Annotated in this window: 54 protein-coding genes and 1 tRNA gene (2 of these 55 only partly in view); 29 read left to right on the forward strand and 26 right to left on the reverse strand. The window is 59.9% G+C overall.

Annotation, left to right across the window (positions count from 1 at the left end; all coding sequences use genetic code 11):
* The 4 genes from Q0478_RS02810 to Q0478_RS02825 all read right to left on the reverse strand — a co-directional run.
* Nucleotides 1–951: the 5' portion of a DEAD/DEAH box helicase gene (locus Q0478_RS02810; protein ID WP_298675996.1), read on the reverse strand. It extends 510 nt beyond the left edge of the window; the window shows 951 of its 1,461 coding nt (coding positions 1–951); it begins with the start codon at nt 949–951; the stop codon falls past the left edge of the window.
* Nucleotides 952–1,165: 214 nt separating this feature from the next.
* Complete coding sequence (locus Q0478_RS02815) at nt 1,166–2,110, reverse strand: glycosyltransferase family 2 protein (RefSeq protein WP_298675998.1); 945 nt, start codon at nt 2,108–2,110, stop codon at nt 1,166–1,168.
* Nucleotides 2,110–2,865 (reverse strand): hypothetical protein, encoded by a 756-nt coding sequence (locus tag Q0478_RS02820; RefSeq protein WP_298676000.1) that lies wholly within the window; start codon nt 2,863–2,865, stop codon nt 2,110–2,112. The genes Q0478_RS02815 and Q0478_RS02820 overlap by 1 nt, the downstream gene beginning before the upstream one ends.
* Nucleotides 2,866–2,893: 28 nt before the next feature.
* Nucleotides 2,894–4,501, reverse strand: a complete 1,608-nt coding sequence (locus Q0478_RS02825) for a peptide chain release factor 3 (protein WP_298676002.1) — start codon at nt 4,499–4,501, stop codon at nt 2,894–2,896.
* A gap of 186 nt (nt 4,502–4,687) precedes the next feature.
* Between Q0478_RS02825 and Q0478_RS02830 the strand changes: the two genes are divergently transcribed.
* Entirely contained in the window at nt 4,688–5,131 is a 444-nt protein-coding gene (locus Q0478_RS02830; RefSeq protein WP_298676004.1) for a BrnA antitoxin family protein, read from the forward strand.
* Nucleotides 5,132–5,147: 16 nt separating this feature from the next.
* On the opposite strand, the gene Q0478_RS02835 is transcribed toward Q0478_RS02830, so the two are convergent.
* Entirely contained in the window at nt 5,148–6,152 is a 1,005-nt protein-coding gene (locus Q0478_RS02835) for a Hint domain-containing protein (RefSeq protein WP_298676006.1), read from the reverse strand.
* A gap of 138 nt (nt 6,153–6,290) precedes the next feature.
* On the opposite strand from Q0478_RS02835, the gene Q0478_RS02840 reads away from it, so the two are divergent.
* Complete coding sequence (locus Q0478_RS02840) at nt 6,291–7,070, forward strand: SDR family oxidoreductase (RefSeq protein WP_298676007.1); 780 nt, start codon at nt 6,291–6,293, stop codon at nt 7,068–7,070.
* Between the two features lie 13 nt (nt 7,071–7,083).
* Here Q0478_RS02840 and Q0478_RS02845 read toward each other — a convergent pair whose 3' ends face one another.
* Nucleotides 7,084–7,764, reverse strand: a complete 681-nt coding sequence (locus tag Q0478_RS02845; protein WP_298676008.1) for a hypothetical protein — start codon at nt 7,762–7,764, stop codon at nt 7,084–7,086.
* The gene (locus tag Q0478_RS02850) at nt 7,761–8,834 is read right to left on the reverse strand and encodes a GSCFA domain-containing protein (protein ID WP_298676010.1); all 1,074 of its coding nucleotides are present in this window, start codon (nt 8,832–8,834) and stop codon (nt 7,761–7,763) included. The genes Q0478_RS02845 and Q0478_RS02850 overlap by 4 nt, the downstream gene beginning before the upstream one ends.
* A 215-nt stretch (nt 8,835–9,049) precedes the next feature.
* Between Q0478_RS02850 and soxC the strand changes: the two genes are divergently transcribed.
* The 5 genes from soxC to Q0478_RS02875 all read left to right on the forward strand — a co-directional run bounded on the left by soxC (nt 9,050) and on the right by Q0478_RS02875 (nt 14,029).
* Nucleotides 9,050–10,327, forward strand: coding sequence for a sulfite dehydrogenase (soxC, locus tag Q0478_RS02855; protein WP_298676012.1), 1,278 nt, complete (start codon nt 9,050–9,052; stop codon nt 10,325–10,327).
* Nucleotides 10,311–11,366 (forward strand): c-type cytochrome, encoded by a 1,056-nt coding sequence (locus tag Q0478_RS02860; protein WP_298676014.1) that lies wholly within the window; start codon nt 10,311–10,313, stop codon nt 11,364–11,366. The genes soxC and Q0478_RS02860 overlap by 17 nt, the downstream gene beginning before the upstream one ends.
* A gap of 93 nt (nt 11,367–11,459) precedes the next feature.
* Entirely contained in the window at nt 11,460–12,053 is a 594-nt protein-coding gene (locus Q0478_RS02865; RefSeq protein ID WP_298676016.1) for a thioredoxin family protein, read from the forward strand.
* Complete coding sequence (locus Q0478_RS02870; protein ID WP_298676150.1) at nt 12,037–12,735, forward strand: c-type cytochrome; 699 nt, start codon at nt 12,037–12,039, stop codon at nt 12,733–12,735. Before Q0478_RS02865 ends, Q0478_RS02870 begins: the two co-directional genes overlap by 17 nt.
* 25 nt (nt 12,736–12,760) lie before the next feature.
* Entirely contained in the window at nt 12,761–14,029 is a 1,269-nt protein-coding gene (locus Q0478_RS02875; protein WP_298676018.1) for an NAD(P)/FAD-dependent oxidoreductase, read from the forward strand.
* Between the two features lie 213 nt (nt 14,030–14,242).
* Here Q0478_RS02875 and Q0478_RS02880 read toward each other — a convergent pair whose 3' ends face one another.
* Entirely contained in the window at nt 14,243–15,304 is a 1,062-nt protein-coding gene (locus Q0478_RS02880) for a GlxA family transcriptional regulator (RefSeq protein ID WP_298676020.1), read from the reverse strand.
* Between the two features lie 175 nt (nt 15,305–15,479).
* Between Q0478_RS02880 and Q0478_RS02885 the strand changes: the two genes are divergently transcribed.
* A complete protein-coding gene (locus tag Q0478_RS02885; RefSeq protein WP_298676021.1) occupies nt 15,480–16,118 on the forward strand; it encodes an ATP-dependent Clp protease proteolytic subunit in 639 nt (212 codons plus the stop codon).
* 133 nt (nt 16,119–16,251) lie between these two features.
* On the forward strand, nt 16,252–17,517 hold the full coding sequence (gene clpX, locus Q0478_RS02890; RefSeq protein WP_298676023.1) for an ATP-dependent Clp protease ATP-binding subunit ClpX: 1,266 nt from the start codon (nt 16,252–16,254) through the stop codon (nt 17,515–17,517).
* Between the two features lie 62 nt (nt 17,518–17,579).
* Here clpX and Q0478_RS02895 read toward each other — a convergent pair whose 3' ends face one another.
* Nucleotides 17,580–19,337 (reverse strand): FkbM family methyltransferase, encoded by a 1,758-nt coding sequence (locus tag Q0478_RS02895; protein WP_298676024.1) that lies wholly within the window; start codon nt 19,335–19,337, stop codon nt 17,580–17,582.
* Nucleotides 19,338–19,510: 173 nt separating this feature from the next.
* On the opposite strand from Q0478_RS02895, the gene Q0478_RS02900 reads away from it, so the two are divergent.
* The 3 genes from Q0478_RS02900 to Q0478_RS02910 are packed head-to-tail and all read left to right on the forward strand — an operon-like array spanning nt 19,511 to nt 20,719.
* Nucleotides 19,511–19,894, forward strand: coding sequence for an NADH:ubiquinone oxidoreductase subunit NDUFA12 (locus tag Q0478_RS02900; protein WP_298676025.1), 384 nt, complete (start codon nt 19,511–19,513; stop codon nt 19,892–19,894).
* A 13-nt stretch (nt 19,895–19,907) separates the two neighbouring features.
* Complete coding sequence (mlaD, locus tag Q0478_RS02905) at nt 19,908–20,366, forward strand: outer membrane lipid asymmetry maintenance protein MlaD (protein ID WP_298676028.1); 459 nt, start codon at nt 19,908–19,910, stop codon at nt 20,364–20,366.
* Complete coding sequence (locus tag Q0478_RS02910) at nt 20,363–20,719, forward strand: DUF2155 domain-containing protein (RefSeq protein ID WP_298676029.1); 357 nt, start codon at nt 20,363–20,365, stop codon at nt 20,717–20,719. The genes mlaD and Q0478_RS02910 overlap by 4 nt, the downstream gene beginning before the upstream one ends.
* On the opposite strand, the gene aat is transcribed toward Q0478_RS02910, so the two are convergent.
* The 4 genes from aat to Q0478_RS02930 all read right to left on the reverse strand — a co-directional run bounded on the left by aat (nt 20,683) and on the right by Q0478_RS02930 (nt 23,874).
* Nucleotides 20,683–21,318 (reverse strand): leucyl/phenylalanyl-tRNA--protein transferase, encoded by a 636-nt coding sequence (aat, locus tag Q0478_RS02915; protein WP_298676031.1) that lies wholly within the window; start codon nt 21,316–21,318, stop codon nt 20,683–20,685. The two genes, Q0478_RS02910 and aat, sit on opposite strands and share 37 nt — an antisense overlap.
* Nucleotides 21,315–22,667, reverse strand: a complete 1,353-nt coding sequence (gene accC / locus Q0478_RS02920) for an acetyl-CoA carboxylase biotin carboxylase subunit (protein ID WP_298676033.1) — start codon at nt 22,665–22,667, stop codon at nt 21,315–21,317. The genes aat and accC overlap by 4 nt, the downstream gene beginning before the upstream one ends.
* 9 nt (nt 22,668–22,676) lie before the next feature.
* The gene (gene accB, locus Q0478_RS02925; RefSeq protein WP_298676035.1) at nt 22,677–23,177 is read right to left on the reverse strand and encodes an acetyl-CoA carboxylase biotin carboxyl carrier protein; all 501 of its coding nucleotides are present in this window, start codon (nt 23,175–23,177) and stop codon (nt 22,677–22,679) included.
* Between the two features lie 142 nt (nt 23,178–23,319).
* Nucleotides 23,320–23,874: a LuxR C-terminal-related transcriptional regulator gene (locus Q0478_RS02930; RefSeq protein WP_298676036.1), complete on the reverse strand. Its 555-nt coding sequence runs from the start codon at nt 23,872–23,874 to the stop codon at nt 23,320–23,322.
* A gap of 107 nt (nt 23,875–23,981) precedes the next feature.
* Between Q0478_RS02930 and Q0478_RS02935 the strand changes: the two genes are divergently transcribed.
* A complete protein-coding gene (locus tag Q0478_RS02935; RefSeq protein WP_298676038.1) occupies nt 23,982–25,505 on the forward strand; it encodes an AMP-binding protein in 1,524 nt (507 codons plus the stop codon).
* Nucleotides 25,502–26,305, forward strand: coding sequence for a 3-hydroxybutyrate dehydrogenase (locus tag Q0478_RS02940; protein WP_298676040.1), 804 nt, complete (start codon nt 25,502–25,504; stop codon nt 26,303–26,305). The genes Q0478_RS02935 and Q0478_RS02940 overlap by 4 nt, the downstream gene beginning before the upstream one ends.
* 14 nt (nt 26,306–26,319) lie before the next feature.
* On the opposite strand, the gene Q0478_RS02945 is transcribed toward Q0478_RS02940, so the two are convergent.
* From Q0478_RS02945 to Q0478_RS02975, 7 genes are all read right to left on the reverse strand, one after another.
* Nucleotides 26,320–26,640, reverse strand: coding sequence for a hypothetical protein (locus Q0478_RS02945; protein ID WP_298676042.1), 321 nt, complete (start codon nt 26,638–26,640; stop codon nt 26,320–26,322).
* A 213-nt stretch (nt 26,641–26,853) separates the two neighbouring features.
* Entirely contained in the window at nt 26,854–28,803 is a 1,950-nt protein-coding gene (acs, locus tag Q0478_RS02950) for an acetate--CoA ligase (protein ID WP_298676044.1), read from the reverse strand.
* Nucleotides 28,804–28,907: 104 nt separating this feature from the next.
* A complete protein-coding gene (locus Q0478_RS02955; protein WP_298676046.1) occupies nt 28,908–29,663 on the reverse strand; it encodes an ABC transporter ATP-binding protein in 756 nt (251 codons plus the stop codon).
* A gap of 14 nt (nt 29,664–29,677) precedes the next feature.
* Nucleotides 29,678–30,436 carry an ABC transporter ATP-binding protein gene (locus Q0478_RS02960; RefSeq protein ID WP_298676048.1) on the reverse strand — a complete coding sequence of 253 codons (759 nt, stop codon included), beginning with the start codon at nt 30,434–30,436 and terminating at the stop codon, nt 29,678–29,680.
* 11 nt (nt 30,437–30,447) lie between these two features.
* Entirely contained in the window at nt 30,448–31,641 is a 1,194-nt protein-coding gene (locus Q0478_RS02965) for a branched-chain amino acid ABC transporter permease (protein ID WP_298676050.1), read from the reverse strand.
* A 3-nt stretch (nt 31,642–31,644) separates the two neighbouring features.
* Nucleotides 31,645–32,676: a branched-chain amino acid ABC transporter permease gene (locus tag Q0478_RS02970; RefSeq protein WP_298676053.1), complete on the reverse strand. Its 1,032-nt coding sequence runs from the start codon at nt 32,674–32,676 to the stop codon at nt 31,645–31,647.
* Between the two features lie 86 nt (nt 32,677–32,762).
* A complete protein-coding gene (locus Q0478_RS02975; RefSeq protein ID WP_298676055.1) occupies nt 32,763–34,109 on the reverse strand; it encodes a substrate-binding protein in 1,347 nt (448 codons plus the stop codon).
* Between the two features lie 219 nt (nt 34,110–34,328).
* Between Q0478_RS02975 and Q0478_RS02980 the strand changes: the two genes are divergently transcribed.
* The 5 genes from Q0478_RS02980 to Q0478_RS03000 all read left to right on the forward strand — a co-directional run bounded on the left by Q0478_RS02980 (nt 34,329) and on the right by Q0478_RS03000 (nt 40,329).
* The gene (locus Q0478_RS02980; RefSeq protein ID WP_298676057.1) at nt 34,329–35,630 is read left to right on the forward strand and encodes a helix-turn-helix domain-containing protein; all 1,302 of its coding nucleotides are present in this window, start codon (nt 34,329–34,331) and stop codon (nt 35,628–35,630) included.
* A 108-nt stretch (nt 35,631–35,738) separates the two neighbouring features.
* Nucleotides 35,739–36,107, forward strand: a complete 369-nt coding sequence (locus tag Q0478_RS02985) for a response regulator (RefSeq protein ID WP_298676059.1) — start codon at nt 35,739–35,741, stop codon at nt 36,105–36,107.
* On the forward strand, nt 36,104–36,397 hold the full coding sequence (locus tag Q0478_RS02990) for a hypothetical protein (RefSeq protein ID WP_298676061.1): 294 nt from the start codon (nt 36,104–36,106) through the stop codon (nt 36,395–36,397). Before Q0478_RS02985 ends, Q0478_RS02990 begins: the two co-directional genes overlap by 4 nt.
* Complete coding sequence (locus Q0478_RS02995; RefSeq protein ID WP_298676063.1) at nt 36,394–39,069, forward strand: ATP-binding protein; 2,676 nt, start codon at nt 36,394–36,396, stop codon at nt 39,067–39,069. The genes Q0478_RS02990 and Q0478_RS02995 overlap by 4 nt, the downstream gene beginning before the upstream one ends.
* Before the next feature lie 87 nt (nt 39,070–39,156).
* On the forward strand, nt 39,157–40,329 hold the full coding sequence (locus Q0478_RS03000; RefSeq protein ID WP_298676065.1) for a FliM/FliN family flagellar motor switch protein: 1,173 nt from the start codon (nt 39,157–39,159) through the stop codon (nt 40,327–40,329).
* Between the two features lie 72 nt (nt 40,330–40,401).
* Here Q0478_RS03000 and Q0478_RS03005 read toward each other — a convergent pair whose 3' ends face one another.
* The gene (locus Q0478_RS03005; protein WP_298676067.1) at nt 40,402–42,396 is read right to left on the reverse strand and encodes an enoyl-CoA hydratase/isomerase family protein; all 1,995 of its coding nucleotides are present in this window, start codon (nt 42,394–42,396) and stop codon (nt 40,402–40,404) included.
* A 193-nt stretch (nt 42,397–42,589) separates the two neighbouring features.
* Here Q0478_RS03005 and Q0478_RS03010 point away from each other — a divergent pair, with 193 nt between their 5' ends.
* From Q0478_RS03010 to Q0478_RS03025, 4 genes are read left to right on the forward strand one after another with little or no spacing between them, the layout of a single operon-like run.
* On the forward strand, nt 42,590–43,453 hold the full coding sequence (locus Q0478_RS03010) for an MBL fold metallo-hydrolase (protein WP_298676069.1): 864 nt from the start codon (nt 42,590–42,592) through the stop codon (nt 43,451–43,453).
* A gap of 56 nt (nt 43,454–43,509) precedes the next feature.
* Nucleotides 43,510–43,935, forward strand: coding sequence for a YeeE/YedE thiosulfate transporter family protein (locus tag Q0478_RS03015; protein ID WP_298676071.1), 426 nt, complete (start codon nt 43,510–43,512; stop codon nt 43,933–43,935).
* Nucleotides 43,935–44,363 (forward strand): DUF6691 family protein, encoded by a 429-nt coding sequence (locus Q0478_RS03020; protein ID WP_298676073.1) that lies wholly within the window; start codon nt 43,935–43,937, stop codon nt 44,361–44,363. Before Q0478_RS03015 ends, Q0478_RS03020 begins: the two co-directional genes overlap by 1 nt.
* Nucleotides 44,364–44,377: 14 nt before the next feature.
* Nucleotides 44,378–44,788 carry a TIGR01244 family sulfur transferase gene (locus tag Q0478_RS03025; RefSeq protein WP_298676075.1) on the forward strand — a complete coding sequence of 137 codons (411 nt, stop codon included), beginning with the start codon at nt 44,378–44,380 and terminating at the stop codon, nt 44,786–44,788.
* A 4-nt stretch (nt 44,789–44,792) separates the two neighbouring features.
* On the opposite strand, the gene Q0478_RS03030 is transcribed toward Q0478_RS03025, so the two are convergent.
* Nucleotides 44,793–45,008, reverse strand: a complete 216-nt coding sequence (locus Q0478_RS03030; RefSeq protein ID WP_298676076.1) for a hypothetical protein — start codon at nt 45,006–45,008, stop codon at nt 44,793–44,795.
* A gap of 133 nt (nt 45,009–45,141) precedes the next feature.
* Between Q0478_RS03030 and Q0478_RS03035 the strand changes: the two genes are divergently transcribed.
* Nucleotides 45,142–45,399 (forward strand): DUF2312 domain-containing protein, encoded by a 258-nt coding sequence (locus Q0478_RS03035; protein WP_298676078.1) that lies wholly within the window; start codon nt 45,142–45,144, stop codon nt 45,397–45,399.
* A gap of 158 nt (nt 45,400–45,557) precedes the next feature.
* On the opposite strand, the gene Q0478_RS03040 is transcribed toward Q0478_RS03035, so the two are convergent.
* Nucleotides 45,558–46,433, reverse strand: a complete 876-nt coding sequence (locus Q0478_RS03040; protein WP_298676080.1) for a hypothetical protein — start codon at nt 46,431–46,433, stop codon at nt 45,558–45,560.
* Nucleotides 46,434–46,515: 82 nt separating this feature from the next.
* On the opposite strand from Q0478_RS03040, the gene Q0478_RS03045 reads away from it, so the two are divergent.
* From Q0478_RS03045 to Q0478_RS03065, 5 genes are all read left to right on the forward strand, one after another.
* The gene (locus Q0478_RS03045) at nt 46,516–48,189 is read left to right on the forward strand and encodes an iron ABC transporter permease (protein ID WP_298676082.1); all 1,674 of its coding nucleotides are present in this window, start codon (nt 46,516–46,518) and stop codon (nt 48,187–48,189) included.
* 40 nt (nt 48,190–48,229) lie between these two features.
* Nucleotides 48,230–48,305, forward strand: a tRNA-Thr gene (locus Q0478_RS03050).
* A gap of 82 nt (nt 48,306–48,387) precedes the next feature.
* Nucleotides 48,388–48,960, forward strand: coding sequence for a DUF6538 domain-containing protein (locus tag Q0478_RS03055; protein ID WP_298676084.1), 573 nt, complete (start codon nt 48,388–48,390; stop codon nt 48,958–48,960).
* A 34-nt stretch (nt 48,961–48,994) separates the two neighbouring features.
* Complete coding sequence (locus Q0478_RS03060; RefSeq protein WP_298676085.1) at nt 48,995–49,417, forward strand: hypothetical protein; 423 nt, start codon at nt 48,995–48,997, stop codon at nt 49,415–49,417.
* Between the two features lie 419 nt (nt 49,418–49,836).
* The gene (locus Q0478_RS03065) at nt 49,837–53,295 is read left to right on the forward strand and encodes a DNA methyltransferase (RefSeq protein ID WP_298676087.1); all 3,459 of its coding nucleotides are present in this window, start codon (nt 49,837–49,839) and stop codon (nt 53,293–53,295) included.
* 18 nt (nt 53,296–53,313) lie between these two features.
* On the opposite strand, the gene Q0478_RS03070 is transcribed toward Q0478_RS03065, so the two are convergent.
* From Q0478_RS03070 to Q0478_RS03080, 3 genes are all read right to left on the reverse strand, one after another.
* On the reverse strand, nt 53,314–54,183 hold the full coding sequence (locus tag Q0478_RS03070; RefSeq protein ID WP_298676088.1) for an NAD(P)-dependent oxidoreductase: 870 nt from the start codon (nt 54,181–54,183) through the stop codon (nt 53,314–53,316).
* 117 nt (nt 54,184–54,300) lie between these two features.
* Complete coding sequence (locus Q0478_RS03075; protein ID WP_298676090.1) at nt 54,301–54,723, reverse strand: heme-binding protein; 423 nt, start codon at nt 54,721–54,723, stop codon at nt 54,301–54,303.
* Between the two features lie 27 nt (nt 54,724–54,750).
* On the reverse strand, nt 54,751–56,209 hold the 3' portion of the coding sequence (locus tag Q0478_RS03080) for a malate synthase G (RefSeq protein ID WP_298676092.1). 677 nt of this gene lie beyond the right edge of the window; the window shows 1,459 of its 2,136 coding nt (coding positions 678–2,136); its start codon lies beyond the right edge, outside the window; it ends in the stop codon at nt 54,751–54,753.

Below are 56,209 nucleotides of genomic sequence, written 5' to 3' on the forward strand. Positions count from 1 at the left end.
ATCAAGGCCACGCGCCGCAACATCAGAAGCAACGAGGAAGCGCAGGGAGCCATCGCGGAAACCGGCCAGTGTTTTCATTCGCTGGGATTGTTCGAGATCCCCATGAATGGCGGCGGCGTCGAGGCCGTATTTCTTCATGGATTTGGCGACCGTATCCACATCCATTTTGCGGTTGCAGAAGATAATGGCGTTCTTGCAGGCCTCGCCTTCCCCTTCGATGAGCGTGCGCAGCAACTTGCGTTTTTCGCTGCCCTCACGGTCTTTGCGCGAGGCTTTGAACATCACCACCGATTGGGTGATGTTTTCAGAGGTTGTCGCCTGGCGTGCCACTTCGATCCGCTCGGGAGCGGAGAGGAAGGTGTTGGTGATCCGCTCGATCTCGGGTGCCATTGTGGCGGAGAAGAAAAGTGTCTGGCGGGTGAAAGGCGTGAGGCTGAAAATCCGTTCAATATCAGGGATAAAGCCCATGTCGAGCATCCGGTCGGCTTCGTCCACCACCATGATCTGAACACCGGTGAGCAACAGCTTGCCGCGCTCGAAATGATCGAGCAGGCGGCCGGGGGTGGCGATGAGGACATCGGCACCGCGGTTGATGACGGCTTCTTGTTCTTTGAAGCTGACACCGCCGATGAGCAGGGCTTTTGTGAGCTTCACATATTTGGCGTAGGCGTCAAAATTTTCGGCAACCTGTGCGGCCAACTCGCGTGTGGGGCAAAGGACGAGGCTGCGCGGCATCCGCGCGCGCGCGCGGCCACGGGCCAGAAGCGATATCATCGGCAGCGTAAAGGAGGCGGTCTTGCCTGTGCCTGTCTGCGCGATACCCAAAACGTCGCGGCCCTCAAGCGCGGGTGGAATTGCGCCGGCCTGAATGGGGGTGGGCGTTTCATAGCCAGAATCGGCCACAGCTTTGAGAACCTTTGGGTCAAGATTCAGATCAGAGAATTTTGTCATGTGTATCCGTTGTTTACGGACACATCTGGGCCCGTAGCATCTTTCAGGGGTCAGGCCCGTGTGGCCCAGCCTAGCGCTTTATCAACCCCGCCTGTGCTCTTTACTCAAAAGGGGCCGCCACGTCAATGAAGGGGCGGATCTGGCCTCATGTGCCGGCTGTGCTGCGGCCAAATAGAGACGGTGCGCGGCCTTGTGCGCCATTGCGCCAGCCGGCTCAGGCCGTTGGAAAGTGCTTCTGGCGGGCGCTCTCAAGCGCCAAATCATAGTGTCGCAACAGGCCGTGCGCTTCAAGGCGGTGCAAAAGAGCGGGTGTTGCGGCGCAAACCTCTTCGTAAAATGCTTTCAATCCGTCGATGCCGTCACTTTGCTCCAGAGTGTTTAACAATTCGTTTAAGGTTAGCCCGCCCTCTGCGTGGGGGCGGTTGGGTTTGAGCTCGGCGCGGTAAACACCGTGGGCGAGCCGATAGCGGTAATGGGCCATCCAGTGTTCAAAGCTGGTAGCATGAAGGTGGCACAGCTCGGTGCCGCTCAGCTCGTGTTGGCCGGGGTTTTCGGCACCGTCGATGAAGACATTGTGGATGCGATAATCAACTTTTTCAGCCCCCGCTTTGAGCGCGCCGGTGCGCACGAACAGCTTGCCGGCCACATGGCTGAGAAAGCCGCCATTGAGATGCGCGCCAAAGGTTGGATAGATTTCTTCTGTCTCCTGCTGGCGTTGTTTGCGCGCGTTTGTCATGGCTTTGAAATAGTGTTCGTGCGGGTGCCACAGCGCCTCGACGGGGCGCACCCGTGCCGCCCAGCACGCCTCTGGAAGCGCGGCGAGCTGGCGCGAGAGCGGGGTGTGCAGGGGCATGAGAAACTCATCCACATCAATGTGGGCCAGCCAGCTCAGCCCACCGGCATGGCGCCGGTAGGCGTGGCGGGCATTGGCGGCCTGGCGGGTTTGATGTTTGGACGGACGGGTCTGGCTGCGCCAATGCTCTGCGTGGGTTTGAAAAACCCTGAGCGCGGGGTGGTGCCTGAGGCTTTCATAGGCCTGGGGATTGTCGTCGTCCAGATAGAGCAGTATCCGTTTGGCACCCAATTCGAGGTGATAGGCGGCAAAGCGCTCTATGGCCTCAAGCGGCGCTTTGACTGTGCAGACAATGCCCCATGACATCAGGGTTTTTCCTTTTCGTGGCGGGCCTTTGCGCGGCGCGCTTTCATGATGGAGAGCCGGCGGAAGACGGTGCCATCTTCGGCGTTGAGCGCGCCCAGCAGGCTCAGGGCGAGCGGGCGCAGCACGGGGGCCTCCTCGGCCTGTTGGTAAAGCGGAGCAAGCAGGGCGCTGTCAAGGCCGCCGTTGTTGAGCGAATAAGGGTCCATTTGAAGGGGCATGGCCGCAGAGCTGCGCTGGCCGAAGCGGTGCGGCACGCTTGGCGCAAGGCCGCTGAAAAGGCGCTCGAATTCGTAAAGCTTGATGAGGCCGAAGAGCATTTTGAGGGACGCTCCAAGGGCCTGCTCGGGGCCGGGTGCGCCGTGATCGGCAAAGGTCATGGCCGACGAGACTTGCCAGCGCAGATCGAGCTGGGAGAGAAGGTGCTCGGGCGCTTCGGCCCAAAGCCTGCGGAAGAGCGCGGCGCCACCTTGAGGCGGGCTGTTGCGGCGCAGCTGGGCGATGAGCTGCGCGGCGAGAAAGGCAAGCGCGGAGCGGCCGACAAACTCGGGCGCGATCATGCTGCATTTCAGGGCCCAGGAGCCTTTTGCGCCGGTAGGATCCGTGGCGCTTTCGGGCACTGTCTGGCGCGCGAGGGCCACCAGATCGGGGGAGGGATCAAAACACGCGTCAGCCCCTTCAAAAGGGGTGCGCCGCTTGTTGTATCGGGCGATCAACTCTTCTGCGCCGCCGGCATAGGTGAGGGGTTGGGAACTCATAAAAAAAACACTGCCACGCGGTGAGACGCTAGACCATCATTTCCTTTGTCGCGGTGAGCTTGATCTCGGGGTGATCGCGCTCGACGCGGTCGATGTCCCATTTGAGACGGGTGAGATAGACGGTGTCGCCATCATGGTCGATTGCACTGTGTTGTTTGTTCAAATTTACAAACTTTTCAACATCTTGCCGTGCACCGTTGACCCAGCGTGCCGAGGTGAATTGCGAGCTTTCAAAGCGCACGGGCAGGCCGTATTCCAGTTCGATCCGGCTGGCGAGCACCTCAAACTGGAGCGCGCCGACCACGCCGACGATGTAGCCCGAGCCGATGTTCGGCTTGAAAACCTTGGCCGCGCCCTCCTCGGCGAATTGCATCAAAGCCTTCTCAAGGTGCTTTGACTTCATAGGATCCATGGCGCGCACGCCTTGCAGAAGCTCGGGCGCGAAGGATGGAATGTTGGTAACACGCAAAAGTTCACCTTCGGTTAACGTATCGCCGATGCGCAGCTGGCCATGGTTGGGGATGCCGATAATATCGCCGGCCCAAGCCTCTTCGGCCAGCTCACGGTCAGAGGCAAGAAAAAGCACCGGATTGGAAATCGCCATGGGCTTCTTGCTGCGCACATGGGTGAGTTTCATGCCGCGTTTGAAGTGGCCCGAGGCCATGCGCACGAAGGCCACGCGGTCGCGGTGCTTTGGGTCCATATTGGCTTGGACTTTGAAGACAAAGCCGGAAACCTTTGTTTCTTCAGGAGAAATCTTGCGCGGCTCGGCGTTCTGGATCTGCGGCTCAGGGCCATACTGGCCGATGCCATGCATGAGCTCCTGCACCCCGAAACTGTTGATGGCAGAGCCGAACCAGATTGGGGTCATATGGCCTTCAAGGACGGATTGCGGCACAAGCTCCGGCAAGAGCTCGCGGGCCATTTCGACCTCTTCGAGCAGCTTTTCAAGCAGGTGCGCGGGCAGGTGCTGGGCCAGAAGCGGGTCGTCCAAGCCTTTGATCTTGATGGATTCTGCGACTTTGTTGCGGTCGGCGCGGTCCATCAGTTCGAGGCGGTCGTTGATCAGATCATAACAGCCCATGAACTCGGAGCCGACGCCGATGGGCCAGCTTGCCGGGGTCACGTCAATGGCCAGCATTTCCTGAATTTCGTCAATGATCTCAAAGGTGTCGCGGCTCTCGCGGTCCATCTTGTTACAGAAGGTCAGGATCGGCAGATCGCGCAGGCGGCAGACTTCAAAGAGCTTCTGGGTCTGGCTTTCCACGCCTTTGGCCCCGTCAATCACCATCACGGCGGCGTCCACGGCTGTGAGCGTGCGGTAGGTGTCTTCGGAGAAGTCCGAGTGCCCCGGTGTGTCTACAAGATTGAAGCGCAAGTCATTGAAATCAAACGACATAGCCGAGGCCGAAACAGAGATGCCCCGATCCTTTTCCATCTGCATGAAGTCTGAGCGGGTGCGGCGGGCTTCGCCCTTGGCGCGCACCTGTCCGGCCATCTGGATGGCGCCGCCATAGAGAAGGAATTTCTCCGTCAGCGTGGTCTTGCCAGCGTCGGGGTGCGAGATGATCGCAAAGGTCCGGCGGCGGGCAATTTCAGGCGGGAGTGCGGGGCGATTTGAAAGGTCTGTAGCCATGAGCGCGCGTATAGGTAACGAATGCGCCTTTGGCAAGAAAAGCCGTGAGTCGGGGGGGGTGAAAAGCGTGCACAGGGCGTGCACAAAGCGTGCACCGCCCAAAACACCGCGCGCAGGGCTTTGGAAAGGTTAACATCCGGCTGTCAGGGTGGGGTCACAATTTGGAGAGCAAAGTGGAGACCCAAGATGACACAAAGCCAGAGAGACGCGGCCAACCGCGACCTGACAATCGAACTCAAGGCCCTTCAGGAGGCGCTCAAGGAGAGCTGGATCGACCATGCCTTGCCGGACGACTGGCAGGGGCTGGACTCGGGGGCGCCGATCTCTCGGGCGAAGACCCGTGTGACGGTGCGGCTGGATGCGGATATGGTGCGTTGGTTTCGAAAGCTTGGGCCAGGCTATGGCGCGCGCATTAACCAGATTTTGCGGATCTACTGGCTGGGGCTTGCGGCGGGCAAGATCAGGTCGCATTGGGACAGTGAAGACCATCTGCCCCGTTTTCAGGCCTATATGGACGAGCGGATCGCGGCGCAGCGGGCACGCTCGGCCGCGCGGCGCGCAGCCCTTGGGCTTGAGGAGCCGCTTGGCGGCGCAGCCCCGAGCGATGAGAGCAGCCCAAACAGCGGCTGAGGCGGGGCCTGAGCTGTCAGGCGCCGCGCGAGGCTCGCAACAGAAGCTCTGCCGCATCGGGGCGGTTGAGCAGGCTTTGGCTGACCTCATAGGCCCCTTGCACCCGGCTGGCGTGGCCTGTGTGGGTGTTGCCGATGGTGCGCGCAACCTTTGGGGGCAGCGCGCAGCGGGTGCGGGGGTCTATGCGCAGGGTTTCGGCGGCGATACCTTCGGCGAAGACAATCTGGTGGGCATCAAACAAGATCTGGTAATAGTCAACAAAGCCCCCCTTTTGCAAAACCACGCTTCTGCCGTTGACGAGGTGGCGCGCCTTGAGCAGCACTTCGGCACGCCCCGCGCCCAGCCTGTCTTCGCGTTGGTAGACAAAGAGGCGGTGCTCGGGGGAGACAAGCAGATCGCGCGCGTTGTGCAGGGTGGCCTGTTTGATGAGCACCGGTGCGAAGTCGCCGCTGGCACGCACGGTGAGATGGCCGATCCAGCGGACCGGTTGGGCCCCGTCATCGCGGGTGAGAAGTTTGTCGCCGATGGCGAGCTCTTCGACGGCGCGTTGCTCGCCTGTGGCGAGGGTGAGCCTTGTGCCGCGGGTGAAGGAGACGCAGGCCAGCTGGGCAAAGCGCAGCGGCGCGTTCTCGGTGTCGATTCCCACAAGGCGGTAGTCTTCTTTGGGTTCCAGCGGGGCCAGTGGCATGGCATAGATTTGGGCCACATGCCCCTGCGGGTCGACTTCCACCAGAACCAGCATTTCGATGGCCTCGCTTTTGGAGGTCATGAGGGTGAGGCAGCTGTCGAGCACGACGGTGGCCCCCTTGACCCCGGTGGCACTGTCCGCCGCGATCTGGAAATGGCCGTTTTCCAGCGCATGCAGGCTCAGGCGCATCGGGCGGGCCCGGGGGCTGAGCTGGTAGCTGTCATCCAGCACCAGGTCGCTGGCAAAGCTGAGGTCGTCGCCCAGGTTGGCCCCCTGTGAGACCGGCAGCATGGGGGCGGGGTAAACTTGTAAGGCGTGGGCGGTTTCACTCATGAGATGGGTCTTCTTGGGCCGTTTCTTTGCGTCAGAGCTATCGTAAGATTGGGGCGAAAGCGCGGCGAGACTGCGGTCTTGCTCTGGTCAAAGCGGCGGATTTGGGGTTTTGTGGCGCGCAACAAAAGGGAGACGGATATGGATCTGGGAATCGCAGGAAAGAAGGCGCTTGTCTGTGCCTCCTCAAAGGGCTTGGGGCGCGGATGTGCCGAGGCGCTGGCAGAGGCAGGGGTGACCCTTGTGATGAACGCACGCGGCGCAGAGACGCTTGAGGCCGTGGCGGCGGATATTGCCGGGAAATACGGTGTCGAGGTTGTCGCTGTGGCGGCGGATGTGACCACCGAGGAGGGCCGCGCCAAACTGCTCGCGGCGGCCGGAGATGTGGACATTCTTGTGACCAATGCGGGCGGGCCGCCCCCCGGCACATGGACGGATTGGTCGCGCGAGGACTTCATTGCAGCGCTGGACGCCAATATGCTTGCGCCGATTGCGCTGATGCAGGCTTTGGTGCCGCATATGCAAAAGCAGGGCTGGGGCCGGGTGGTGAACATCACCAGCCAGTCGGTAAAAGCACCGATCCCGGTTTTGGGCCTGAGCAACTCGGCGCGCGCCGGGTTGACCGGCTTTGTGGCGGGCACATCGCGGCAGGTGGCTCCGGACGGGGTGACGATCAACAACCTGCAACCGGGCATTCATGCGACAGACCGTGCTGTGGGGCTGGATGCCGGTGTGGCCAGCGCGCAGGGGATCACGCCTCAGGCGGCCAAGGCGCAGCGGGAAGCGACCATTCCGGCGCGCCGCTATGGCACGGCCGAAGAGTTTGGCGCGACATGTGCGTTCTTATGTTCGCAACATGCGGGCTTCATGGTTGGCCAGAATATCCTGCTGGATGGCGGCGCTGTGAACGCAACGATGTAGACCAAACAGCCGCTTAGGCGCGCGGCGCGGGCGGTTTGGGAATAAGGTTGCGGGATATGATGTCTTCAAGCACGGCGGCGCCAAAGGTGGCGTTGCCGTGTTTGCCGTCTGAATGGGCGAAGTGCGCGGGCAACTGGCCAGCGCTGTCGGCCAGGGCCGTGTTCGGATCATACAGCGGCAGGCCGCGCGCCTGAATGAGCTGGCTCAGGGCTGCGTTGAGCGCCTGCAAGAGCGGGTTGGGCGCGAACAGGGGCGGGGCGACAACGGCCAGCGGCGCTTGCGCGGCGATGGTGGCGAGCCCCTCCAGGGCGGAACTGCGCGCCTCGGCCAGCCAGTCAGCGAGGAAAGCGGTGGAGAGCGTGGTCTTGGCCGAGCGGCTTGGCACTGTGGTGAGGCCGAGCCGGGCCAGGCGCATCTCGGTGAGGAATTGCGCGCTGTGAAAGCCGATACTGGCCACAACGGGCAGCCCCGAGAGCAGCGGCGTGGCACAGCCCAGCTCGCGTGCGAACCCCTCGATCTTCTGGCGCGCCCGGAAGCGCTCAGAGGTGAGCGCGGCTTGGGGCGTGAGCTGCACGATGCCGTCGCGCCAGGCGGCGGCGGAGGTGGCGAAGCTGAGGGTCTCATAGCCCAGAGCTGCTGCCCCAAGCGCGAGGGCGCGGGCGTGGCTGTCGCCCACCACCAGAAGGCGGCTCATGGTTTGGCCTCCGGATCGAGCAGGATGTCTTCGCAGGCGAGGTCCTCGGCTGCGGCCTCGGCCCGGATGGCGGCGTCTTGGGCGCTCTCATCTTGGGCGGCGAGCGGCTTTTTGGTAAAGCGCATGCCGGCAAAGAAATGCCGCATCACCAGGGCCACACCCTCGGGGGCCACAGAGCGCAGGTTGGGCTCAAAAAACTGCCCCCGCGTGGGCGGCGCGGCGATGATCTCGTAGCTGGGGAAGTAATCAATAAAGGGTGCCGAGGCGGCCAGGTCGGTGGCCACGGCACGCAGCACCGATTTGGAATACTGGGTGGCCAGCAGAACGTGATCGGATGTGGCCGTTGCGGTAAGTGGCACGGGCGAGACCGTCAGAAGGATCTTGAGGGCCGGATTGAGGCTGCGCAGCCCGCGAATCGCCTTTTTCATGGATTTGAGCACCGCCGGGTAGCCGTCATTGACAAAGTGGTGCTCTGTCGGGTCATAGCGTCCGGCCACTGTGCCGGGGCAGAGCGCGTAGGGCTGGCCTGTCGTGGCGTGGGCAAAGCCCTCGGTGAGGCCCATTGTGAAGACAAAGACCTGCGCCTGTTTTGCCGAGCGGGCAAAGGCGCGCGCGGTGCTGCGCAGCATCTCAAGGCATTCGGCGCGGCTGGCAAACCCCTCTGGCTCAAGGGTCGGGCGCAGGCTGTCGCGAAAGCGGCCCGCGTCTTCCCAGATTTCGATGGTGTCGCAGAGGGCCCCGTCTTGAGCGAGCGCGACCCAGAGCGCCAGCATCCGCGCAGTGTAGATATTGGCGGTGCGGGCCGAATAGACCCCGTAGTTATAGCGTTTGGCGAGCGCGGGGGAGGCCGAGGCAGGGGCCGGCTCGGCATTGATCCAGGGTTTGCCGTTGGCCTGCACGGCGCGCGAGATATGTTGGGCAAAACAGCTGCCATAGGTGGCAAACCCCGCGTTGGCGGGCAATTTCCATTTGGAGCGAAACAGGCCCTCATAGCCCCAGCATCCCGGATCGGCGACGGCTGTGCGCCAGAAGGCTTGGGGCGGTTGCGCCGAATAGGGGGTGTCACTCATACCAAAACAAGCCTTGGGCTATGGCGCAGCAATGCGCCTGTGAAACAGGGGTCTTGGCGCTGACTGTTCAAGAAGCGGCCCGGCGCGTCAAGCGGTGGGGCGGGCTTTTTGCCGCGTCTCGGAAAGAAACCATTCACCAGATAGAATATGATGGTATACAAACGCGGTTAAATTCAATATCGTGAATAAGATCGAAAACAGGGAGGCGAGATTCGATGACGGAGAACTCGGCAATGAAAGGGCCCTCGCGCCGCGCTTTTTTGAAGGCTGCGGCGGCGTCTGTGCCGGTGGCGGCGGTGGCCGGTGCGGCGCGGGCGGATGACCCGCTGATTACGGAAGTGCAGGAATGGGCCTCTGGCCTTGGAGCCGGGGTGGATGAGACCCCTTATGGCCTGCCGATCAAATTTGAAGGCGATGTGGTGCGCCGCACCGTTGAGTGGCTGACGGCTGATCAGATCAGCTCCATCAACTTCACCCCCATTCACGCGCTGGACGGCACCATCACGCCGCAGGGCTGCGCCTTTGAGCGCCATCACAGTGGCGCGATTGAGCTCAAGAAAGAAGATTATCGCCTGATGATCAACGGCTTGGTCGATCAGCCGCTGGTCTTCTCTTATGAAGATTTGGAGCGCTTTCCGCGCGAAAACCACGTCTATTTCTGCGAATGTGCGGCCAACACCGGCATGGAGTGGGCCGGCGCACAGCTCAATGGTGCGCAATATACCCACGGTATGATCCACAATATGGAATACACCGGTGTGACCCTGCGCACGCTTCTCAACGAGGCGGGCCTCGGGGCGGCGGGCGATCTGAAGGACAAGTGGGTTTATGTTGAGGGGGCAGATGCCTCTTCAAACGGCCGTTCTATCCCGATGGAAAAAGCGCTGGATGACTGTCTTGTGGCTTTCAAGGCCAATGGCGAGGCGCTGCGCATGGAGCATGGCTACCCTGTGCGCCTTGTTGTGCCGGGCTGGGAAGGCAACATGTGGGTGAAGTGGCTGCGCCGCATCGAGGTGACGGATGCTGCCGTGGAAAGCCGCGAAGAGACCTCAAAATACACCGACACGCTGGCCGACGGCACGAGCCGCAAGTGGACCTGGGAGATGGATGCGAAATCCATCATCACCAGCCCGAGCCCGCAGATGCCCATCACCCATGGCAAGGGGCCTCTTGTGATCAGCGGTCTGGCCTGGTCGGGCCGTGGCGCGATCACGCGGGTGGATGTCTCTAAAGACGGTGGCAAGACCTGGGAAACCGCCCGTCTGGCCAAGCCTGGCGAGAAGATGGCGCTGACGCGGTTCTACTTTGACACCACATGGGATGGGGAGGAGATGTTCCTTCAGGCCCGGGCTATGGACGAGACCGGCTATGTGCAGCCCACCAAAGACGAGCTGCGCGAAGTGCGTGGCGAAAACTCGATCTATCACAACAACGGCATCCAGACATGGTGGGTGCAGCCGAACGGGGAGGCCAACAATGTCGAAATTTCTTAAGCTGACAGTTGCGGCCCTTGCGCTGACGGCGGCCAGCTCTGCGCCTAACTTTGCGGCGGCCGAGAAGTTTGGCCTTGGCCGCGCGGCCACGGATGCGGAAATTGCCGCCTGGGATCTGGACATTCACCCCGATGGCACAGGCTTGCCCGAAGGCTCGGGCGATGTCTGGACCGGTGACGAGGTCTTTGCGCAGCACTGTGCTGTCTGCCACGGCGATTTTGCCGAAGGGGCGGGCAACTGGCCCAAGCTGGCCGGCGGCAAGGACACGCTCGACCACAAGGACCCGCTCAAGACAGTTGGCTCCTACTGGCCCTATCTGTCGACGACCTGGGACTATATCAACCGTTCCATGCCCTTTGGTGCCGCCCAGACACTGAGCGCCGATGAGGTCTATGCGATCACGGCTTATATCCTTTATTCCAACGACCTTGTGGATGAGGATTTTGTGCTTTCCAAGGAAACCTTCCTGGACGTGGACATGCCCAATGCGGACGGTTTCATTGTGGATGACCGCCTGACGGCGGAAGCGCATTTTGTCCGCGAGCCCTGCATGACGGACTGCAAGGGCGAGGTGAAGATTTTGAAGAATGTTGTCTTCAAGGGCGATCCCAACTCACCGGATGATCCGGATGCGGCACCTGTGGCCGAGGCCGCGAGCGAAGAGGCTGCGGCAGCACCGGCGCAAGAAGCGGCCGTGGTCGAAACCGCCGCGCTGGATATGGCGCTCGTGGCCAAGGGGGAAAAGGTCTTCAAGAAGTGCAAGGCCTGCCACCAGGTGGGCGATGGCGCCAAGAACAAGACCGGCCCCATTCTCAACGGAGTGATGAACGCCAAGCTGGGCCATGTCGAGGGGTTCAAATATTCCAAGACAATGGCGAGCATGGGCGAAGACGGGATGATCTGGGATGAAGCCAATATGGCGGCTTTCCTGAAAAAGCCCAAAGCCTTTGTGAAAAAGACAAAAATGTCTTTCGCGGGCCTGAAGAAGGATGAAGATATCGCCGCTGTGACGGAATATCTGAAATCATTCTCCGAGTGATCTACTTGCGGGGGCGCTGGCTTGGCGCCCCCGTTTTGCGACAGGGAGATTCTGTGGCAAACTGCAAAGCACACACCTTTGGGAGGAGGGGCGATGCTTACGAGACGGCAGTTTACCTTTGCCAGCGCCGCGGCGCTTGGCAGCACCGGCGCGGGCTTTGCCGCAGAGCTGGGCGATGATGGTTTGCACAAGCAACCATGGTTTTTGGACACATTTCTGGAACTGGGCGACGATCTGGCCACAGCTGCGCAGAACGGGCGGCACCTGATGATCCTTTGGGAGCAGAACGGCTGCCCCTATTGCCGCGAGCTGCATGAGGTGAATTTTGCGCGCCCCGAGCTGAGCGGCTATATCACGGCGCATTTTGATGTGATCCAGCTGGATATGTTTGGCGCGCGCGAGGTGCTTGATTTTGACGGAGAGGCGTTGGAAGAGCGCGATCTGGCCGCAAAATGGGGGGTGAATTTCACCCCGACCACACTTTTGGTCCATGGCACAGGCGCCGGGGCCAGCAGCCTGCGAGCGGCCGAGAGCTTTCGGATGCCGGGCTATTTGAAACCGTTTCACTACCTGTCGTCGCTGGAGTTTGTGGCGCAGGACCACTTTAGAACACAGAGTTTCCAGCGCTATTTGCAGGAAAAATTCGCAGACCTGGAGGAGAAGGGGATTGATCCAGACGTTTGGTAAAGCCGTGGCGATTGTGCTGTTGGCGGGGGCTGTGCAGGCCGAGGATATCGGCGATGCGACCCGTGGGGAGAAGGTGTTTCACACCTGCACCTCTTGCCATCAAATCGGTTATGGGGCCAAGAACCGCGTGGGGCCGCATCTGAACGAGATTTTCGGCCGTAAGGCGGGGGAATTCTCGGATGAGTATAAGTATTCCAAAGGCTTGCTGCGCGAGGGCGCGGCCGGGCTTGTCTGGGATCTGCGCTCGCTGGATGCCTATATCGAAAACCCAAAGGCTCTGGTGAGCGGCACGCGGATGAACTTCCGCGGGATCAAGGAAGCCGAAAAACGCGCAGACCTTCTGGCCTATTTGCGCCTCTTCTCAGACAACCCGGCCAATATTCCGGAGGCGCAGCCCACAGGCGTGCCGCGCGAGGTGGAATTGGCCCCGGAAATATTGGCGATTGTCGGAGACCCGGAGTATGGCGAGTATCTCGCCAGTGAATGCAGCTCCTGTCACCAGAGCAGCGGCACGGATGACGGGATCCCGGCAATCACCCAATGGCCCGAGGAAGATTTTGTTGTCGCCATGCACGCTTACAAGCGCCAGATCAGGCCGCATCCCGTGATGCAGATGATGGCGGGGCGGCTGACGGATGAGGAGATTGCCGCGCTGGCCGCTTACTTTAAGAACGTCGAATAACCAACCGTAAACAGGGAGAAAACGAATGAAACTCAACAGAAGAGCCTTTATCGGAACAGGCGCTGCTGCGGCGGCTGTCCTGTCGGCGCCACATGTGCGCGCCCACAATCATGGCAAGCCCAAGGTGATTGTGATTGGCGGCGGGGCCGGGGGCGCCACGGCGGCGCGCTATCTGGCCAAGGACAGCAAGGGCGCGATTGATGTGACCTTGATTGAACCAAGCCGGGCCTATTACACCTGCTTCTTCTCCAACCTTTATATTGGCGGCTTTCGTGACATCAGCTCGCTCGGCCACACCTATGGCGGCTTGGCCAATGGCGGGGTGAATGTTGTGCATGACTGGGCGATTGACGTGGATGGTGCGGCGCGCACCGTCACCCTCGCCGGGGGGGCCGTGCTGGCCTATGACAAGCTCATCCTCAGCCCCGGTATCGACTTTGTCGACGGGGCCGTGCCCGGCTGGGACGTGAGCCAGCAAAACAAGATGCCCCATGCCTATAAAGCCGGCTCACAGAGCGAGCTTTTGAAAGCGCAGGTCGAGGCGATGCCGGAAGGCGGCGTTTTCGCCATGGTGGCCCCGCCCAACCCCTACCGCTGCCCACCTGGCCCGTATGAGCGGATTTCCATGGTGGCGCATGTGCTCAAGGAGAAGAACCCGACAGCCAAGATTATCGTGGCCGACCCCAAGCCGAAATTTTCAAAGCAGGGGCTCTTCCAGGAGGGCTGGGGCAAGCACTATGCCGGGATGGTTGACTGGATCGGCGCAGACTTTGGCGGCGGCAATGTGGAAGTGAATGCGGATGACATGACCGTGAGCATTGATGGTGAGGTGACCAAGGTGGATGTCTGCAATGTGATTCCGGCGATGAAAGCCGGGCGCATCTGCGAGCTGGCCGGGGTGAGCGAGGGCAATTGGGCCCCTGTCATCGGCCACACCATGCAAAGCCGCAAGGACGAGAATATCTATATTCTCGGGGATGCGACCAACCAGGGCGACATGCCGAAATCGGGCTTCTCGGCCAACTCTCAGGCCAAGGTCTGTGCGATGGCGGTGCGCGGCGCGCTGACGGGCAGCAAGGTCTTCCCGGCGAAGTTCTCCAACACCTGCTGGAGCCTGATTGACACCGACGACGGTGTGAAAGTGGGCGCGACCTATGAGGCGACGGACGAGAAGATCGCCAAGGTGGACGGCTTTATCAGCCAGACCGGGGAAGATGCGGCGCTGCGCAAGGCGACCTATGAAGAGAGCATCGGCTGGTATGCCGGGATCACGTCGGACATGTTTGGCGCCTGATCGGGTGTTGTGAGGGTTTCGGACTGTGCTGGCGCACAGTCCGACCCGGCGAGGGGGCCAAAGCCCCCTCGCGCTCCCCACGATGTGCGAGAGGGCTCTGCCCCCTCGCGCTCCCCCGGGATATTTATGGAAAGAAAAAAGACAGGGTGGTGGTAAAGACAGGGTGGTGAAGGCTGTGTGGTGCAGGGGCTGGCCGTTTGGCGGGGACCGGGGCTAGTTCCAGCTGACGCGGTAGCTGCGCGGAGTGCGTCCGTAGCGTTCTTTGAAGCGTTTTGTGAAGTGGTTTGACGAGGAAAACCCGGTGGCGGCGGCGACATCGGCTACGGTCATGTTGGTTTCTTTGAGATAGGAGCGCGCGCGCGCCAGGCGCAGCTCAAGGTAGCATTGCATGGGCGGTTGGCCGATGTGGCGCAAAAAGAGCCGTTCGATCTGGCGGCGTGAGACCCCCAGTTGGGCGCAGATTTCGGACATGCTGAGCGGGGTTTCAACTTCGCCGCGCATCAGCTCCAGGGCGGCCAGCAGATGCGGGTTGCGCGAGCCGATGGCGGCGGCGGCGGCTGTGGTTTGCGAGGATTTGGCACTGGTGGCGCGCCCGTGCAGGCACATATCGGCCACCACCGCCGCCAGGCGCGCGCCGTGGCGGCGCTCCATCAGGGCGAGCATCATATCGATGCTGGCATTGCCGCCCCCACAGGTGATGAGGCCATTGTCGATTTCAAAGAGGCGGTCTGTGGGGGTGAGTTCGGGGTGGTCTTCCTGAAAGCGGGGCTGGTTTTCCCAATGCAGGGTGAAATACTGGTTTTTGATCAGACCGGCGGCGGCCAGCGCAAAGGCGCCGGTGCAGATGCCGCCAAAGCGGCGGCCGAAGCGGGCCTCGCGGCGCATCCAGGCGAGCACCTGTTTGGAGATGTTGCGCTCGGGCTCGACCCCGCCACAGACAAAGCAGAGCGCATCTTTGGGCAGGCTGTCGAGGGCTTTGTCCGGGGTGATGCGCATCCCGTTGGAGCAGGTGATGGGCGCGCCGGTCTCGCTGAGGGTATACCAGTTGTAGAGCGGTTGCTCGCTGATCTGGTTGGCGATGCGCAAAGGCTCGATTGCGGCGGCGACCGCGAGCATCGTTGTTTTGGGCAGCAGCAGGAAGTGGAAGGTTTCTGTCTGGCCGTCAAAGGCCACGTCAAAATGGGCGGAGGCGCCTTTTTGCACGAAGGCGCGCTCCGGGCCAGAGGCAGGGTCTGGTGCCGGCTGTGACATGGGGCGGGTGATGGGATCGGGCATGGGGCGCTCCTCGGGGGCATCGGCGGCAGGGGTAACGTATAATCGTGATCACGCCAAGCGCCTGATCGGCTAAAATCGGTCCATCGGGCCTTGCAGCCCTTGGAGCGCCCCACTAAGACTCTGTTAGCAATGATCCGATATAGCTCGGATAGGACCCAAAAGCAGGCAGGAAAAGATGACAGATCCGTTTGAGACTTATATGAACACGCTTGTGCCCATGGTTGTTGAGCAAACGAGCCGTGGCGAGCGTGCCTATGATATCTTTTCGCGCTTGCTCAAGGAGCGGATTATTTTCCTCAACGGGCCTGTGCATGACGGGATGAGCAGCCTGATTGTGGCGCAGCTGTTGCACCTTGAGGCGGAAAACCCCTCCAAGGAAATCAGCATGTATATCAACTCGCCCGGCGGCGTGGTGACAAGCGGGCTGTCGATCTATGATACGATGCAATATATCAAGCCCAAGGTGTCCACCCTTGTGATCGGGCAGGCGGCGAGCATGGGCTCGCTTCTGCTCACGGCGGGGGAAAAGGGGATGCGCTTTTCACTGCCCAACAGCCGCGTGATGGTGCACCAGCCCAGCGGGGGCTACCAGGGGCAGGCCAGTGACATCATGATCCATGCCGAGGAGACGCTGAAGCTCAAGCGCCGGCTCAACGAGATTTATGTGCATCACACCGGCCAGAAGCTGGAAGATGTGGAGGCCGCGCTTGAGCGGGACAAGTTCATGAGCCCCGAAGAGGCCAAGGACTGGGGCCTGATTGACGAGATTGTCACCAACCGTGACAAGGCGGGCGCGGACGAAGATGGGGCCTGATCGCCGCAGGGGCGGCCGAGAGGGCGAATTTGAGATTGTGGCTGCTGGCTGGCTGACTTAAGCTGCAAGCGAAGCACCATGCGCCAGGGGAGCCCCTTGTGTGCACAGGACGAAGGCCGGAAAGGGCGAACCGATGGCGACAAATTCAGGCGGTGACAGCAAGAACACGCTGTATTGCAGCTTTTGCGGCAAGAGCCAGCATGAGGTGCGCAAGCTGATTGCAGGGCCGACGGTGTTCATCTGTGATGAATGTGTCGAGCTGTGCATGGACATCATCCGTGAAGAGACAAAGGGCTCTTCGCTCAAATCGAGCGAGGGGGTGCCGACACCACAGGAAATCTGTGGGGTGCTTGATGATTATGTGATCGGACAAGCCACGGCCAAGCGGGTTCTGTCGGTTGCGGTGCACAACCACTACAAACGGCTCAATCACGCCCAGAAGGGCGGCGACATCGAGCTGTCCAAATCCAATATTCTGCTGATTGGCCCGACGGGCTGTGGCAAGACGTTGCTGGCCCAGACTTTGGCGCGGATTCTGGATGTGCCTTTCACCATGGCGGATGCCACCACGCTGACAGAAGCCGGCTATGTGGGCGAGGATGTGGAAAACATCATTCTCAAGCTCTTGCAGGCCAGTGAATATAATGTGGAAAAAGCGCAGCGCGGGATTGTCTATATTGACGAGGTCGACAAGATCACCCGCAAGTCTGAAAACCCGTCGATCACCCGCGATGTGAGCGGCGAAGGCGTGCAGCAGGCGCTTTTGAAACTCATGGAAGGCACTGTGGCCTCTGTGCCGCCGCAGGGCGGACGCAAGCACCCGCAGCAGGAGTTCCTGCAAGTTGACACGACCAACATCCTGTTTATTTGCGGCGGGGCCTTTGCGGGGCTGGACCGGATCATCAAGCAGCGCGGCAAGGGCTCGGCCATGGGCTTTGGCGCGGATGTGCGCGACGAGAGCCTTGTGGGCATCGGCGAGACCTTCAAATCTCTGGAGCCGGAAGATCTGCTGAAGTTCGGTCTCATTCCCGAGTTTGTTGGCCGCTTGCCTGTTCTGGCGACGCTGGAGGACCTTGACGAGGATGCGCTTGTGACCATCCTGACCGAGCCGAAAAACGCACTTGTGAAGCAATATCAGCGCCTGTTTGAGTTGGAAGAGGCCGAGCTAACCTTTACCGACGATGCGCTGAAGGCGATTGCGCGCCGCGCCATTGAGCGCAAGACAGGCGCGCGCGGGTTGCGCTCGATCCTTGAGGATATTTTGCTCGACACCATGTTTGATCTGCCCGGCCTTGAGAATGTGCAAGAGGTTGTGGTGAATGAAGAGGCCGTGACCTCGCCGGCACAGCCTTTGGTGATCTATGCGGATCAGAAGAAAAAGGAAGGCGCTGCCAGCTGAGGCAGGCCTTGGTTTGACGCTCTCATTATCTGCGCGCCCCCGCCATGCGGGGGCGTTTTGCGTTAAACCGGCTCAAAACCGGCCCCGAGCATGTGCTGCACGGCTTCTGGACTGAAGTTTTCCCAAGGCGGGGTGCGGCGGGCGAGAAAGCCGCCCTGCAAGAGCGCCTTTTGCAGGCTTGGAAAGTCGATTTCGCCGATGGCATGGCGCGGCTTGCGCTCGCCCTTGGGCATCCAGCTGCGCACGAGCGCGTCAATGCTGAGCGCCTTGATCTCGGCGAAGCTCTCAAGATGGGCTTCGATAAAGCCTGTCGCCGAGGAGCGCCGCCGCACGACGATGGCCAGTTTTTGGTGGGCCTCAAGCACCATGGCCGCGAGGTGAATGGCGGAACCTTCGGCGGCTATGATCTGCTGTGCGGCTTTGTATTGTGCGATTTGTGTTTTCAAATCATGCTCTTGGGGGTGAAAGATCCTGTAACCCTCGGCCTCAAGATGGGCTTCCAGCGCTGTTTCGCCCACCAGTGAGCCTTTGCGAAACTCAAATCTGGAGCGCGAAATATAGAGTTTTTCCGCCCCCTGCGGCGCAATGCCGGCCCCCAGCCTGGCCCTGATAAAGGCGCGAAATTCGGGGGTGCCCCGTGAGATGGCCCCGAGGCCAAAGCCCTGACCGGGCAGGATGAGCCGCTCGACCTCTGTGGGCGCGGTGGCGATCCGGATGGGCAGGCCGGGGGCAATTTGGGCCAGAAACTTACGCTGCCAGCCCTTGATGAGCGCGGCGTTGCGCGGGCGTTTGGGGGTGAACAAGATCCCGTCTACCGTGCAATCTGCGGCCTCAAGCCCCCAGAGGCGCGGGGTGGATTCGGTTAGGAAATGGCCGAAATGCAGCCAGAGCTGCCCGCCCCAAAGCCATGTTCCGGCAAGCTTTTCTGGCGGTTTGGCAGGTTTCTCGGGCGGTTGGGTGAGCGGGCGGTTGCGCCGCCAGAGCGCGCCTTGGGGCAGGTATGCGCCCTCTGCGGTGAGCACGCCCGTGGGCTGCACGAGCCCGGCCTCGGCGGGGGGCACAACAATGGCCCCGGCGTGTGTGGTCAGCTTGCGAGACCAGCCGGTTTGAGGGTCGGGCGCCTCGCGGGCGGTTTCGGGGCCGCGCAAACAGGTCCAGACCAGACGGCTGCTGACCTCATTCACCTTATGAAACCCCGCGGCGCGCAGGATGTCTTTGCAGGCGCGCATTCCGGCGTTGCCGTAATGATCGGGGTGAAACTCAAGCACGATGGCGCGCAGGCCCTCAAGATTGGCATGGCGCAGGAACGCGAGCTCGCCCCCCTCAATATCCATCAAAAGCACTGTGGGTTTGAAGCGCTTGCGCAGGGGCTCATAGCGGCTGGTGGGTATGGTGACGGGGGTTGTCTCGCGGGCCGCTGTGTCGTTGAGCGACGAGCCGAGAAAGCTGTTGCGCAAATAAAACTCAACCTTTTCAGGGGCATCCTTAGCGCTGAGCAGAACTTTGTTGTGCAGGGTGATCTTGGATTTGATCCGGTTGAGCGCATAGAGCGCCTCGATATGAGGGATCATATTCGGGTTGGCCTCAAAGGAGATCATGGCGGCGGGGCGCGCGTTGAGCTGGGTGACGGCGCCGACAATGCCAAGGCCTGCGCCCAGCTCCAACACCCGGTCTTCGGGGCCAACCACATGCAGCGCACCGGCGATCTCGGCCCCCTCATAGCGGGCCTCCTGGATGCGGGCGATGCGGGTGGCTGTGAGAAAAGGCGATGCGGGCACTTTGACGCCCAGACATTCGGCAACATGGGGGGAACTGGTCAAACTGGTCTTCTTTACTGGGTTGAGGGTCACGCTTGAGGAGATTTTAACAAGTTTATGTGCCTCTCGCTATGGGTTTGGTGCCGTTTTTGGGCTTTGGACGGTTTGCGGCCATGGGAGGCTGGACCTTGGCCGTAAATTGGGCCATATCTGGCGGCAGGATAGCGGAGGCTCTGATGGGCATTTTGAAGAAAATTTTGCGAGTGGCCACATGGTGGAACGGCTCGACGCTCAACACCCAGTTTTACACCTGGCGCAAAGGCAAGCGTGTGGGCGAAGACATGCAGGGCAATGTCTTCTTTGAGACCCGCGATGGCAAACGCCGCTGGGTGATGTTCAACGGCACGGTGGAAGCGAGCCGGATTGATGCGGATTGGCATGGCTGGCTGCATCACACCTTCAAGGACGCGCCCACAACTGCGCCGCTTGCGCATAAGCCTTGGGAAAAGCCCCATGAGGCCAACGCCACGGGCACGCCGCTGGCCTATGCGCCCGCGGGCAGCTTGCGCCGCGCTGAGCCAAAAGAGCGCCGCGATTATGAGGCTTGGGTTCCCGAGTAAGGGGGGCAGCGATATGTCTGAAAACACAACAGAGGTTTTGGTTGGCGGTGCGGTTTTGGCGGCGGCGCTGGCCTTTGTGGTTTACACGGGCCAAGCCACGGGTTTGTCGGTGCAGGGCGCGGGCTATCCGCTGTCGGCCTCGTTCCGCTCGCTTGAGGGGGTGAGCGTGGGCACGGATGTGCGCCTGGCCGGCGTGAAAGTGGGCACGGTGAGCGCGGTTGCGCTGAATGAAGAAACCTACCGTGCCGATACGGTTTTGAGCGTGAAGTCAGGGGTGCAGATCCCCGATGACAGCGCGGTGATCATCAGCCAGGAAGGCCTGCTGGGCGGCAATTTTGTAGAGATCATGCCGGGTGGATCGCCCTTTTATTATGAGACGGGCGATGAGATTCTGGACACGCAGGGCTCTGTTTCGCTGATCTCGTTGCTTCTCAAGTTTGTGGCCGGTGAGGGCACGCGGGGCTCTGAATGAGGGGGCTCGTTTTGGCTTTGGCCCTTGGGCTGGCGGGGGCGGCGCAGGCCGAAGAGGTGAGCCTGGCCAGTGGCGCTGTTTTGCGCGGGCTAGACAAGGTAAACGGAAAAACCACCGATCTGGATTTGCGCAATGGCACCAGTGTTGCTTACGAGCGCTTGGTGGTGTCTCTCGGCGAATGCCGTTATCCGGAGGGCAATATTTCCGGAGATGCCTATGCTTTTGTCATCATCCGCGAGGCAGACAAGGCCGAAACCTTGTTTTCTGGCTGGATGATTGCCTCTGCACCCGCGTTGAACGCGCTTGACCATGCGCGCTATGATGTCTGGGTGACCCGCTGTAAGACAGAGTGAGGATCTTGCTCCAGGGGCTGCGAAAAGAGGTCGGCAGGCACTTTGAGAGCAGAGAGCAGCTTTGCGCGATAGCTGGCCCGGCTGATGGCGCGCCCGCCGAGGCTGGCCAGATGTGGGGTGAGAAACTGCGTGTCAAACAGCGTGAAGCCCGTGCGGCGCAGATGGTCAACCAGATGGGCCAGAGCCAGTTTGCTGCCGCCGGTGGCGTGGCTGAACATGCTTTCCCCAAAAAACGCCCCCCCCAATGCGAGCCCGTAGGTGCCGCCGATGAGCGCGCAATTGCGCCAAATTTCAAAAGAATGGGCAAAGCCAGCGTGGTGTAGCGCTGTGAAAACCTGCTCGATCTCGGCGTTGATCCATGTGTCTTTGCGCGCGGCGCAGGCGCGGACAACGGCGTTAAAATCTGTATTGAAAGCAGGTGTGTAGCCGCCTTTCTTCATCTGCCGTGCAAGGCTGCGGGAGATGTGAAAACCGTCAAGTGGCAGAATGCCGCGTTCGCGCGGATCAACCCAGAAAACTTCCGGGTCTGTGCGCCCCTCTGACATTGGAAAAACGCCCGAAGCATAGGCTTGCAAGATAACTTCGGGCGTGAGGGTCATGTTTCGGCGAGGTTGGTTTCCAGCCAATGTTCCAGCCAGTGGATGTTATATCCGCCAGATTGGATATCGTCTTCCGCCAGAAGCGCATGAAACAGCGGCACGGTGGTGTCAACGCCGTCAACGATCAACTCACCCAAGGCACGCCCCAACCGGGCCAGCGCTTCGGGGCGGTCGCGCCCATGGACGATGAGTTTGCCGATCAGGCTGTCATAATAGGGCGGGATGGAATAGCCGTCATAGAGCGCGCTGTCCATGCGCACGCCAAGGCCGCCGGGCGCGTGAAACTGGGTGATCTTGCCCGGGCAGGGCGAGAAATTGGGCAGTTTCTCGGCATTGATGCGCACTTCGATGGCGTGGCCGTTGATCTGAAGATCGTCCTGCGTGAAGGACATGGGCAGCCCTTCGGCGACGCGAATTTGCTCGCGCACCAGATCGACGCCGAAGATGGCTTCTGTCACCGGGTGCTCCACTTGCAGGCGGGTGTTCATCTCGATGAAGTAGAACTCGCCGTTCTCGTAGAGAAACTCGATCGTGCCCGCACCGATATAGTTGATATTGGCGACGGCATCTGCGCAAACCTTGCCGATATGGGCGCGCTCTTCGGGCGTGATGGAGGGGCCGGGGGCTTCCTCGAACACCTTTTGGTGGCGGCGCTGGAGCGAGCAGTCGCGCTCACCCAGGTGCACGGCGTTGCCCTTGCCATCGCCGAACACCTGAATTTCGATGTGGCGCGGCGTGGTGAGGTATTTCTCGATGTAGACTTCGTCATTGCCGAAGTTTGACTTGCCCTCGGCGCGGGCCGTCTGGAAGGCGCTTTCCATTTCCTGGGCGTTCTGGGCGACTTTCATGCCCTTGCCGCCGCCACCGGCTGTGGCCTTGATGATGACGGGATAGCCGATTTCTGCGCCGATGCGCTTGGCGTCTTCCAGTGTGGCAACGCCGCCCTCGGAGCCGGGGACCACGGGGACACCCAGCTTTATCATGGTTTCCTTGGCAGTGATCTTGTCGCCCATGACGCGGATGTGCTCGGCTGTGGGGCCGATGAAGATGAGGTCATGGTCTTCGACGATCTGCACAAAATTGGCGTTTTCAGAGAGGAAGCCGTAGCCCGGGTGGATGGCCTGCGCGCCGGTGATTTCGCAAGCGGCAATGATGGCCGGGATGGACAGGTAGCTGTCGGTGCTGGGCGCCGGGCCAATGCAGACGCTTTCATCGGCCATGCGCACATGCATGGCGTCGGCATCTGCGGTGGAGTGGACGGCGACGCTCTGAATGCCCATTTCGCGGCAGGCGCGAATGACCCTCAGGGCGATCTCACCACGGTTGGCGACAAGGACTTTCTCAATCATATCAGGGCCTTATTCGATGATCATCAGAGGGGCGCCATATTCAACGGCATCCCCGTCGGAGACAAGAATGCGCTTGATCTCCCCTGAGCGGGGCGCCGGAATATGGTTCATTGTTTTCATGGCTTCGACGATCAGCAGGGTGTCGCCTTCCGTGACTTTCTGGCCAACAGAGACAAAGGCGGGGGCCTCGGGCTCGGGTTGCAGATAGATTGTGCCGACCATCGGAGAGTTGACGGCACCGGGGTGGTTTGAGGGGTCTTCCTGAGGGCTGGCGGCGGGGGCTGCTGGCGCGGCGGCCGTTTGGGCCGCGGGCGCGGCGGGTGCGGCGGGCAGCGGCGCGGCGATCTGTTGCACCACGTCTGTCTTGCGGCTCACCCGCACGTTGAGGCTGTCGTTGTCGCCATACTCGCGCTTGACAGTCAGCTCGGTGAGGTCGTTCTCACCCAGAATTTTGGCCAGTGCCTCGATGAAGGCCACGTCGGTTTGATGAGTGCCGTCTTTTTTTGTCATCATGTCCTCGGTTTATTGGCTCCATAGGGCATGGAGCGTCAGGATTTTGGGCCTTATAGGCCAAGTCTGGCGGCGTGAAAAGCCGCATGTCTGCGGACAGACTTGCGTGTTTTGGCGCAAGAAGGCGAGGGGAAATTGCATCTCAAAGCGGCATTCCGGAGAGTTTTGCCACCAATTCGGCCAGTTTGCGCGCGCCGAATTTCTTTTGCAGGCGTGCGCGATAGACTTCGATGGTGCGGTAGCTGAGACCCAGCTCGCGGCCGATTTCTTTTGAGGTGAGCCCCCGGCAGGTGAGAATCGCCACCTCCCGTTCGCGGGGCGTGAGCGCGACAAGGGGGCGCTCGTTGGACAGGTCGGCAAAGCTCCAGACCCCGTGCCGGAAAGGATCTTCCGGCGTGAGGCTCTGGCCGCGCACCCGGCACCAGAACAGCGCACCGCTGCGCCGGCGCATGATGCGCTCATCGCCGTAGCGCCCTGTCTCGCGCATGGCCGCAAGGCCGCGCGCGCCGATGCGTTCATAATCTTCCAGGCTGGGATAAAGCGCCTGCAAGGGGGTGTTGATATAGCTGGTTGCCGTGTCGCCAAACACCTCGGCAAAGAGCGCATTGGCTGATTTGATAATGCGGTTTTCCAACACAACCAGCCCCACGGGCGCATGGGTGAAGGCCAGGTCAGATTGGGCGCGGTGCGGCGTCATTGGGAGAGTTTGACGGCTTTTGCCCGGGGCGGCAAGAGGGCTGTAGTTCTACGGCATTGCCTGTGCGCACACTCTGGTGCTTGAATGAGGCAAGCTGGGAGGACCTTATGAACATTGCCGAATATCTTTATCGCACTGCACGGCGCAGCCCTGAGCGCCCTGCCTTGTTTCTCGGGCAGGCCTGTGTGGCCGATTACGGCAGCTTCTTGCAGCGTGCCGGGCAGGTTGCGGCTTATTTGCAGGCCCAAGGGGCGGGCAAGGGCGCTGTTGTTGCGATCTTCATGAAGAACCTGCCGGAATATCTGGTGGTTCAATATGGCATCTGGATGGCGGGGGCGGTGGCTGTGCCCATCAACGCCAAGTTGCACGGGCGGGAGGCCACCTGGATCATTGAGGATGCGGGGGCGGCAATTGTCTTTAGCTCGCCGGGGTTGACAGAGGCCTTGCAGGCCGCAGGCAGCACGGCGCGCGCGGTTGATGTGACATCGGCGCGCTTTGGCAAGATTTTTGAGGGCGCGGCCGGGTTGGCGCAGCCTGTGGCCTGTGCGGCGCAGGATCTGGCCTGGCTGTTTTACACCTCCGGCACCACTGGCCGCCCCAAAGGCGTGATGATCAGCCACAGGATGTTGCGCACCATGGCGCTGTGCTATTTTGCGGATGCCGATCAGGTGAGCGCGCAGGACACGGCGCTTTATGCTGCGCCGATGAGCCATGGCGCGGGGATTTATAACATCATGCATGTGATGGTGGGCGCAAAGCATGTTTGTCCGGCCTCCGGGGGCTTTGAGGAAGCCGAGATTTTCGAGCTGGCCCGGGCGTTCGGCTCTGTGCATATGTTTGCTGCCCCCACGATGGTGAAGCGCATGACCCAAGTGGCCAAGGCCACAGGGCAGCGCGGGCAGGGGTTGCGCAGCGTCGTCTATGCGGGCGGGCCGATGTATACCGCCGATATCATCGAGGCGGTGGATTGGTTTGGCCCGGTGTTTCTCCAGATCTACGGGCAGGGAGAATGCCCCATGGGCATCACCGCACTCAGCCGCGCCGATGTGAGCGGGCGCAGCCATGCCAACTGGCGGGCGCGGCTTGGCTCTGTCGGGCGGGCGCAATCTGCTGTGGAGGTGAAGATCGGCGGTGCCGACGGCGCAGAGCTGCCCCACGGCACGGTGGGTGAGATCATGGTGCGCGGCGATACGGTGATGCCCGGATATTGGAACAACCCCGAGGCCAGTGCCAAGACCCTTGTGGACGGCTGGCTTTTGACGGGGGACATGGGCAGTATGGACAGCGAAGGCTATGTCACCCTGCATGACCGCTCAAAGGATATGATCATCACAGGCGGAAGCAACGTTTATCCGCGCGAAGTCGAGGAGGTGCTGCTGGAGTTGCCCGTGGTGGAGGAGGTCAGCGTGGTGGGGCGCGCCCATCCGGAATGGGGCGAGGACGTGGTGGCCTTTGTCGTGTTGGCGCAGGGCGCGCAGCTCGATCCGGCAGAGCTTGACGCCCATTGTCTGGCCAATATTGCCCGCTTCAAGCGGCCCAAAGCCTATTTCGCGCTGCAAGAGCTGCCCAAGAACAACTATGGCAAGGTTCTCAAGACAGAGCTGCGCAAAAAACTGGAGGATCAGCCATGAGTATGCTTCAAGGCAAAACCGCTTTCATCACAGGGTCGGTGCAGGGCATCGGGCTGGAAATTGCCAAAGCGCTTGGTGGCGCAGGCGCGCGGGTGGCCTTGCACGGGCTGGCCGGGGCAGAGCAGGCGCAGACGGCCTGTGCCGCGGTCACTGCGGCCGGCGCGCCCGAGGTGCATTTCTTTGAGGGAGACTTGCGTGACCTGCGGGCGCTGGATGCGCTGCTACAGGCTGTGCAGGCGTGGGGAGATGTCGACATTCTCGTCAACAACGCCGGCATTCAACACACCGCGCCGCTTGCCCAGATGCCCCGTGAAATCTGGGAAGCCATTCTGGCAACCAATCTTTCGGCAGCTTTTCACACCATGCAGGCGCTGTTGCCGCCCATGGGCGCGCGTGGCTATGGACGGGTGATCAATATTGCCTCGGTGCACGGGCTCGTGGCCTCCCAAGACAAAGCCCCCTATGTGGCGGCCAAATTCGGTCTGGTGGGGTTGAGCCGGGTTGCTGCGCTGGAATATGCCGCCCATGGCAGCAAGGAAAGTGGCGGCGTCACGGTCAATTGCATTGCCCCCGGCTGGACAGAAACCGCAATCATCCAACCGCAGATAGAGGCGCGTGCCGCGCAGCACGGCGGCAATCGCGCCCTCGGCGTTGCGGATCTTCTGCGCGAAAAGCAACCCTCGCTGCGCAGTTCTGATCCTGAAGAAATCGGCGCGCTGGCCCTCTGGCTCTGCGCGCGGGTGGCCCATAACATCACCGGCACCACCCTTCCCGTGGATGGGGGTTGGACCGCTCAATAATCCGGCGTTCAGGCTCAAACCCCCTTTGCCTCTTCGGTCATGTCTTCCTGCACATCCGCCAGCTCTTGCTGGAGGCGCATTTCGATGAGATAGGCCGCTGTGGAGGCCCCCGTCGGCAGGGAGCGCCGCTGGCTCGCCGGTTCGCTGGGGCGGCTTTCCAGCATGATACGGCTGGATTCTGCCGCCGTGGCTTGCCGGACAGCCGCCTGCAACTCAACTTTGGCCGCCGGAGGTGCAGCGGCTTGGGATTGGCTTTGACTGAGGCGCTCCTGTAGCGCCGTGGAACTGGCCATGCGCGGTTGCGACGCTGTGCCGAGGCCTTCTATATGTGTCATTTTTTGGCTCCGATCTGGAGCCCCCACCAAGAGCGATATTGCGCGCAATCTCCTAAGAAGCCGTTAAAGATCGCGGTTTGAGTCAAATTCGCTGAAGTTTCCCGCCAAATCCCGCCGGCTGCTTTTTCTTGGCCCAAATACTCAAAAAAGGCGGGGGCAAAGCCCCCGCCTTGGGTCGGATGGCGCGCAGCGCCATTCGAACGGTCTTTCTGCCTAGTCCGCGCGGTTCATGCGGTTTTCGATCAAGTCGTCCACAACCGCCGGTTCGGCCAGTGTCGAGGTGTCGCCCAATGCGCCATAGTCGTTTTCCGCAATCTTGCGCAAAATACGGCGCATGATCTTGCCTGAGCGCGTCTTGGGCAGGCCGGGGGCCCATTGGATCAGATCGGGTGAAGCAATAGGGCCGATTTCCTGACGCACCCAGTTTCTGAGTTCCTTGCGCAGCTCTTCGCTGGGCTCGGCATCATTCATGAGTGTGACGTAGCAGTAGATGCCTTGCCCCTTGATCTCATGGGGATAGCCGACAACCGCCGCTTCCGCCACTGAGGCATGGGCCACAAGCGCGCTTTCAACTTCAGCGGTGCCCATGCGGTGTCCGGAGACGTTGATCACGTCATCGACGCGGCCAGTGATCCAGAAATCACCGTCCTCGTCGCGCTTACAGCCGTCACCCGCAAAATAGTAGCCCTTATAGTCGGAGAAATAGGTTTTCTCAAAGCGCGCGTGGTCGCCCCAGACGGTGCGCATCTGGCCGGGCCAGCTGTCTTTCATGCACAGAACGCCTTCGACGGGGAAGGTGTGGATTTCCTCGCCTGAAGTTGGCTCGAGCACCACGGGCTGCACACCAAAGAAGGGCTTCATGGCAGCGCCCGGCTTGGTGGCATGGGCGCCGGGCAGGGGGGTCATCATATGGCCGCCTGTTTCGGTTTGCCACCATGTGTCCACAATCGGGCAGCGGCCGCCGCCGACAACATCGTTATACCAGTTCCAGGCTTCGGGGTTGATCGGCTCGCCGACCGTGCCCAGAACCTTGAGCGAAGAGAGGTCGCATTTCTCGACATATTCGTTGCCCTGGCCCATGAGCGCGCGCAGCGCTGTGGGGGCGGTGTAGAACTGGTTGACCTTGTGCTTTTCGACCACCTGCCAGAAGCGCGAGGCGTCCGGGTAGGTCGGCGTGCCTTCAAACATCAGGGTTGTGGCGCCGTTGGCGAGCGGGCCGTAGACGATATAGCTGTGGCCCGTGACCCAGCCCACATCGGCGGTGCACCAGTAGATGTCGCCATCGTGGTAATCAAAGGTGATTTCCTGTGTCATCGACGCCCAAACGAGATAGCCGCCGGAGCAGTGCACAACGCCCTTGGGCTGGCCTGTGGAGCCGGAGGTGTAGAGGATGAAGAGCGGGTCTTCGGCGTTCATTTCCTCGGGCGGGCAATCGGCGGAGACTTTTTCAAGCTCGTCGTGATACCAGAAATCAAGGCCCTCGCGCCAGGCGACCTGATCGCCGGTGCGTTTGACAACGAGGCATTTGACATCGTCCACATCATGCAAGAGCGCCTGGTTGACGTTGTCTTTGAGCTTGGTTTTGCGGCCGCCGCGCGGGGCGTGGTCGGCTGTGATGACGACTTTGGCATTGCAGCCGTTGACGCGCGCGCCGAGGGCATCAGGGGAGAAGCCGGCAAAGACGATTGAGTGGATCGCACCGATGCGCGCACAGGCGAGCATGGCATAGGCGGCCTCGGGGATCATCGGCATATAGATGATGACACGGTCGCCTTTGGTGACACCCATGTTCTTGAGAACATTGGCCATTTTGCCTACATGGCCGTGCAGCTCCTTGTAGGTGATATGCTGCGCGGGCTCGGCGGGATCGTCTGGCTCAAAAATGATGGCGGTTTGATCGCCACGGGTCGCGAGATGGCGGTCCACGCAATTGGCCGATACATTGAGCGTCCCGTCTTCGAACCATTTGATGTCGATATTGCCCGGCTCAAAGGAGACGTTCTTCACCTGTGTGAAGGGCTTGATCCAGTCAATACGCTTGCCGTGTTCGGCCCAGAAGCCGTCAGGGTCATTGACCGAAGCGGCATACATCTCATCGTATTTGGCCGCATTGACATGGGCGTTGGCGGCCATCGTGGCGGAAGGGGGATAAGTATTGGACATAGCGGTTTCCCATTTGTCTTTTTGTGGGGGGCTCTTGGCGGCCCGCCGTCTGCGCAATTGCACAGGGGGGCGGGCCTGGGAGAGTCCGAAAATAGTCTTGTGGCTTAGATCGCCAGATATTCGGCGCGCAGCTCGGCGTTTTGCAGAACTTCCTCAGCGGAGCCGTCAAAGACGATGCCGCCGGTGTCCAGGATCACGGCGCGGTCGGCCAGCTCAAGCGCACGGACCGCGTTTTGTTCCACGAGAATGGTCGTGATGCCCTGTTCCTTAATGATGCGCAGCGTTTTCTCGATTTCGTCGACGATCACCGGCGCGAGCCCCTCATAGGGCTCGTCCAGCAGCAGCACCTTGATGTCACGCGCCAGGGCGCGGGCCACTGCGAGCATCTGCTGTTCACCGCCGGAAAGCGTGACGCCTTCCTGCTTGCGGCGCTCCTTGAGGCGCGGGAAGAGCTCGTAGAGGCGCTCAAGAGACCAGCCGACAGGCGGGGCGATTTGCGCCAGTTGCAGGTTTTCCTCGACGGTCAGACCGGGGATGATGCAGCGGTCTTCCGGCACAAGGCCGATCCCGGCTTGCGAGGCCTGATAGCTTGTCATCAGGTGCAGCGGCTGGTGGTCGAGCCAGATCTCGCCATGGGTGACCTGTGGGGCATCCATGCGTGCAATCGAGCGCAAAGTCGAGGTCTTGCCGGCCCCGTTGCGGCCCAGGAGGGCGAGGATTTCGCCTTCATGCACGTTGAAGCTGATGTTTTGAACGATATAGCTTTCGCCATAGTAGCTTTCCATGCCCCAGACCGAGAGAAAGGCGGGGGCGGTTTCGGCAAAGTTCTTGCCCTTGGAAAAATCGGGTTTGACGTTCATCTGATCTGTCTCCCTTAATCTGCCGTTTCGCCGAGATACGCTTCGCGCACTTTCGGGTGGCCTTTGATGTTTTCAGGATGGTCTTCGACAAGCGGTGTGCCTTGCGCCAGAACCGTGATCCTGTCTGCGAGCGAGAAGACAACATGCATGTCGTGCTCGATGATGGCGATTGTGATGTCACGCTCTTCCTTGATCTGCTTGAGCAGGTCGATGGTGTTGTTGGTGTCGGCCCGCGCCATACCGGCGGTGGGTTCATCCAGCAACAACAGCCGCGGATCCTGGCTCAGGCACATGGCAATCTCAAGGCGGCGTTTGTCGCCCCGAGACATGGAGGACGCCTGCATTCCGCGTTTTTCGGCCAAGCCCATCTCTTCGAGCATGGTTTCAGCCTTTTCCACGATGTCCTTGTCGCCCATCATGCCTTGCACGGCGTGCATCCGGAAGGAGCCATCGCGTTTGGCAAACACGGGTATCATCATGTTTTCCATCACCGAGAGATCACCGAAGATCTCGGGGGTCTGGAACACGCGGGAGATGCCCATCTGGTTGATCTCGTAAGGCGTGCGGCCCAGAACCGACTGGCCATCAAACATGACGGAGCCTGTGTCGGGGATGAGCTTGCCCACGAAGACGTTGAGCAGGGTGGATTTGCCAGCCCCGTTGGGGCCGATGATGGCGTGGCAGCTGTTTTCTTTCACGCTCAGCTCTACGTTGTTCAGAGCTTGCAGGCCGCCGAAGCGTTTGCCGACGTTTTTGACTTCAAGAATACCCATTGAAGCTCTCCTTATTCCGCAGGTTTGGTTTGAGCGCCGTCTTCATCGGCGTCTTTGCCTTTGAAGAGTTTTGCGATGCGCTGACCGCCTTCAACAAGGCCGCCGGGCAGGAAGATCACGACCATCATGAAGATGATGCCAAGCGTGAGGTGCCAGCCTTTGCCGATGAAGGGGTAGACGAGTGTGATGATGAAATCTTCAAGCCCATCGGGCAGGAAGGCAAACCACTGGTGCAGGATGTCTTTGTTGATCTTGGACAGGATGTTTTCCATGTATTTGATCAAGCCAGCGCCGAGAACGGGGCCAATGAGCGTGCCGGCACCGCCGAGGATTGTCATCAGAACCACTTCGCCGGAGGCTGTCCAGAACATGCGCTCCGGGCCAACCTGTGTGTCCATCGCAACCATGAGGCCGCCTGCGAGGCCCGCATACATGCCCGAGATGACAAAGGCTGCCAGCGTGTAGGGGCGCGGGTTGAGGCCCGTGTAGTTGAGGCGGTTTTGGTTGGATTTGACCGCCCGCAGCATGAGGCCGAAGGGCGAGCGGAAAATGCGGATCGCCAGATAGAAGCTCGCCAGCATCACCAGAGCGGCAATGTAATAGCCGGTGTTGAAGGTGAAGAGCCAGCTGCCCACCGACATCTCGTAGCTTGAACTCATGTTCAGGCCGAAGAGGTTGGCACGGGCCTGCTCGCCGGCTTCAAGAGCGCCATCAAGGATGCGCGCATCGGCGATCTTGAGCTGGAGGCCTGTTTCACCGCCGGTGAGGGGCGTGAGCACCGAATAGGCCATCGCGAAGGACATCTGGGCGAAGGCCAGTGTCAGGATCGAGAAGTAAATGCCTGAGCGGCGCAGGCTGACGTAGCCGACGATCAGCGCAAAGAGGCCTGCGATGATCACCGCCATGACCATCGCGGGGATCACGTTGGTGGTGAGCAGCTTCATCATCCAGATCGCGGCGTAGGAACCCACACCCAAAAAGGCGGCGTGCCCGAAGCTGAGGTAGCCTGTGAGGCCGAAGAGGATGTTGAACCCGATGGCAAAGATCCCGAAGATCACGAAGCGCTGCATGAGGTCAGGGTAGCCCGCATTGAACTGGGCAAGGCCTGACCCCTCGGGGAAGGGGTTGAGGATGAACGGTGCCAGCATGGTCAGGCCAGCCACGATCAGAAGAAGTGTGTAGTCTTTTTTGTCAAGTCCGAGCATGGCTTAGTCCTCCATCACGCCTTTGCGACCCATGAGGCCACGCGGACGAGTGAGCAGAATGATGATTGCAACCAGGTAGATGATGATCTGGTTGAGGCCTGGCAGCGTGTCGAGCACGATGGCCATTGAGGCGAAGCTTTCCAGAATGCCGAGCAGGAAGCCTGCGAGCACCGCACCGGGCAAAGAGCCCATACCGCCCACAACCACCACGACGAAGCTGAGAACCAGGAAGTCCATGCCCATATGGTAGTTTGGCGAGTTGATTGGCGCATACATCACCCCGGCAAGCCCCGCCACCGCGGCGGCGATGCCGAACATGATGGTGAAGCGCTTGTCGATGTTGATGCCCAGAAGGCCCACGGTTTCGCGGTCGGCCATACCGGCCCGCACGACCATCCCGAAGGTGGTGAATTGCAAGAAGGCAAAGACCGCACCGATGATGAGGGCAGCAAAAGCGAAATACACAAGGCGCCAGTAGGGGTAGATGATCGTGTTGGGATCAAAGCCCAGAAGCGCGCCGAAATCAAAGCTGCCCGCAAAAACCGCAGGGGCGGGAGTCGGGATCGGGTTGGCGCCGTAGTAGTATTTGATGATCTCTTGCAGAACAATCGCAAGGCCGAAGGTCACGAGGATCTGGTCGGCGTGGGGGCGTTTGTAGAAATGCTTGATCAGTCCGCGCTCCATGGCGTAGCCCACAAAGAGCATGACGGGGATCGAAAACAGGATCGAAAGCGGCACAGCCCAATCTATGATGGCATCGCCCGTGGCTTGGCCGAACAGATCGTAAATATGGGGCACCTCAACTTTGAGCGGGTTGCCAAGAAAGTCTTTCTTGGTCTCGTCAATGACCGTGTGAGACCATGTGAGGATGCGTGAAAAGGTGACAGCACAGAAGGCGCCGATCATGAACAATGCGCCATGCGCAAAGTTGACCACGCCGAGTGTGCCGAAAATAAGTGTCAGGCCCAACGCGATCAGCGCGTAGGCGGAGCCCTTGTCGAGCCCGTTCAGAATCTGCAGAACGATTGCGTCCATTGTCCCACCCCGGATGTGTTTGGAGAGCCCCGTCACGCGGGGCGAAAGATTAGGGCGAGCCGAGGCCCGCCCTAAAGCGTGTGAGGTTATGCGCCTGGGTTACATGTGCCCAGTTCGCCGCCCGCCATTTGGGGGTGGTCTGGTGCATATGTGACTTGCTCAACAGGCGTGACTTCAACGATCTCGAGAAGGTCGAACTCGGATGTCGGGTTCTCTTTACCCTTCACGACGAGAACGTCTTTGAAGCACTGGTGGTCTTCGGCACGGTAAAGTGTCTTGCCGTTGCCCATACCGTCAAACTCAAAGCCTTCCAGCGCTTCAACAACGCCACAAGGGTTGAATGTGCCGGCACGCTCACAAGCATCTGCGTAAAGCAGGGCTTGCACATAGCATGTGTGCGCCGCCTGTGAGGGTGGGAAGCCATACTTTTCGCCAAACGACTTAACGAATGCTTTTGAGCCTTCGTCTGTCAGCGACCAGTGCCAGTTTGTCGAGCCGAAGATGCCCTTCACGTTGGCGCCAGCACCTTTTGCCATCAGGCGTGAGTAGAGCGGAACGACGATTTCGAAGTTCTTGCCGTTGACTTGCTTGTCACGCAGGCCGAACTGAACCGCGTTTGTCAGCGAGTTGACCATGTTTCCGCCGTAGTGGTTCAGAACCAGAACATCAGCACCGGACTGAAGAACAGGCGCGATGTAGCTTGAGAAGTCAGTCTGTGTGAGCGGTGTTTTGACCGCGTTGACAGTTTCCCAGCCCATGGCTTCTGTGGATGATTTCACCGCTTCTTCTGTGGTGTAACCCCAGTTGTAGTCGGCTGTCAGGTGATAGGCTTTACGATCGGAGCCATACATTTTCTGAAGCACAGGCGCGAGGGCCGCACCGGACATGTAAGAGTTGAAGAAGTGACGGAAACCGTTGGCCTTCTTGTCCTTACCTGTGGTGTCGTTTGAGTGCGTCAGACCGGCCATGAAGATAACGCCGGCTTCTTGGCAGAGCGCTTGAACGGCAACAGCCACACCAGACGAAGACCCGCCCGTGATCATCACGGCGCCGTCTTTTTCGATCATGGATTTGGCCGAGGCGCGGGCGGCGTCAGACTTTGTCTGCGTGTCGCCTGTGACATATTCGACTTTCTTGCCGAGGATGCCGTTGCCTTTAAGAGCCTTGGAGCTGAATGTGTTCATCAGGCCGCCGTCGCCACCACCGTTGAGGTGCTCGACCGCAAGCTCATAGGCGCGCAGCTCGTCCGCACCTTCGTCGGCGTAGGGGCCGGACTGTGGAACGTTGAAGCCCAAAGTGACAGTGCTGCCCTTTGGTTCGTTCATGTAAGCCGCAGCTGACGAGGCTGTGAAGATCGTTGGCAAAGCAACGCCAGCACCGGCAAGGGCGCTGGTTTTCAACACACCACGGCGTGTAAAGTTGGATGTAGACATAAATTCCTCCCGTTTCGGTAAACTGGGGAAGAGCCTCCTCTTGCGCCTCCCCAAAGGCACGGTTGTGCAAATGTATTATGTCGGTGAGACCGAAAATTTCGCAACAAGGCATTTTGGGGAAACAAAAATTTTGTAAATAAATCGACAGATGCTTTGCGTATTTTGTAAAATTGTTTATGTTGCGGCGCAGAAACAGTCTGAAACTAAGGGCAAATAACCATGGTGGAGCGCACCCTCGCCGGCAGCCGAATCCGTGAAAGGCGCATCGCGCAGGGGGTGCGGCAGGCGGATTTGGCGGAAGATGTCGGAATTTCTCCGTCCTATCTCAATCTGATCGAGCACAACAAACGTAGAATCGGCGGGAAACTCCTCCAAGCGCTTGCCCAGCGCCTTGAAGTGGAGCCGGCGCTCTTGGCGGAAGGGGCCGAGCAGGCTGTGATTGCGCGGTTGGGCAATGTGGCGGCGCGGCTGGGCGAAGAGATCGGCATGGCCGAGAGCACGGCCTTTGCGGGGCGCTTTCCCAATTGGGCCAATTTGATGATCCGCGCGGGGCGGCGGATTGACGAGCTGGAGCGCACGGTCGAGACCCTGACCGACCGGCTCACCCATGACCCGCATCTTGCGGCGACCCTGCATGAGGTGCTCTCGACGGTCACAGCGATCCGCTCGACGGCCTCAATTCTGTCAGACACCCGCGAGATCGAGCCAGAATGGCGCGACCGGTTTCACCGCAACATCAACGAGGATGCGGCGCGTTTGGCGGATGGGGCGCAGGCCTTGGTTGGATTTTTGGACGGGGCCGGAGATGCCCAGAGCGAAGTGAGTTCGCCCCAAGAGGAAGTTGCCGGATTTCTGAGCGCCTATGGTTGGCATTTTCCCGCTCTGGAAGAGGCGCGGGCCCACGCGGCAGAGACCTATCTGAATGGCGCCACGCAGCTTCGATCGGCCAGCGCGCTGGCGATTGCGGGGAAATATCTGGAGTGTTACGCCGATGATGCCAGGCAGATGCCCCTTGCAGAGCTGCGCAGGGTCGTGGCCGAGATCGGGGCGGAACCGCTGGCGCTTGCGACCCATTTCGGGGTGGATCTGGCGGCCATGATGCGCCGCCTGGCCACCCTGCCGGAGCTGGGGCTGGGCCTTGTGATTTGTGATGCCTCCGGGACCATGCTCTATAGCAAACCCGCTGATGGCTTCACCATTCCGCGCTTCGGGGCCATGTGCCCGCTTTGGCCGCTGTTTCAGGCGCTCAGCCGCCCGATGATGCCGCTTGCCCAGACGGTGGCGCAGCCGGGGCGGGGCGGTATGAGTGAAACGGTGTTTGAGGCCTATGCGGTTGCGCAGCCCGTGTTGAGCGCAGGATACGGGCAAGAGCCGCTCATGGAAGCAACGATGTTGATTGCACCCGCACCGGTTGAGCGTTCCGCTGCGCAGATCCGCCCGATCGGGGCAAGCTGCCGCATTTGCCCGCGCGAGACCTGCGCGGCGCGGCGCGAACCTTCGATTGTGTCCTCGCGTTTGTGAAAAGGGGACCTTGCGCTTCATCTTTTGACAGATGCCTGATTTGCCGCGATAAAGAAGCCAGCCAAAGCGTGAACCCGCGCTTGGTGCGTCAGGGGAGGGACGGTCTAAATGGGGAAAACCGTTGTATTGGTGGAAGATGAACCCAATATCATCGAGGCAATCAGCTTTATTTTATCAAGAGACGGGTGGACAGTTCACACGCATTCAAACGGAGATACGGCGCTTGCGGTGCTGGAAACGCGCGCACCGGACCTGATTGTGCTGGATGTGATGCTGCCCGGTCGCAGCGGGCTTGAAATTTTGAGCGATATTCGCGCCCACACCGCTTTGGCGCAAACGCCTGTCATGATGCTGACGGCCCGTGGCCAGACCAAGGACCGCGAGCGCGCGTTGGAGCTTGGCGCCAACCGTTATATGACAAAACCTTTTTCAAATGCCGAGGTGCTCGTGGCGGTGCGCGAGCTTGTCGACCCTTGAACACCGATGAGAGAACCGCTTCGGGGCGCTTTCGGCGGCAGGTGTTCTTGCCCAAGGACAGCTATCGCGCGCGCCGTGCGGTTGATGCGATCAAGCTCTGGCCTGTTTTGGGAAGTATCTGTTTTGTTTTGCCAATCATCTGGACCGGAACCCAGAAGAGCAATGTCAGTGCGATGGTTTATCTGTTCGTGGTTTGGGGGATCCTGATTGTGGGGGGCGCTTGGTTGGGCCATCGTGCCGAGGCCGACGCGCACACTGAGCCGGGGGACGGGTCTGGAGAGACCCCGTGAGCAATTCACTCAACATTCTGGCCGCGGTCTGTGCGGGCTATGCGGCGCTGTTGTTTTTGGTGGCCTTTGTGGCGGAGCGCGCCGCGAAACGCGGGCGCGCCCGATGGCTGAACTCGCCGATTATCTACACACTTTCCTTGTCGATCTACTGCACCGCCTGGACCTTTTATGGGGCGGTCGGATTTGCGGCGCGCTCGGGGCTTGAGTATCTCACGATCTACATTGGCCCCACCCTTGTGATGGTGGGCTGGTGGTGGGTGTTGCGCAAGCTCGTCCGTGTGGGGCGGGCCCAACGGATCACCTCGATTGCGGATCTGATTTCCAACCGCTTTGGAAAATCCAACTCTCTGGCTGTTTTGATCACCCTGATGGCCGTGGCGGGCACAACACCCTATATTGCGCTTCAACTGCAATCGGTCACACTGTCGTTTTCTGTCTTTGCGGCTGCGGGCCCGCAAGATACGGCTCGCGCGCTGGACAGCAGCGAAGCGACGGCCTTTTGGGTGGCCTTGGGGCTGGCATTGTTTACGGTCTTGTTTGGCACCCGCAATCTTGATGTCAACGAGCGTCACCATGGCGTTGTCATGGCGATTGCGCTGGAAGCGGTTGTCAAGCTGATTGCCCTTTTGGCTGTCGGTGTTTTTGTGGTCTGGGGGCTTGGCGGTGGGCTTGGGCCGGTTCTGGCAAAGATCGAGAGCAGCTCGATTTCCCAATGGGAAATTGCGCCCTCTCGTTGGGTGGCGTTGATCGCACTGTCGGGGGCGGCGTTTTTGACCTTGCCACGGATGTTTCAGGTTCTGGTTGTGGAAAACGATGATGAGCGCCATTTGCGTTTTGCGGCCTGGGCTTTCCCGAGCTATTTGTTGTTGATCAGCCTGTTTATTGTGCCCATTGCGGTTGTGGGGCGCAGCGTTTTGCCGGCAGCGACCAATCCGGACCTTTATGTGCTGTCCATCCCGTTGATGTCGGGCGAAACGGGGCTGGCTTTCCTCTCGTTTCTGGGCGGGTTTTCTTCGGCCACGTCGATGGTGATTGTGGCGGCGATTGCGCTGTCAACGATGGTGTCAAACCATATCGTGATGCCGATCTGGCTGCGCCTGACCGGGGGGGGCGCGTTGATGGCGGGGGATCTGCGCAACGTGGTGCTTCTGTCGCGGCGCTTCTCGATCATCGGGGTGGTTTTGCTGGGCTATGTTTATTACCGCCTCTCGGGAGGCGGCGCGGCGCTGGCGGCTATCGGGCTTGTGTCTTTTGCCGGGGTGGCGCAGTTTTTGCCGGCGCTTCTGGGCGGTTTGTTCTGGCGCGGCGCCACGCGCAACGGGGCGCTTGCGGGCTTGCTTGTTGGGTTTGTTATTTGGGGTTGGACGATGTTCTTGCCCAGCTTTGGCCCGGATGCGGCCCTGTCTGCGGCGGTCTTGGCGCAGGGGCCTTGGGGGTTGGCGGCGCTGCGCCCGGAAGCCTTGTTTGGCTTTGTCGGGCTTGACCCTTTGGTTCATGCGGTTTTCTGGAGTCTGAGCTTGAACAGCATGGCCTTTATTGTGGTGTCCTTGGTCAGTTTCCCGTCGCCTCTTGAGCGCTTGCAGGGCGCACAGATTGTGGATGTGTTCAAACATTCCAGCGGTGGCCAGCGTTGGCGTGGGGGAATGGCACAAAGCGAGGATCTGTTGCTGATGGCACAGCGCATCATTGGCGCAACGCAGGCTCAGAAACTGTTTCGAAATGCGGCTTCCGCGCAGGGGCTTGAGGGCTATCTGCCGGAGCCGACCCCGGAGTTTCTCAACCAACTTGAGCGCGAATTGGCGGGCTCTGTGGGCGCGGCAACAGCCCATGCGATGGTGGGGCAAATTGTCGGGGGGGCGGCTGTCTCGGTGGATGATCTGATCGCCGTGGCAGATGAGGCGGCGCAAATCATGGAGTATTCCAGCCAGCTTGAAGCCAAGTCTGAAGAGCTGAGCCGCACGGCCCGCCAGCTGCGCGAGGCCAATGAGAAGCTGACCGAGCTGTCCCATCAAAAGGACGCTTTTTTGAGCCAGATCAGCCATGAGCTGCGCACGCCGATGACCTCTATTCGGGCGTTTTCGGAGATCTTGCGCGACGCGCAGGGCCTGTCGCGCGAAGACCAGGGCAAATACAGCTCGATCATCAATGCGGAATCTGTGCGTTTGACGCGGTTGCTGGATGATTTGCTGGACTTGAGCGTGTTGGAAAACGGGCAGGTTTCGATGAATATCGAGGCTGGCAACTTGTGTGATGTGCTGGATCGTGCGGTGGCTGCGGCCGGGTTGAGCGGGCGGTTGAGTATCATGCGCCGTCGTGAGCGCGAGCAGCTGCCGATCACCACCGATCTGGACCGGTTGAGCCAGGTGTTTATCAATCTGATCGCCAACGCCCATAAATATTGCGATGCGCCGGCGCCGGAGCTCAAAATTGTCGCGCGTGCCCGGGAAGGGCGTATCACGATTGACTTTATTGACAACGGTTTGGGGATTTCCCGCGATGACCAACGGGTCATTTTTGAGAAATTTTCACGCCTGGGCGATGACCGCGAAAGCGGGGCTGGGCTGGGGCTGTCCATTTGCCGAGAGGTGATGCAGCGCCTGGGTGGCACGATCAGCTATTTGCCCGGGCAGGGGGGAGCTGCCTTTCGGGTGGCTCTGGCGCGGGCAAATTAGGGCAAAAATCCGGGTCTGATAAGAAGATGGTAACGGATTGGGGCTAGAAAGGACGCTCAAACACCGCAAAGAACGGCGGCGGAGGATATGGGCGAAACCATTTCAAACGATGTATTGCGCCGGAAGGCGAAGGCGGGCCGCGAAGAGCATCAGGCCCGTGTCATGTCGCCTGCGCGGGCGATGCGGCTTGCCTTGTCACGCTCTGCCGAAACGCTGTTTGAACTCGCGCTGAGTGTCTCGGCGGTGCACTATGAACAGCTTGGGCAGGAAGCTGTTTTGCGCAGTGTTGATGACGAAATGCTGTTTGTTGTGCTGGACGGGCCTGACGGAGCTGTGGGCATGGTGGCTCTTGATGTGCCGCTGGTCAGTGGATTGGTGGAAAAACAGACGATTGGGCGTGTGAGCACCCGTGCCAGCCCCGAGAGGGCCGCAACAGCGACGGATGCAGCACTTGTGGCACCCTATGTGAGCCATGTGCTCGAAGATATGAGCGAACATCTTGGTCCGGTGGATGGCAAGTTGAGCGCGGGGTTCCGGTTTGGGGCGCGCCTTGAGAGCAAGCGGCATCTGGGCCTGATCTTGGATGCGCCCGACCACCATGTCTTGCGGGCGCAAATCGAGCTGGAGGGCGGTGTGCGGCGCGGCGAGCTAGTTTTGTGTTTGCCGGTGGCCCAGCCTTTGCCTTTGGCCCCGGCAAAGGGCGCCAAGAAAACCGGTGAGCCGCCCGGCCCGGGAATGGGTGAGCCGAAATCCCAGTTGCGGGACGGGGCGCTGATGGATGCGCGGGCGAGTTTCCGGGCGGTGCTGCACCGCCGCCAGATCAACCTTGGTGAGCTGTCTGAGCTCAAGCCGGGGTCGCGGTTGTTTTTTGCGGCCTCGGCTTTGTCGCGCGTTGAACTGGACGCAGGCAGCGCCTCTGAGCGGCTTGGCCCCTGCAAACTCGGCAAGCAAGACGGTATGCGCGCGTTGAAGGTTCAGTTTGGCGCGCTGCGCCCGCGTGATGACAGCTTTGAGCCGATGGCACAGATGGATCCTGAGGGCGATCTGGCGGCGCATATCGCTTATGACCTTGGAGGCAGTGGCCTTGGCGGGGGGGATATGACCCCGATGACAGTGGATGATTTGCCTGATCTTTCAGACCTTCCGGGCATGGAGAGCTTTGAGACAGCGGCCCCGATGACTGGCGAGCCGATGCCGGCAGGCGCAGAGAGCCCGGCCCTTTCAGAGGGGGACACCGAGCGCTTGTCTGACACCGGCTAGGGGCAAACCGGCTAGGGGCAAACCGGCTAGGGGCAAACCGGCTAGGGGCAAAATGCAGGCCGCCTGCTGGTGTCACAGGCCCGGACGGGCGAATTTGCGGCCGTTTTTGATCATTTCCGTGAGCACGGCACCGGTGTCAAACAGCTTTGGCCGCAGGAAGCTCTGGGATTTTTGCCAATTGTGAAACTGTGTCAGCCCGATCGCGGAGGTTTCAAAGAAGGGGCCGGCATAGTGATCAGAGAAGCCCAGTGTGGTGAGCGCGAGGTGATCGACCTCCCAAGGGCTGCTCAGGGTTTTGTCTTTCAGAAGCCTCAGCCCCGCCGCCAGCAGCGCCTGTGTCATCAAAAAGCGCAGATCATCGCCCTTTGGCGGGTGTTGCGCGCGATAGCGCAGGCTTTTTCGCCAAGTGCTGACCGCCGGGTCCAGCGCGGCGTTGGACTGTAACAGCGCGTCCCAGAGGCGCGGTGCGGCCCCCAAGTCCTGCGCCTCAAAACAGCTGGAAAAGCGCTGCGATTGGGCGCGCCAGTTCTCTTCAGTGGGGCGGGCAAAAGGTTTGCGCCGACACGGCAGGGCCGCGTCAACCGCCTCTGGTGTGAGGCCGCGGGCCATGGCCTCTTCAAGGGCAAGCTCCAGCGCGGCGCGCATCCGTCGCGAGGCCAACCCGTTGCGCTGAGGTTGGAAGACTGTGGCCACCACAAGGCGCCGCAGCGCGGCCCGCAGAGCCGGCTTTGAGGCCGGCGCGTCGGCGGCCAGGGCAATTTCGGCGAGGGCACCGTTGCCCAGATCGGGGTGCAAACGCAGCCCAACGCTTGCAGCAGAGAGCTGTGGCGCCGGATCTGCGGCGGCCTCTGACATATGCGACGTGTGCATCACGAGGCAGGTTTGCGGCGTGGTGGCGTTGATGCGGGCGATCAAAGGCCCGATGGCGCTTTTGCTTTGCGCGGTTGCCTCGATCACCCATTCGGCGGTGGTGAGAGTGCTTTCTCCCTCAGCCCGATGCAGATGTGAGAGCATTTTTTGGGCCTTTTGCGCGGAAATGTGGCCATTGGCCAGCTGTTGTTCGACAAGCGCCTTGAGGCCGTTGGCGAAGCGCTCATAGCTTTCAAGCGTTGCGGCCATGACATGCAGGGGAAGGTCTGCGCGCAGTGCGGCCAGTGCGATGCGGTTGGCCTCTGGGCTGGTGCCCAACAGGGTGAGACTGCGCGGTGCTTGGGCCTCAGCGTCGCGCCTGAGCAAGGCCAGACGGCTGGCGCGCTGATAGGTTTTGCGGCGGCTGCGGAGCGTCATGGCGAGCTGATGGCGCTGGCTTTCGCCAAACCGGCGCAAAACCTCTGCAGGCAGTAGGAGTGCGGCTTCTAAAACAGCCAAAGCGCTTGCTGTTTCCGGGTTCAGGCTCTGGCCCTCAGGGGTTGTGCGCAAATTTTGAAGCGACTGCTGATAGCGTGCGGGTGCATCAAAAGCCGGGCGGCGCAGCGGTGCGTCGCCAAGCGATATTGCGGGTGCCTCCGGGACAAGACGCGTGGCCAGAGCCGCGGCTTCCCCCACAGCATTCTGGTTGACGAGCTCGTCAAACAGGGGGGTGATTTGGGGGTGGTTCACAGCTGTGTCGGCGAGCTGGTCCAGAAACTTGAGGCTGATGTCTGGGCCAAGCTGAGCGGCCAGCGTGTAGAGGGCGGCCGCCGTGGGCAGCTGTGCCGCGCGCAGGCTGGGCAGGCAGAGGCGCGCGCCCAGATGGGCCACGCGCGCATGGGCGGACAGGCAGAGTTCCAGCCCCGCATAGGCCACCCGGCCACGCAGGGCCGCAACGATGGGCTTGGGCGCAGACGCGAGGGTTTCGGTGATCTCTGCCAAATCGGGGGCGCTTTGCCCGGATTGGAGTTCCTTTAGTGGCAGATCAAAACTGAGCCCGAGGCCATCGGAGGTGAGGACGAGGCTGTCAACCTGCGGATCTGAAAGCGCTTCGGTGAGCGCGGCGAGAAGTTCTGCGCGAAGGGGGGCTGAGAGGCTGTTTTCAGCAGGGGTGGCCAGCGACAAAATAGCGGTGCGACGGCCAATTTTGGTGGTCACGAAGGCATTGTTTGGCGGCATAAATCGGCTCACTCATTTCCCAATCACAACAAGCAGACTTTGCCTTTGCACGCGGGCAATGGCAAGCTTTGGCATGATTTAGGGTTAGGAGTGTGCTCTGAGGTTGACATATATTAATAATTGAATATATGGATTGCGAAAGAAGCCAGCCTGCTGGAAAAAGGAGAGCGCCATGACTGCCGACGTAAAAGGTTTTTTTGACGATGCAACCAACACGATTTCCTATGTTGTAAAGGATCCTGCCTCCAAGGCCTGTGCAATAATTGATTCTGTGCTGGATTTTGATTATGCCTCCGGGCGCACGGATACCCGCTCGGCGGATGCGGTTGCGGCGTATGTGCGCGAAGAAGGGCTTGAGGTTGCGTGGATTTTGGAAAGCCATGTTCATGCCGACCACCTTTCGGCGGCCCCCTATTTGCAAGAGAAAATCGGTGGCAAGATCGGGATCGGCGAGCAGATCACCGTGGTGCAGGATACCTTTGGCAAGGTCTTCAATGAAGGCACGGAGTTCATGCGGGATGGAAGCCAGTTTGACCAGCTGTTCAAAGAGGGCGACACTTTTGAGATTGGCGAGCTCAAGGGCCATGTGCTGCACACACCGGGGCACACGCCGGCCTGTTTGACCTATGTGATTGCGGATGCGGCCTTTGTTGGTGACACACTGTTTATGCCTGATTTCGGCACCGCGCGGTGCGACTTTCCGGGAGGGTCTTCGGCGGTATTGTATGACTCTGTGCAGAAAATCTTGAGCCTCCCAGAGCAGACCCGCATTTTTGTGGGCCATGATTACAAGGCGCCCGGGCGCGAGGACTATGCTTGGGAAAGCACTGTGGGCGAACAGAAAGCGCGCAATATTCATGTGGGGGCAGGGCGCGACAAGGCGGAGTTTGTCAAGATGCGCGATGAGCGGGATGCGACTTTGGCGATGCCCAAGCTGATCATCCCGTCACTTCAAGTCAATATGCGTGCAGGGCAGATGCCCGCCGCAGACGCCGAGGGCGATGTCTTTTTGAAGGTGCCGGTCAACAAAATCTGATACAGCCACAGGCCTTATGCGAACGGGCCTTTACAACAGGACGAAAGGAAACGGGTATGGAACCAGAGTGGATCTGGGGGCTCGCGGGCGGGCTTCTCATTGGGTTGGGAGGCGCGGTGCTCCTCTGGGGCAACGGGCGCATTATGGGCGCCAGTGGAATTGTGGGCGGTTTGGTTGATGGCTCCGGGCGCGCGGATTGGGCTGACAGGCTTGCCTTTTTGGCGGGGGTGTTTGGGATGCCTTTGCTGCTCTATCCGCTGTTCACAGAGGTGGACACCCACATCAGCCAAAACCTGACCGTGCTCGTGGCGGCAGGGCTGCTTGTGGGTATTGGCACACGGCTGGCCAATGGCTGCACCTCCGGGCATGGGGTTTGCGGGATTTCACGCTTCTCCTGGCGGGGGATCGTGGCCACGTTGTTCTATCTTCTGGCTGGGGGCGTCAGTGTTCTCTTGTTCCGTCATATTTGGGGGATCATCTGATGCGGCTGCTGTTTTCACTTTTTTCCGGGCTGCTCTTTGGGGCTGGCCTGTTCATTTCGGGCATGACAGACACCACGAAGGTGCAGGGCTGGCTTGATATTTTTGGTGCCTGGGATCCGACACTGGCCTTTGTGTTGGGGGGGGCGATCATCCCGATGTTCTTTGCCTGGCGGCTTAGCACCGGCCGGCGGCCCGTGACGGCGGCGCAGTTTCCACCGCCGCCCCCTGTCAAGATTGACCGGCGCTTGGCGATTGGCTCGCTGCTGTTTGGAGCTGGCTGGGGCCTGGCGGGGCTGTGCCCCGGGCCTGCGATTGCCTCGCTGGGCTACGGCGGCGTGTTTCATTGGGTGTTCTTTGGGGCCATGCTTGTGGGCATGGGGCTCACACCTTATATCTTGCGCAATTTTCCGCGTCTCTCGGGCGCATAGACAGGAGCCTGGCCATGGTGGCACAACTTACAGACCGTTATTTTGTTTCTCCCCAGATCGTGCCGGAGGCCATGGCACAGCTTGCAGAGCAGGGCTTTAGCGATGTGATTTGCAACCGGCCTGACAGTGAGATCGGGCCGGATCTGCACCACGAGGTGATGCAGAAGGCGGCTGAAGCGGCGGGGCTGGTGTTTCACTTTCACCCGCTGGTGCATCAGCAGTTGCTGGATACAGCGAATGTGGCGCGCCAAAAGGCGCTGATCGAAGGTGCAGAAGGCAGGGTGCTGGCCTATTGCGCCTCGGGAAACCGCAGCAGTGTTGTCTGGGGATTGGGGCAGGCAGGGCAGATGCCAGCCAGCGAGATCATCGACCGGGCGGCCGGGGCGGGCTATGACCTCAACCAACTGCGCCCGCTGCTGGGGTAAGGCGCTAACTTAGCAACACGCCCGCGACCACGCAGCCAAGACCGAGCGCCGATAGACCAAGCGCGCCAAGGTTCCAGGGCAAGACGGCTTGCACGCGGGCGCGCAGCGCGTCATCAGACAGGGCTTCGCGGCGCGCGGCATTGACCTTGAGGATCGAGTAGATGAGTCCGATGAGGCCCAACACGGTGAGCGCCGCACCGGCGTAGACGAGGTATTCCATGGCAGTCTCCTTTGCACGCTGAGCGCCTAAAGCATCATTGCGCGCGCATCAAGGGAAAGCCCTTGCAGGGCGGGCAACACAGCGCTAGCTAGGCGTTCAGACCTTACAAGCAAGCCAGACTGGAGACCGCCCAATGGACGACAATTCAACCCCATCGAGCTACCGGGTGACGGCAGATGAGCTGCGCCAGTTTATTGAGCGTATCGAGCGCCTTGAGGCCGAAAAGAAAGACATTGCCGACCAGCAGAAGGAAGTTATGGCCGAAGCCAAGGGGCGCGGCTATGACACCAAGGTGCTGCGCAAAGTTGTGGCCCTTCGCAAGCGCGATGCCAATGACATTGCCGAAGAAGAGGCCATGCTTGAGATGTATAAAGAGGCCCTTGGCATGTGAGGTCGCGCGCCCATTGCGCCTTAGATCTGGTGCGGGCGCGCCAATGTGGCGCGATGCGCCGCACAGATGGGAGGTGCTGGCCAGACCGGCCGGGACGGAGCACCAGCGGGGAAAGGCCGTGCGCCAAACGCCGCACAGGGCAGCCGTTAGGGCCCCCGTCAGGGCGCGATGAAATTCACACCGGGGATGCGGCTTATCTCAAAGACATCCTCGTCATAGATTTCACTCAACTCATCTACCAACGCCTCTGTCCAGCCCGGCAGATCGAGCTCTTCCTCGATCATGTCGTCACGGGCATATTTGTCCAAGAAGGCGGCAATCACCCGACGCTTTTGCATCTCTGTCATATCCGGGTGCTCGGCCAGATAGGCCCGAAACCGCTTCATCCCTTCGGGGGTCATGATGTCGGAAATGAGGTCAAAGCCGCCTTTGATTTTGGTGTTGGGGTTCAGCGCGGCGAGCTCGCGGATCACTTGTGCCCATGTCAGCGGGGTGTCTTCGTTGCACCAGACCGTCAGTGCGATGTCCGGATTGTTTTCGCGCAAGCGATAGACCAGATCGGACCAACGCAGGTCGCGCGGGTCTGCACCGAACGTCATATCGGAGAAATCCTCAAATTTGGTGCGCTTGAACTGAGCGGGCAGATAGGTCGCTGGGTTGCAGATTGCGAGAAAAATCTCGATTTCATCGCCGGCAAAAAGCTCTGAAAGCGCTTTCACCCGCTCATGGCCCTTGTCGTAGAACTGACCGCCCCGCAGCGCCATATTGGGCACGCAGAAAAAATTCTCGTTTGAAAGGACCATGCGCTCGCAAGGCTCTTCTTCCAGAATGGTTTCTATCAAGATATCGCGGGCTTGCGGGCTGGGCGGGGCCTCTGACATTGCCAAAAGGGTTTGGTGCATCAGTTTGCGGTAGCGCCCCGGGGGGGGCACATTGACACCAAGCGCGCTGAAATCGGAGCGGTTCTTGAGCAAACACTTGATGATCCTGTCGTCATCGGTGTTGTGCGCGCCAGCGTGAAACACGATTTGCATGGGAGCGGTTTGTCCTTTGGTCGTCTTTGGGCGATTTGTCTCAATATACGGTCTTTTCTGGACAGTGAAACATCAATGAGGCATGAGCAAGGCAATGGAACGCCTGATCGAACCTGCAAAGCCCAGACGGCCCCTGCTGCCTGATCCGTGGTCTCTGACAGCGGTTCTGATTTCGCTCGTCGTTTTGGGGCCAATTGTGGCCGTGGCAACCCTGGCCTTCGCGCCGAGCGAAAATATCTGGCCGCATTTGATGGCCACAACCTTGCCGCGCTATCTTGGCAATACGCTTGTTTTGATGGGCGGTGTTGGGCTGCTGGCGGCGTTGATCGGAACTGGCGCCGCCTGGCTGATTGCGCGCTATGAGTTTCCCTTGTCGCGCTGGTTTGAGTGGCTGCTGCTGCTGCCTTTGGCAGTGCCGGCCTATGTTGGCGCCTATGCTCTTGTTGATTTGCTGGAATATGCGGGGCCGGTTCAAACGGGGCTGCGCGCGGTGTTTGGCTGGGAGAGCGCGCGCGATTACTGGTTTCCAGAAATCCGCTCGCTCGGCTTTGCTATCATCGTGCTTGCGGCGGCGCTTTACCCCTATGTCTATTTGCTCGCGCGCGCGGCGTTTCACGAGCAATCGGGCGCCAGCGAAGAGGTGGCCATGTCGCTGGGGCAGGGCGCCTTGAAGCGGCTTTGGCGAATCGGGTTGCCATTGGCACGCCCAGCGGTGGCCGCGGGCACTGCGATTGTGATGATGGAGGCGGTGAATGATTTTGGCACCGTCGATTATTTCGCAGTCCAAACGCTGACGACGGGCATTTTCACCACATGGCTGGAGGGCAACAACGCGGGCGGTGCGGCGCAGATTGCCTGTGTGGTTCTGGTGCTGGTGATTGTCTTGGTCACGCTGGAAAAAATCTCACGGCGCAAGGCGCGTTTTTTCAACCAAGGGGGGCGCCACCGCCCGGTAGCGCGCAAGCCCTTGCGGGGGGGCTGGGCGGTTTTTGCGCTTTTGGGTTGCGCGGTGCCGTTCACTGTCGGCTTTGTCTTGCCGGCCGGAACCATCTTGTCGCACGCGCTGTCGCGGGCTGCGCTTTGGAGAGACCCGGAGCTTTATCGCGCGGCCTGGAACACTGTTACAGTTGGCGCCATTGCCGCTGTGCTGACGGTGCTGGGCGGCCTGTTGCTGGTCTATGGGGTGAAGCTGTCTGGCAGGGCTTTGCCCCGCCTCTTGCAGCCCATCACAACCATTGGATATGCCGCGCCAGGGGCCGTTTTGGCAGTGGGCATTCTTTTGCCCTTGGCGGTTTTTGACAATGCGCTTGCTGATTTTGTGCTTGGTCTCACCGGGTTTGACCCCGGACTGATCCTGACGGGGTCTTCTTTTGCACTTGTTCTGGCTTATTTTGTGCGGTTCTTCGCGATTGGCCAGGGAGCCGCAGATGCCGCTTTGGAGCGGGTTTCGCCCTCGCTTGGCATGGCGGCACGTTCACTGGGGCGCCAGCACAAGCAGGTGTTGCGCGAGGTATACATGCCATTGATCCGAGGGTCTGTAGGATCGGCGCTTTTGCTTGTCTTTGTGGATTGCGTGAAAGAACTGCCCGCCACGCTTTTGTTACGCCCCTTTAACTATGATACATTGGCGACGCGTGTGCATGATCAGGCAAGCCTTGAAAACCTCTCGGATGCCGCGCCGGCAGCGATTTTTATCATCGTGGTCAGCCTTTTTGCAGTGATCTTTCTTGCGCGGGCAAATCGGGCGCATTTTTAGCTTGCACGCACCAGAATCCTGCCTTAAATCCCCCCGCAGTGCCCCTATAGCTCAGCTGGTAGAGCAACTGATTTGTAATCAGTAGGTCCGCGGTTCGAGTCCGTGTGGGGGCACCATTTTTCCTTGTTTTTAAAAGGAAATTTCCCTGTCACAGCCAAATCAATACACAATCCCTACACATTGTAGGGAAAGTGAATTATGATTGTGACGGTAAAAATGGAATACCTAGCGCTCAGAAAGAACGGAATTTACGCTTACAAAAGGCGAGTGCCCGTTGACGTTCAGCTGGCCTATGGCGGCGACTTTTTCACGGCGTCTTTAAAAACACGGGACAAAGAATTGGCACTTGTCCGCTATGCCGAGCCACACGCGAAAGTGGAAGCAAAAATAGCAGCGCTGAGAAAGAAGTCGCCCAACAAAATTCGTTATGAGAAAACCAAAGCGGAATTGGTTGAAGCGGGTTTCATGGCCTCTGGTGACGGGTCGTATGTGCCCGCGACATTTGAAGAGAACGAGAAACGAGCGTTGGCCCAAGCGCGTCACCTGCATGATGTTGCCAAAGCAATGAGCAAAGAAGCCATCAAGGGGCAAAGCTGGAATAGCGGCGGGAAGTTCGACAGAACTGTAGAAGCGCACTTCAAAGGTATTGAAGAGCCCAAGATAACCCTAAGGGCTGCCCTTAAAGACTACCTGAAAGCCAATGAACATCGCGACACCTATGACAGGCTGAAACATCATGGAGAAAGCCGATCCAGAGCTTCAGTCTATTGAGCGAAGCAATGCGTTGGACTTTTGAGATGCTTTATTGGAGCGGGGGCTGGCTGCAGGAACCGATGCAAGACGGATTACCAGCATAAAAGCGGTGATCAATCACGTGATACTTGAGGGCAGGGCAAAGGGGCTGGAGAATTACTTTCAGAACCTGAGGGTACCCAGCGCCTTTGAGAAAACAGGAAAAGAACTGCGTGAGGCGCTATCCGTCGAAGAAATAGAGAAGGTGAACCAAGCGGTTCTTGAGAAGAATGTCGATGTTCAGGACATTTGGACCATTTTGACGTTCACTGGGGCGCGTGTCGCTGAAATCTCAGGGTTGCATTGGGATAATGTCTATTTGAAAGACAACGCCCCCCACCTCTATATTCGGCCCAACTCTATTCGGAGCACAAAAACAAAAAGCTCACGCGGCAAAGCGCCTTTGACGGGAGCTGCTCTGGAGGTGCTGAAATAGCGCTTAAAGAATGCTGATTTGTTTGGGGCCTTTTTCCCTAGATATTCGACAAAAAGAAGCGCGGACTCTGTGTCGCAGCTCTTGCTTGCAGCGATGAAGGCTGCAGGGGTTTGGCAGAAGCCCCTTAAGGTTGTCCATTCCTTTAGACACTCTCACAAAGATTGGATGCGTAGGGTCGCCCCTACAGATGTTTGTGACTTGCTGCATGGGCATTCCAACAGCAGCGCGGCGGGGCTTTATGGATCTGATCATCGCTTGGAGCAAATGAGTGATGCCCTGCAAGAAGCGCTGAAACGGGCTGGGGTTTTGGAGATAGAGTTTCCCAAACGGGATTGACTGGTTGATCCGTCCGGCCAATCTCTATTCAATCAAAGAGACCTAGGGTTGATTCCACTGGGCAGTGTTTTTTGGTGAGTTGTTTGGTCAGTCAGGTTGCAGACGAGTTTATTGAGCGCTGGACAGCCTCTGGTGGCAACGAGATGGCCAATTTCCAGAGCTTTGCTGCCGAGCTTTTGCAGCTATTGGAGCTGGAACCTGTCAAGGTGGCTGATGCCGAAGGGCAAAACAATGATTACCGCTTTGAAAGACCGGTGACCTTCACCCACACGGGCCGCGAGCGGCGCGGGCGGATCGACCTTTACCGCAAGGGCTGTTTTGTGTTGGAGGCCAAGCAGGGCAGTCATAAGCCGGGCCAAGGGCGTGAAGAACAGCCTTCGCTTTTGCCTGAGACAGCCGGCACAGGCCAGAAAGGGCATGGCAAGCGAGGCACGGCGGGCTTTGAAGACACGATGCTCAAGGCGCGCAACCAGGCCGATTCCTATGCGCGCGCGGTGTCCAAGGAAGACGGCTGGCCACCTTTCCTTTTGGTGATGGATGTGGGCCATGTGATCGAAGTCTATGCCGACTTCTCGCGCCAAGGGCAGGGCTATAACCAGTTCCCTGACGGGAACCGCTACCGTATCCCGATTGAAGACCTCAGACAGGAAGAGACGCGCGAGCTGTTGCGCACGATCTGGAATGACCCTCTCAGCCTAGACCCTGCGCTCAAATCTGCCGAGGTCACACGCGAAATCGCGGCGCATCTGGCAGAGCTGGGCAAGAGCTTTGAGGGGCAGGGCCATGACAGCGAGGTTGTGGCGCGTTTCTTGATGCGCTGCCTGTTTTCGATGTTTGCCGAGGATGTGGAGCTGATCCCACGAGACAGCTTTACAGCGCTGCTCAAAGAGCTGCGTGGCCACCCTGAACATGCCCAGCCCTCGTTGCAGGGGCTTTGGGAGGTGATGAACCTTGGCGGGTTCAGCCAGGTGCTCAAGCAAGATCTCAAACGCTTTAACGGCGGGTTGTTTCGCGATGCGGATGCGCTGGCGCTGAACAACTTTCAGCTCGGCCTGCTCATCGAGGCGGCGGAGGCCGATTGGAAACAGGTGGAGCCGGCGATTTTCGGCACGCTTCTGGAGCGGGCGCTCGACAAGCGGCAGCGCCACAAGCTGGGGGCGCATTATACGCCACGGGCCTATGTGGAGCGGCTGGTGACCCCGACCATCATGGAGCCGCTCAGGGAAGACTGGCGCGATGTGCAGGCGGGGGTGCAACGGCTCACGCAGGATGGCAAGGCAGAGGAGGCGCGCGCGCTGGTGCGCGGCTTTCACCAGAAGCTTTGTGACATCAAAGTGCTGGACCCGGCCTGTGGCTCGGGGAACTTTCTTTATGTCGCGCTGGAGATGCTCAAGCGGTTGGAGGGCGAGGTGACGGCGCTGCTGAGTGAGCTGGGGGACACACGCCCGCTCATCACCGTTGACCCGCACCAGTTTCTGGGGCTGGAGCTGAACCCCTGGGCGGCCAATGTGGCCGAGCTGGTGCTGTGGATCGGCTATCTGCAATGGCACTTTCGCACCTATGGGCAGGCCGCGCCGAGCGAGCCTGTGCTCAGAGATTTCAAGAACATCCGCCAAGGCGACGCTGTGCTGGAATGGGAGGGGCGCACGCCACGGCTGGACGCCGAGGGCCAGCCTGTGACCCGCTGGGACGGGATCACCACCCTGCGCCACTCTGTGACGGGCGAAGAGGTGCCAGACCCCGCCGCGCGGGTGCAGGTCTATGACTACGCCAAGCCACGGGCGACCAAGTGGCCGGAAGCCGATTTTATCGTGGGCAACCCGCCGTTTATTGGCGCAAGCCGTCTGCGCGACAGCTTGGGAGACGGCTATGTCGAGGCGCTGTGGAAGGCCTACCCGAAGATGCCGCAAAGCGCTGATCTGGTCATGTTCTGGTGGGAGAAGGCGGCGCTGGCGGCGCGGGGGTATAACGCCAAGACGGGCAAGGGGACACGGCGCTTTGGGCTGATCACCACCAACAGCCTGCGCCAGACGTTTAACCCCCGTGTGCTGGAGCCGCATTTGAACGACCCAAAAAAGCCGCTGTCGCTGCTGTTTGCCATACCAGATCACCCTTGGGTGGACGGTAGTGATGGTGCTGCTGTGCGAATAGCGATGACTGTTGCGTCGCTTGGTCAAGCGAACGGAAGGCTTTTAAAGTTGAGCAACGTCAGAAGTAATGCTACGAAATCATTGAGCTTTCTGGTGGATTTCGAAGAAAAGCTGGGGAAGGTATTTGCGGATCTTACAATAGGACCCGATATCGTTGGGGTTCGGGATTTAGCGGCAAATGCGGGCTTGGCTCAAATGGGCGTTAAACTACATGGGATGGGATTTTTAATATCCAGAGAAACTGCTACCGAATATGTCGCAGATTCTGATCAAGGGATGAGAAGTGTAATTAAACCATTCTTTAATGGTCGAGACCTCGCTCAACACCCGAGAGGGATATACGTTATTGATTTTTTTGGGTTGTCTCTTGGGGAAGCCAAACGGTCAAACGCGCGAGCGCTTCAACATTTAATGGATCAAGTAAAGCCTGAACGGGATGCAAAATCCTCACATTCAAAAGATGCAGAGCAATATGCAAAAAATTGGTGGCTGTTTGGAAAACCTCGTCCCGATTTGAGGAACGCTGTTGATAAGTTGCCTGACATCATTGTGACGACTCGCACTGCTAAGCATAGAGTGTTCCAGAAAGCACCGAGCAATGTCCTTTTTGAAAGTGAAGTGGTCTGTATTGCGCTTCCAAGTGATTGGTATCTCGCCGTGTTGTCGAGTAAGATTCATGTTACTTGGGCGCTTGCAAAGGGAACAATACTAGGCCCAACGCCGCGATATAACTCTTCGCAAATTTTCGACCCATTTCCCTTCCCAGACCTCACCGACCCGCAACGCGCCCATTTGCGCGCATTGGGGGAGGAGCTGGATGCGCACCGCAAGCGGTGCCAAGCGGCGCATCCTAAGTTGACGCTGACACAGATGTATAACGTGCTCGAAAAGCTCAGGGCCGGCGCGGCCATTGAGGGCAAGGACCGCGAGATTTATGATCAGGGGCTGATCGGCATTCTGCGTGATCTGCATGACCAGATAGATGTGGCCGTGGCCGAGGCCTATGGCTGGCCAGCTGATCTATCGGAGGATGACATTCTCTTGCGCCTTGTTGCGCTCAACAAAGAGCGCGCGGAGGAGGAGGCGCAGGGCCATATCCGTTGGCTGCGCCCCGACTATCAGAACCCCACGGGCCAACAGGCCGCAAAAGGCCAGACCGCCGATATGGACCTTGGCGTGGTCGCAAAACTGGACAAAGCCCCCTGGCCCAAGGCGCTGCCCGAACAGATTGCAGCGGTGCGCGAGGCTTTGGCGGAGGCGGGCGAGGCCAGCCCCGAAGAGATTGCCCGCCGCTTTATGCGGGCCCGCTCCAGCACCGTTCAGCCGCTTCTTGAGAGCCTTGCAGCACTTGGCCATGCCGAGCAGGTCTCGGGCGGGCGCTACGCCGCCTAGGGCCGCGCGCGTGTGGGTTTATTTGTCTTGCAGCCGCTTGTAGAGCGAAGAGGTGTCCCAACGCGCGCCGCCCATGTTTTGAACATCCTTGTAGAACTGGTCTACCAAGGCCGTGACCGGCAGGGAGGCCCCGTTTTCATTGGCGGTCGCAAGGCATATGCCGAGATCCTTGCGCATCCAATCCACGGCGAACCCGTGATCAAACTCATCGGCGAGCATGGTTTGGTAACGGTTTGACATCTGCCAGGACCCGGCGGCCCCCTGGCTGATCACTTCGACAACCGCCGCACCATCAAGCCCGGCTTTTGATGCAAAGTGAAGCGCCTCGGACAAGCCTTGCACCAGACCGGCGATGGCAATTTGGTTGCACATTTTGGTCATCTGGCCAGCACCGCTTTCGCCGATCCGGCGGCACAGTTTGGCATAGACAGAGATCACCGGCTCCGCGCGGTCATAATCGCCCTGATCACCGCCACACATGATGGAAAGCGCCCCGTTTTCGGCTCCGGCCTGCCCACCTGAGACAGGCGCATCAACAAAGTTGATACCCAGCGCTTTGGCTGCGTTGTAAAGCTCGGCTGTGACGGCGGCGGAGACGGTTGTGTGGTCTACAAAGGTGCTGCCTGGGGCCATCGCGGCAAAGGCACCCTCAGCCCCCAGACACACAGAGCGCAGGTCATCGTCATTGCCGACACAGGCCATCACCATATCCGCGCCCTGAGCGGCTTTTGCAGGGGTTTCCCCCAGCGCGCCGCCATGCTCTGCGACCCAGGCTTGGGCTTTGGCGGTTGTCCGGTTGTAAACAGTGACCTCATGGCCTGCTTTGGCCAGATGTCCTGCCATAGGGTAACCCATAACGCCCAGTCCCAAAAAAGCCAATTTTGTCATTCTACTATCCAGTTATCTTAAAGTTGTCTCGTGGCGTCTCATGAGACGGCCTGATGCCGCAGCATAAACATATTCTTGCGGCGGACAAAAGGTGGATTGCTTGGGCGGGCTCTGTGCTTAGAGCTGGGCGAGGAAATGGGCGATCCCGGCTTCTGCGACCTCCCTGTCCTGAGCGGGCGTGCCAGAGGACACACCGATGCCGCCCACAACTTCGCCATTCACGACCACGGGAAGCCCGCCGCCCACAACCATCAGGCGCCCGCCGATCGCGGAGTCGATACCATAGGTCGCGCCTCCGGGCTGGCTGATGGCCCCGTATTCATGGGTGGCTTTCTTTGCCGCCGAGGCTGTGAAGCTCTTGTCGATGGCAATGGTGATGGATGTGACCTTGCCACCGTCCATCCGCTCAAATGCGATCAGATTGCCGCCTTCATCGGTGATGGCGATACACATGGGCACCCCGAGGCTGTTGGCGTGGGTGCGTGCGCCCTCAAGGAGGATCTTGGCGTCAATGCTGTCCAGTCGGGTGATCACTTGCATGGTTTGTCTGCCTGTTTTGAGGGGGATTTATCGGCGCGCCATCTGTTTTACCCGCAGGCGGGCCTGATAGAGCAATGGCTCGGTATATCCGGAAGGTTGGGAGACGCCCTCCAAGACAAGCGCCTGAGCGGCCTTGAAGGCTTCGCCATCAAACGAAGGGGCCATCCGGCGATAGGCCGGATCATGCGCATTCTGGGCATCGACTTTCGGTGCCATGCGGCGGAAGGCGGCTTCGACCTGTTCGGTTGTGCAAATCCCATGGGTGATCCAATTGGCCAGATATTGCGCAGAAATGCGCAGGGTTGCCCGGTCTTCCATCAGCGCGACATCATCAATGTCAGGCACTTTGGAGCAGCCGATTCCTTGATCAACCCAGCGCACAACATAGCCCAGAATAGACTGGCACGCGTTTTCCAGCTCGCGGGTGACATCGGCTTGCGATAGGTTGCGCCCGAACATCACAGGCGGGGTCAGCAGATCTTTCAGCGCCGCGGGTTTGCGGGTGAGCAGGCTGTTTTGGACATCTGACACAGCGACCTTGTGGTAATGCGTGGCGTGCAATGTGGCCGCTGTGGGGGAGGGCACCCATGCGGTGTTGGCACCGGCTTGGGGGTGGGTGATTTTTGCTTGCAACATATCAGCCATGTCATCCGGGCGCGCCCACATGCCTTTGCCGATTTGTGCTTGCCCCTTGAGCCCGGCGGCGAGGCCGGTATCGACATTGCCGTTTTCATAGGCGCCAAGCCAGGCACTTGCCGCCATTTCGCTGCGCGGGATCACCGGGCCGGCCTGCATCATCGTGTGGATCTCATCTCCGGTTCGGTCAAGAAAGCCTGTGTTGATAAAGACGCAGCGTGTCTTGACGGCCTCGATACAAGCGGCCAAGTTTGCCGAGGTGCGGCGCTCCTCATCCATAATACCCAATTTGACCGTGTCGCGTGGCAGGCCGAGCATATCTTCCACCCGTCCGTAGAGCCTGTTGGAAAAAGCGGCTTCCTCCGGTCCGTGCATTTTGGGCTTCACCACATAAACCGAACCACGGCGGGAGTTTCTCAAGCCGGTTGTTTTGGCCAGATCGTGCATGGCACATGCAACGGTGATCACGGCGTCCATGATGCCTTCCGGCGTTTCCTCGCCGTTCCACAAGATGGCATTATTGGTCATCAGGTGCCCCACATTGCGCACAAGCATCAATGCCCGGCCGGGGTGAACCTGTTCTTTGCCTTCTGGGGACAGATAGGAGATATCGCTGTTCAGCTGGCGTGTGAGCGTTGTGCCGTTTTTCTCAAAGCGCTCTGTCAGATCGCCCCGCATGAGGCCAAGCCAGTTGGCATAGACGACACATTTGTCTTCGGCATCTACGGCTGCAACGGAATCTTCGCAGTCTTGGATGGCTGTCAGCGCACTTTCCAGGCGCACATCAGATATGCCTGCCGGGTCTGAGGCGCCGATTGGGCTGTTTGGGTCGATTTTTATCTCGATCAGC

It is taken from the genome of uncultured Lentibacter sp. (genome assembly GCF_937123735.1).
Taxonomy (GTDB): Bacteria; Pseudomonadota; Alphaproteobacteria; order Rhodobacterales; family Rhodobacteraceae; genus Lentibacter.

Coding starts and splice junctions, on each gene's coding strand:
- Q0478_RS02815 (WP_298675998.1), bottom strand. CDS start 2,110: ATGTCATGGGGCATTGTCTGCACAGTCAAAGCGCCGCTTGAGGCCATA.
- Q0478_RS02820 (WP_298676000.1), bottom strand. CDS start 2,865: ATGAGTTCCCAACCCCTCACCTATGCCGGCGGCGCAGAAGAGTTGATC.
- Q0478_RS02825 (WP_298676002.1), bottom strand. CDS start 4,501: ATGGCTACAGACCTTTCAAATCGCCCCGCACTCCCGCCTGAAATTGCC.
- Q0478_RS02830 (WP_298676004.1), top strand. CDS start 4,688: ATGACACAAAGCCAGAGAGACGCGGCCAACCGCGACCTGACAATCGAA.
- Q0478_RS02835 (WP_298676006.1), bottom strand. CDS start 6,152: ATGAGTGAAACCGCCCACGCCTTACAAGTTTACCCCGCCCCCATGCTG.
- Q0478_RS02840 (WP_298676007.1), top strand. CDS start 6,291: ATGGATCTGGGAATCGCAGGAAAGAAGGCGCTTGTCTGTGCCTCCTCA.
- Q0478_RS02845 (WP_298676008.1), bottom strand. CDS start 7,764: ATGAGCCGCCTTCTGGTGGTGGGCGACAGCCACGCCCGCGCCCTCGCG.
- Q0478_RS02850 (WP_298676010.1), bottom strand. CDS start 8,834: ATGAGTGACACCCCCTATTCGGCGCAACCGCCCCAAGCCTTCTGGCGC.
- soxC (WP_298676012.1), top strand. CDS start 9,050: ATGACGGAGAACTCGGCAATGAAAGGGCCCTCGCGCCGCGCTTTTTTG.
- Q0478_RS02860 (WP_298676014.1), top strand. CDS start 10,311: ATGTCGAAATTTCTTAAGCTGACAGTTGCGGCCCTTGCGCTGACGGCG.
- Q0478_RS02865 (WP_298676016.1), top strand. CDS start 11,460: ATGCTTACGAGACGGCAGTTTACCTTTGCCAGCGCCGCGGCGCTTGGC.
- Q0478_RS02875 (WP_298676018.1), top strand. CDS start 12,761: ATGAAACTCAACAGAAGAGCCTTTATCGGAACAGGCGCTGCTGCGGCG.
- Q0478_RS02880 (WP_298676020.1), bottom strand. CDS start 15,304: ATGCCCGATCCCATCACCCGCCCCATGTCACAGCCGGCACCAGACCCT.
- Q0478_RS02885 (WP_298676021.1), top strand. CDS start 15,480: ATGACAGATCCGTTTGAGACTTATATGAACACGCTTGTGCCCATGGTT.
- clpX (WP_298676023.1), top strand. CDS start 16,252: ATGGCGACAAATTCAGGCGGTGACAGCAAGAACACGCTGTATTGCAGC.
- Q0478_RS02900 (WP_298676025.1), top strand. CDS start 19,511: ATGGGCATTTTGAAGAAAATTTTGCGAGTGGCCACATGGTGGAACGGC.
- mlaD (WP_298676028.1), top strand. CDS start 19,908: ATGTCTGAAAACACAACAGAGGTTTTGGTTGGCGGTGCGGTTTTGGCG.
- Q0478_RS02910 (WP_298676029.1), top strand. CDS start 20,363: ATGAGGGGGCTCGTTTTGGCTTTGGCCCTTGGGCTGGCGGGGGCGGCG.
- aat (WP_298676031.1), bottom strand. CDS start 21,318: ATGACCCTCACGCCCGAAGTTATCTTGCAAGCCTATGCTTCGGGCGTT.
- accC (WP_298676033.1), bottom strand. CDS start 22,667: ATGATTGAGAAAGTCCTTGTCGCCAACCGTGGTGAGATCGCCCTGAGG.
- accB (WP_298676035.1), bottom strand. CDS start 23,177: ATGACAAAAAAAGACGGCACTCATCAAACCGACGTGGCCTTCATCGAG.
- Q0478_RS02930 (WP_298676036.1), bottom strand. CDS start 23,874: ATGACGCCGCACCGCGCCCAATCTGACCTGGCCTTCACCCATGCGCCC.
- Q0478_RS02935 (WP_298676038.1), top strand. CDS start 23,982: ATGAACATTGCCGAATATCTTTATCGCACTGCACGGCGCAGCCCTGAG.
- Q0478_RS02940 (WP_298676040.1), top strand. CDS start 25,502: ATGAGTATGCTTCAAGGCAAAACCGCTTTCATCACAGGGTCGGTGCAG.
- Q0478_RS02945 (WP_298676042.1), bottom strand. CDS start 26,640: ATGACACATATAGAAGGCCTCGGCACAGCGTCGCAACCGCGCATGGCC.
- acs (WP_298676044.1), bottom strand. CDS start 28,803: ATGTCCAATACTTATCCCCCTTCCGCCACGATGGCCGCCAACGCCCAT.
- Q0478_RS02955 (WP_298676046.1), bottom strand. CDS start 29,663: ATGAACGTCAAACCCGATTTTTCCAAGGGCAAGAACTTTGCCGAAACC.
- Q0478_RS02960 (WP_298676048.1), bottom strand. CDS start 30,436: ATGGGTATTCTTGAAGTCAAAAACGTCGGCAAACGCTTCGGCGGCCTG.
- Q0478_RS02965 (WP_298676050.1), bottom strand. CDS start 31,641: ATGCTCGGACTTGACAAAAAAGACTACACACTTCTTCTGATCGTGGCT.
- Q0478_RS02970 (WP_298676053.1), bottom strand. CDS start 32,676: ATGGACGCAATCGTTCTGCAGATTCTGAACGGGCTCGACAAGGGCTCC.
- Q0478_RS02975 (WP_298676055.1), bottom strand. CDS start 34,109: ATGTCTACATCCAACTTTACACGCCGTGGTGTGTTGAAAACCAGCGCC.
- Q0478_RS02980 (WP_298676057.1), top strand. CDS start 34,329: ATGGTGGAGCGCACCCTCGCCGGCAGCCGAATCCGTGAAAGGCGCATC.
- Q0478_RS02985 (WP_298676059.1), top strand. CDS start 35,739: ATGGGGAAAACCGTTGTATTGGTGGAAGATGAACCCAATATCATCGAG.
- Q0478_RS03000 (WP_298676065.1), top strand. CDS start 39,157: ATGGGCGAAACCATTTCAAACGATGTATTGCGCCGGAAGGCGAAGGCG.
- Q0478_RS03010 (WP_298676069.1), top strand. CDS start 42,590: ATGACTGCCGACGTAAAAGGTTTTTTTGACGATGCAACCAACACGATT.
- Q0478_RS03015 (WP_298676071.1), top strand. CDS start 43,510: ATGGAACCAGAGTGGATCTGGGGGCTCGCGGGCGGGCTTCTCATTGGG.
- Q0478_RS03020 (WP_298676073.1), top strand. CDS start 43,935: ATGCGGCTGCTGTTTTCACTTTTTTCCGGGCTGCTCTTTGGGGCTGGC.
- Q0478_RS03025 (WP_298676075.1), top strand. CDS start 44,378: ATGGTGGCACAACTTACAGACCGTTATTTTGTTTCTCCCCAGATCGTG.
- Q0478_RS03030 (WP_298676076.1), bottom strand. CDS start 45,008: ATGGAATACCTCGTCTACGCCGGTGCGGCGCTCACCGTGTTGGGCCTC.
- Q0478_RS03035 (WP_298676078.1), top strand. CDS start 45,142: ATGGACGACAATTCAACCCCATCGAGCTACCGGGTGACGGCAGATGAG.
- Q0478_RS03040 (WP_298676080.1), bottom strand. CDS start 46,433: ATGCAAATCGTGTTTCACGCTGGCGCGCACAACACCGATGACGACAGG.
- Q0478_RS03045 (WP_298676082.1), top strand. CDS start 46,516: ATGAGCAAGGCAATGGAACGCCTGATCGAACCTGCAAAGCCCAGACGG.
- Q0478_RS03055 (WP_298676084.1), top strand. CDS start 48,388: ATGATTGTGACGGTAAAAATGGAATACCTAGCGCTCAGAAAGAACGGA.
- Q0478_RS03070 (WP_298676088.1), bottom strand. CDS start 54,183: ATGACAAAATTGGCTTTTTTGGGACTGGGCGTTATGGGTTACCCTATG.
- Q0478_RS03075 (WP_298676090.1), bottom strand. CDS start 54,723: ATGCAAGTGATCACCCGACTGGACAGCATTGACGCCAAGATCCTCCTT.